The sequence below is a fragment of the Chryseobacterium sp. WLY505 genome, assembly GCF_030846215.1.
Lineage (GTDB): Bacteria > Bacteroidota > Bacteroidia > Flavobacteriales > Weeksellaceae > Chryseobacterium.
On sequence record NZ_JAVCWI010000001.1, the window covers coordinates 345,392 to 403,062 of the forward strand.

Genomic DNA, 57,671 nt, shown 5'->3' on the forward strand with positions numbered 1-57,671 from the left:
GGAAAATGAAAGGGATTATTATCTTGAAAGAAGATATCCTGCTTTCGGAAACCTTGCCCCAAGGGATATTTCTTCACGTGCCGCCAAGGAAAGAATTGATGCAGGTTTCGGAATCGGACCTTTAAAAAATGCAGTATATCTTGATTTTTCCAAAGCAATACAGGAACAGGGAAAAGATAAGATTAAAGAAAAATATGGAAACTTATTCGATATGTATCTTAAAATAACAGGATATGATGCGTATAAAGAACCTATGATGATCTCTCCTTCTGCCCACTTTTCAATGGGTGGACTTTGGGTAGATTACGAGTTGATGACTACTGTTCCGGGATTGTTTGCGTTGGGTGAAGCTAATTTTGCCGATCACGGAGCCAACAGATTAGGAGCCAACTCTCTTTTACAGGCGTCTGTAGACGGATATTTCATCGCCCCTTACACCATTGCCAATTATCTGGCGGATGAAATTCACACCGGAAAAATTTCGCCGGATACTCCTGAATTTGAACAAGCTGAAAAAGCTGTTAAAGATCAGATCAACAATTTCATCAATATTAAAGGAACCAAAACTGTTGATTATTTCCACAAAACATTAGGAAAGCTCCTCTATGATTATTGCGGACTGGCAAGAAATGAAGAAGGGTTGAAATATGCCATTCAGGAAATCCGAAAACTGAAACAGGAATTCTACAAAGACGTAAGAGTTTCCGGACAGGGAGATAAAATGAATACAGAACTGGAAAAAGCAGGCCGCGTAGCTGATTATTTTGAAATCGGAGAACTGATGTGCTACGATGCCTTAACCCGTAATGAATCCTGTGGAGCTCACTTCAGAGAAGAATTCCAGACTCAGGATGGAGAAGCCATGAGAAATGATGCGGAATACCAATTTATTTCTGCCTGGGCATGGAAAGGTGAAAACGGAGAACCTGAACTGATAAAGGAACCTCTGATCTTTGAAGAGATTCAGCCAACGGTAAGAAGTTACAAATAAAATGCAAAAATTATGGATTTACATCTTAAGATATGGAGACAGAAAGACAGAAAAAGTGAAGGAAAGCTTGTGAGCTATGACCTGAAAGGATTAAATTCCCATATGTCTTTCTTAGAAATGCTGGATACCCTGAATGAAAAACTGATCATTGAAGGGGATGAGCCTGTAGAATTTGATCATGACTGCCGTGAAGGGATCTGCGGACAATGCGGGATGATGATTAACGGTATTGCCCATGGTCCTTTGAAAAATACAACCACCTGCCAACTTCACTTAAGGTCCTTTAAAGATGGAGAAACGATTCTGATAGAGCCATTCCGGGCCGGAGCATTTCCGGTGAAAAAAGATTTAAAGGTAGACCGCTCCGCTTTTGACAGAATTATATCTTCAGGAGGTTTTGTATCAGTCAATACAGGCCAGGCACCTGATGCTACGGCTATTCCGGTGACTCACCAGACGGCTGAAGAGGCTTTTGATTCTGCAGCTTGTATCGGATGTGGAGCTTGTGTTGCCACCTGTAAAAACGGAAGTGCAGCTTTGTTTACCTCTGCAAAAATTACTCACATGGCGCTTCTTCCTCAGGGAAAAGAAGAACGAAGCAAAAGAGTGCTGGATATGGTGGCCCAAATGGATACGGAATTATTCGGGCACTGCTCCAATACAGAAGCCTGTGAAGTGGAATGCCCACAAGGAATTTCTGTGCTGAATATCGCCAGAATGAATTTTGAGTATAACAGAGCTTTATTTTTCAGGAAGAAGAATTAACCTGAGAAAATAAAGATGATACATGTAAAAGGACGAATTTGAAGATTCAAATTCGTCCTTTTTATTTTTGTTAGAGATAATTTTTGCTCTCTATGCATCCATCATCGCTACCACTCTTACCGGAGCTGCAGAACCACCCACAATTTTAAGTGGAAACACACAGATTTTAAATCCAGATGGAGGCAATGCACTTAGATTTGTAAGCTGTTCGATATGCAGATATTCTTTTTCAATTCCTACACGGTGCCCTTCCCAGAAGAATTCGGGATCATTAAGTTCTTTAGCTTTCTGAGCCATATATTTCAGTGGAAGATCCCAGCCCCATTGGTCGATTCCCATTACTTTCACGCCCTGGTCAATCAGCCATTCTGTAGCTTCTTTACTCATTCCCGTTCCTTTTTCTACGAAATCCGGAGTGCCCATCATTTTATCACGATCGGTTCTGATCAGAACGATATTTCCTTCCTGTATGGTAATTCCGTTTTTATCAAGATCTTTTTTCAGATCATCAATGGTAATGGCAACAAAATCTTCTTTATGAGTACAGTCGATCACAATTCCGTCTCCATAGCACCACTCCAGCGGAATCTGATCTATCGTTTTAGCAGGTTTCCCCTCTACAACAGGTCCATAATGCCATGGCGCATCAATATGAGTGGTGGCATGAAGTCCCATATTTTTAATCGTATCATCTGCCCAGCCTGTCCAGTTTTTAGGAAAAAGCCTTGACGGAAGCCTCAACGCCAAACGAATCAACCAATGTGATTTTCTATGGGCTTTATGTTTGATTTTCACCCTCATGAACCATGGGTCTCCTGCATTATACTGAATCGGTTTTGTTAAATCGACAAGTGTTGTTTTCATATGATTTAGGTAAGGAGGCAAAGATAGGGAATAACGTAAAAAGACGAATAGATATTAGCAAACGAAAAAAAGATTAGCTAATGACTAATCTTTTTCTAATTCTAATGGATTTTCGTATTTTTTATTTTCTTCTCGTTCTTTTTGTCTTTGCCTTATTATTTCTTGACCTTGTATAATGGTTGTTCCGTAACTTGCAAGTACACCAGTAACATTAGTTTGAATATTTCTTTGCGCCTGTTTCAACTTCGCTTGTGTAGTTTCTGTAGCTCCAATATATCGACTTTTCTTAATATTAACTAATTTACCTTTCAATTTAGAAGTAGGCACGGACTTTACAAGTTCAAAGTCATAATCACCTCTATCATCTGTTATTTTAATAATTAGTCCTGGTAGTCCATTAAATTTCATCGGACCATAAAGCAAATGAATTTCAGTAGAATACCATGCAATCCAGTGTCGTCCTTTAAAAGTAACTTCTGCCTTCTTACAAATAATTGTATTGATTACTTTGGTTTCATCCATAAGCTTCCAATTCTTTATTACAGGTTCTTTATACATAAGTAATGACGTGAAAGCAGAATCAAAATACTCTATATCTTCATTTGATTGTATAATTGTAAAGTTGAAATTTGTTTTGGGAATAACTGCCTCTTCCTTGTAACTAAGAGTAATGCTTCCATCATAATTTTTTGTCGTAACCCTTGAATTTTCCATTACCGAATCTCCCTTCAATGATATAGTACTTGCAAAAAATGCACGTTTAATTCCCACTCGTAAGGTGAATAGTTCTTCATATCGATTATCGCTTCGTTTATCGAACTTAGCTCTTAATCGATACGTGAACTCACCTCTCAAGCTATCCTCTCTGTATGATTGGGCATAATATAGGACACTGTATAATACTATTAAAAGTTGAAATATTTTTTTATGGTAATTCATAAGAGGTATGATTAATCTATAAATACACTTATAACAGGATAATTCCTACTATAAATGCTCAATTTGTTTTATGCCAAATGTTGAGCATCCGACCCCGAATAAACAGGAGTTTTACAGTAATTTTTTTCAATTTCATCTACCCAAGCATTTGCTTGTTCAGCGGTCCAATCTTGAGTAGTTGTTGCTGTAAAACCACATTTGGTAATTGCAATCCAAACCTCACCAGCTTTTACAATTTTAAGATCTTCACGAGTCAATTTTTTAAATTTTTTCATAAATATGTTTTTTAATTAGTTCTTAAATATATAGAACTAACTCAAACCTATAGAATGTTTTTTATTATGTTAATCATTTGATTATATGGTGAAAACATATTTTTCAATTAAATTTTTTTGGATAAAATTGATTTTATTTAATCACATTACTTAACCAAAAAACCATTGATGAAAAAACTGCTTTTTGTTATTTTTTAATATGTTAAATAATTAATTTCAAACAGAGATTTTTATATGAAAAGTTTAATTATTTTGATGCATCATTATCCTTTTGCTTTGTTATCTTTTCCTTAAACTCCTTTAGGAATCATTATCTTCTTTGGATCGTTTTCGTCATAAATGATCTCAATAGTTCCTTGCTTAGGAATAGAAGAAAGCTTTAAAAGACTGACAACTTTCTTATAAACAGCAATATGTTCAGTCCCTCTGAAATCTTTAAAACTTACCTGAAACATGATTTGTGGCTGATCGTTCACTGTAAGGCCTGTCTGGCTTACACTGATAATATGAGCTTCAGCATTTCTTCCTGAAAAGAGGATGCGCTCTTCTTTTTTATTTTTAAAAAACTTACTGAAAATAAGCTGAAAAACCAAGACATAAATAATGGTCATTACCCCGCTGAAAATAATCGGGTGCATAAATGTCATAAATCTCCAGCCGAAATCAAAAGATTCTCTCCAATAGAAATAAGAGTATAAGCCAATAACATAAGCAATTAATAATACAAGAAATACGATTCGTAAAATCATTCCTGATGCATTGAATCCTACTTTCTGATCACTTAGAATAAAGTAAGGCTCCCGTGATACGTTGGGATTGAGTAAAACTTTGATTTTATTTCCTACATCAAATCTTTTCTCCTGCGGTCTGGAATCATGAAACATCATTTCATGTTCTATCACCGTATTGCTGAGATTGGGAAATGAAAGCCCGACCTGAATGAGATTCATGTTTTTCTTAGGAATGTATTTCAGAAGTTTATAATCAATAATTTTAGCTTCTCTTGGAATTCCGTTCCGCAAAATGGACTGAATGGTATTCTTCTCTTTAAAAGTTGTAATGAAAAGCTTATTGATAAAGAAAATAATCACATATCCCCATACTAACAAAGAAAAACCGAGAAATCCATAGCTTACCGCTACTGAATTTCTCGGTTCTGTTGCCAGCTCCTCCGTCATCATGTAAATGAAAATTGGAAAAGGAACACAGAAAAAAAAGAGAAAAGCGCCCCAAAAAATGATCATCAATTTCATAACTGTTATTTTGTAATCAGGAATAAAGTTATGATATTATAATGGAATGGGAGACTTCTTTTTATACCTCTTTTTCGAAATAAAGTCTGTAATATTTTCCTTTGTCATCCTCACCCATCTCGATTTTTTGTCGGTCTCCGTGGATGTAGATGTGGAAGTTTTTGTCTAGTTTAATAATGCTTTTAAAGTGTCTCTGCGTCTTTTTTACCGCTGCTTCACTGATCGGGAATTCTTCAGCAATATTCACCTGCATGTCCTGTTCGTAATCTGTTTTAAAGTTTACAAAACTTTCAATCACATGTTCGTCGCCCAATACTTCACTGGCAAATTCATCCAGCTTAAATTCTTCTTTTTCTTTGAAGAAATTGATAGACTTATTCAGGAAATCTGCCTGATCTGCTTTGGAAACTTCAAATTCCTGAGGAAGCTGTTTTGTGATATAGTCTTTATACACCATCAAAGCTTCCTGCGTGTGGAAATATTCATCATCACGCTGTTTTACTTTCAGGAAATCTTCGAACCAGTAATACATATCTCCGTTTTTGTTGTTGTCAACCACAGAAAGTACATATCCTGTTTCTTTATTATTGTTGTAGATCAAAGCCGCTTTATCAATTTTAGATAACCCGATTCCCTGATCTTTTTCAATATCAAATGTTTCTTCAGCAGGGTTAATTTTCAGGAAAGATTCTCTCTTTTCTGTTTTAAAAATCCCGATTTTATCCACTTTATCCGGACGGTCGCTTTCATCCTCAAAAAGAACAATGAAAAGTTCCCCACTCTGAACTCTTGGATTTTCTGCCGCTTCGAAAAGATGTTTTGCAATATTCTCAGATTCCCAGATGAATTTTGCTTTGTCATCAAAAATTTCTGATACAGCACTGTACACCGGATTATTCACCAGATAAGTGTCACTGTAAAAATGGAAGGTTTCTTCCGATTTAAAAGAACCTAAAAAGTAGTCTTCAAGCATTTCTGCCATTCCTTCTTCCAGCTTCAATTCTTCCTGGGAAAGTGTCAGCGAATCTCCGTTGATCTTATTTCCGACTCTGTGTACTATTATTTTTGAAAACATTTTCTGAATATTTGGACTGCAAAGATATTCATTCTTATCCTTACTGCGAAACTTAAAAAATGTCATTTTATACTCCTCTCTTTTGACTATCCTCTGTCATTCTGAATGAAATGAAATGTAGTGAAGAATCTCATAGAATTGAATTTCAATAAGATTCTTCCTTCGTCAGAATGACAAAACTAAATTATTTGATCTTTGAAGAAAGGGAATTCTCAGCCGCTCATTTGTGATGGGAGGTAACATAAGGTTTTGTCTTTCATTTCCAAATTGATAAAAACCTTATCATTTTGACAGGCTTTTTTGATTTAAAAATTCAACTACAAAATCACAACAGACTATATATCAACATCTTAATTAAATCCCATTTTCAACGGAATATCATTGGCATCATGATTTGAAAACATAGAAAAATGGACTTAAAAACATTAAACAGAATTGACAAGCTCAGAAGATTAAAAAGCAGAGGACCAGTGACTCCAAAGTGGGTTAAGCCTTATCATATGCTTTTTATCGCTTTTTTAACCATTTTCATCTTTGGTGCTATCATCAAAATGCTTGAACACAATCACCTTTAAAATATAATACGATGAACTATTTACAAGCCGTAAAGGAAATCACCGATGTGGTTCCCGACTTTGAAAAAGAAGTAAAAGAAATTAAAATTCAAAACTCATACAGCATTATCCGGACATTTACAGAACGTATTAAAAATATGATCCGCCAGAATGACAGAAATCTGCTGTTCAGAAGTTTACAAAAAATGGACAAAATTTATACTGACGGAGATACAGTATTAAAGAATGCTATTGAGACTACTTTTATCTATTCTCTGGACAATTGTACCGCTTTCTGCAGTGAGGAATACAGAAAAGTGATTTTTAGTCACATTTCTGCCAACCTTCAGAAGGTATATTCGAGACAAATTTACAGTCACGGCATTTAACGGTTTTATTACATTTTTTATCCGTTTCATTACAAAGTGTTTAAATTAAACAAAATTTAAAATAACTCACAATCAATAGATTATGAAAAACAAGATCAGAAGAATTTCAGACTGGAAAACCTGGACAACAACGACTAACAGACACAATGCAGAGATATTACTTACTCACATTGCAGTGATCGTAGGAGTATTTATTTTTGCAGCCTGTCTTTAAATTTTGGTATACATTTCGCTGCAATACAAAGTGTTTGAAAAATTCTTAATTATGATGAAAGTACAAATGCAAACTATTAATCAAAAAATAGCTGTTGAATACTTAAAATTTTTCTATCCGCCACTTCGCAATGAGATCACACAGTTGTCTGTACAGGACAATTTCGCTGGGGTTATGCAGGCTACCGTGAATTATCTGAAGAACCTGTTGCAGGAATCTAAGATCAATATCATTGCCCATCATATCAAGCTGATGGACTGGATCTACAGAAACGGGAATTCATATGTAAGAACCATGATTGAAAACCTTTTTGTAAGATCTTTCGAAAGTTTTAAAAAACATGCCAAAATCCAGCATTGGAAACTTCTTTACCAATATATGCCTGTAAGCTTCCAGATCATTTATAATGAGCAGCAGAAGCAGGATCAGATGTATTTTGGGAAATAAATTAAGTCAAAAGGCGAAAAGGTAAATACACGTTTACCTTTTCACCTTTTATTTTTACCTTTGCTCAATTATAACTTCTACTCTATTTCGTTTCACTAGTAGAGGTGAAACTTTTTTTTATAAAATATACCATGAAATACTCTTTTTATGCCCTGATAATGACATTGTCACTCATCTCGTGTGAAAACAATGATAATATAATTGATGATCCGAGACCTGTTGATAAAAATGTTTACCAGTTTCAATTTAAAAGCTATGCTGTAATAAATACAGTGTTGTATCAGGGGGCAAAAGGAGAAAAATCTACTCCGGATGAATCTTATCTCAACAAGTATTGGAGTCTGTACCAGGAACCTGCCTGGGAAAAAATAACCCTTGATCTTAAAAACAAGACCATCAAGTTAGTATCAGAAACCTCAACTACAGATTTTACTTACAGTTTTACCATCTCGAATGACTCTGTAATGGTCAAAGAAAATAACAATAGTAAGCCCACTTACATTGGTGATTTCCATAAAGACAACTCTTCATTCACTTTAAAAAGAACGTACAGATACGTTAAAAAAGTTCCCCGAGATGACAATGACGCCCTATTGATTACCAAAAGTGCTCATTTTGGAGCCACCCAATACGAAAATATTTTTGTCAATATATTTTCCACTCCTTCTGAAATGATCAAAACAGGAGATCAGGTTTTATGGACCAATATCGAATATTCTTATAAAGAATTCTAGTTACATTCTCATTTCTTACTTATTAAACTAAAAAACTTCCTGTCTTATTCAGATCCGGGAAGTCTTCATTGATAAACCTTCTATAATAATATATGTCAAAGATCGTTTAGTGAAAAACCATACCATGAAAATAAAATTTTCACTACTCTTTCTGTTTTCACTACACTTAATGAATGCCCAGATTGCTGGCCAGCTAAAACAACTCATCGACCCTATCGATAAAGAATATTTTGACTTAACGATTAAAGAGGATTATGATACAGACAAGCATTCCAAATTATCCCAAATGTATAACGAGATTGATAAAGCAGCAACCAACGATGAACTGTTTTATTTGGCAGTTACCGGAAGTACTTTCATAAGAATCAATGCAATATCCTCTCTTACAGATAGAAATGACAAAAGGATTGTAGATTTATATCGTTATTATTCTAAGTTCACCTTGATGTATTATCAGAAAATGGGATGCGTGGTTACAGCTCAGGATATGGCATTAAGCAATATACGGGGAAAGATTATGAATAAAATTAAATATTATGAACTGTATAAGCATATGAAAACGCAAAAAAATTGCGAATTCCTTTTTTCCAATGAAGAGATTGAATACTATGAAAAATTCAATGTGGGTGATTTTAAATCGTATGTAAAAGCATTTGATGAAATCGACAAAAAATTTATTCCAGAAAGAATAGAAACCAATGATTCTATCAAAGAAGTATGGAAGGATAACAAACTTCAGGTACCTTCATTATAAAAATAAATCCCAGGTAATATTCCCGGGATTTTATTTTTTATTTCTTTACAAAGACTTTCTCTATAATCTGTGACTCTTCATTACTTAGTTTTGAGGCTTTTCCAAGCTTGGCAATAAAAGTATTTACCTCTTCCGGTGTGGCTGGCGATCCCAGATTTTCGCCTTTAGCATCAAAAGAATCTGCCAATACTTCTCCTTTTGGATTCAGAATCACCCAGAAAGGAAGTCCTGCATTTTCGCCTTTATATTTATTCATCAGCTTCTGTCCGCCAGGGTTTTCAAGGCTTTTCTTATCCCCTCTTTCCTGAACGTCTACATATGCCGTGACAAATCTTTTATCAAAAATAGGTTTGGTTTCAGGAAGATCCATATTTTTTTCCATGGTCTTGCACCACTTGCACCATGAAGCATGGAACATCAGTAAAACATTTTTCTTACCTGCTTTAGCTTCTGTGAAAGCCTTATTTAAGACAACATCTGCTTTTTCCTGTGCTGCTCCCAACTGGAACAGTAACAGGGTTACAACGATAATAATTTTAGAGTATTTCATTCTGAATTTTTATTTAAAACTTACACGAATTTAAGTATTTAATCGTTCAGTTATTTTATTTAACTTTAATTATTTTATAAATAATGAGATATAAATATTTTTACTGTTTTCTATTCACGTTTAGTCTTACAATATCTAATGCTCAGATCTCTGAAACAGTAAAAAAACTGGCACAGCCTTTAGACAATGTCTCATATGCAGAGTCTCCTAATATTGGAGTTGGAGGTGAAAAAAGCAAAATTTATAGTCAATTTAAAAAAGTTGCCAAAATAGCCAGTAATGATGAACTCTATTATTTTACAATGAATGGTAGCAATTCTTTAAGGGTTTATGCTGCTCAGGAACTATTTAAAAGAAATGATAAAAGATTTTTAGATATCTATACATTTTATTCCGCCAATCCTTTGATTATGAAATATACTCAAGGCTGTGTTGGAAAAAATAAAAATATTTCAGAATTTTTAAAAGATGAAGTATACTCTACTCAGTATTATATTTCGCTGCGGGATCAGTTATTAAAAAATAAAGATAAGCAAGATGAAATATCAAAAATACAATTAAACCAAATCAAAGAACTGGGTTATGGGAAACTTACGGAAGAAAATATCAATGCAGTTAAAAAGCAGTTAGAAAAAATTGATAATAAAAAATCAAACTAAAATTTATCTGTTCAATATAATCGGCAAAACCAAAAGTATAAAAAATATTACTATACCCGCCGAATTTTCATTAGATATAGTTTTATTTTAAAGAGTATTTAAAGAAGCTCTAAACAAGACTTAAAATCTTTTTAATATCCTTACGGTTTTCCACATTTGGTGATTAGAAAAATAATTTTATATTTAAATTGTTAAATATTTAAAAAAATATAATTATGAAAAAAGTATTATTACTTTCAGCATTTATGGTTGCTGGACTTGTTTGTGCTAAAGAAAGTACTTCTAACAAATTAGAGTCAAAAAAGGAAAAATAGCAAATTGCAGCCTTTACAAGGTACTTGGTGACTATCAAAACTATTTGTGGAACTACTTATCAAACAGTTTTTGATTCTGAATTTGATTCAAGTGATTGCCTGTACAACGAATGGGAAATGTATAACAATCAAGATTGTGGACATTCAAGTTATGAAAATCCAATGACGTAATGAAAAAAATAATAGGCTGTCTTTTAACAGCCTATTTAATTATAATATTTTGAGTACCTATGAAACCACTTTTTAGAATTTTTTTGTTATTTCTTTGTTTTAACTATGTGAGAGGTCAAGAAAAAAAAGGTTATTCGGAAATCGAAGTAAAGTATAAATATACTTTTGTACAAGATACTTTGGATAAATTATCTACAATTAATGAGCCTATGGTATTACTCACTAATGGCAAAAAATCTATATATTATAGTGAAAATTATAAGGCTGCAGTGGATGGTTTTGGGAAAAAACTGGAAGATGCAATGAAGACCGGAAATATTGTTGATCCCGGCTCTCTTCCGAAATCTAAGGTAAAGCATAATGTATATAAGGATGAAAACAAAACCTATATATCAAATTATTTAGGGAGAAATTATTACACCTATGAGAGTCCTGATAAACTTGACTGGCAAATTGATAATAAAAGCACTTCTACTATTGGCGGCTATAAATGTAATAAAGCAGTTGTAAGTGTAGGAGAAAAAAAGTTTATAGCTTGGTTTACTTATGATATTCCAATAAGTGATGGTCCATACAAATTTAGGGGACTTCCTGGATTAATATTAAAGATCAATGAGGTGAATAATTATATAGGTTTTGAACTTATATCAATAAATAAAACGAGTTTACCCATTGAGCAAAAAAAAGGGTTAATAGTATCCAAAGATCAATTTATAACAAAGAGAAAAGAATATATGAATGACCCGTATCAAGGTAAAATTAATAACCCTGAGTATAGAAAAATGATTGAGGACAATAAAAGGAAATATAACAATTCTTTAGAATAAAAAAATAAAACACCTGTAAATTCAGGTATTTTATTTTTTACTCATTATTTCTATACATCATTATAGCTAGCATTATGAGTGAGCTGTGTACCTATAATTACAGTTGTAGCTTCATCAAAAGGATTTCTACAATATCCGTTTTGTTCCATCCAGTTACATCAATTTGATATTCACCTTTTAACAGATCTGAAATGATTAAAATAAGAAAATACTCCAACCAGGCAGGATATCCTGAACCGCGACGGGTCATCAGATACACCTTATTCTGGTGCCAGTCCGGAAATGCAGAAATTCTGATTGATGAAAATATTTTCACCCTGGAAGCTGGGCAAGTTGTAACCATTACTTCAGGACAGTTTCATCAGTTAAAATCAGTAGAAGGTGAATTGACTGCATTGGAATTCACGCTGGATTTCTTCTGTAAAAACGATAGTGATATTGAGCTTATTTTCCACAACGGACTTTTCTGTCATTTTGGAATGAATGAAATGATCACTGTACAACATGCTGCATTTTTTACTGAAACGCTGAATGCTATTGAAAAAGAAATCCAGGAACAGCCTTACCAGTATCTGATCTCTATGCATTCTATGGTTGAATTGCTATTGGTAGAAATCAACCGCAGTAAAATCGCCAATGGTGATGAAATCTGGAAACCCGACGCTTTATTTTTAAAATTCCTTGAAAGGGTAAGAGATCATTTTCAAGACAATTTTCAGGTCTCCCATTTTGCTGATCTTCTCGGAACTACTGAAGCCAAACTGAATGAAGTTTCAAAACTTCACACCAACAAAACGGCTCAGAATGTGATCTATAGCCTGATCATTTCTGAAGCCAAAAGACTTTTACTCTATGAAAAACTGACCGTAAAAGAAATTGCTTACCAACTTGGTTTCAATGATCCCTTCTATTTTTCAAACTTCTTTAAAAAACATACTTCACGATCTCCTAAAGATTATCAGAAGGTGGTAAAGGAAATGTAAAAAAAAGTTTTAGCTGAAGAAAAAAACTTACAGCCTCTTATTAAGTCCCATCCTCCAGCTTACCTCTTCCCTCACATATTACATTCTTTTTCCGGAATTGTCTATTCTTTAGACGATGGCTTTCGCTGAACTTTGTACTGTAATTAAAACTTAAAAATTATACGTATGAAAACGCAACAGGATGCCGCCGTTTTTTTATTGAGAATTGCTTTGGCTACCGGATTTTTATCTGCAGTGGCAAGCAGACTGAATCTTTGGGGAGCACAATCTTCCGGTTGGAAAAATTTTGTTGATTATACTGCTGAAACCAATTCATTTTTGCCATCATCATGGGCAGTCATTATTGCTGTATTATCCACCATTGCTGAACTGTCAATCGGCATTCTGCTTCTTCTGGGTTTTCAGATAAAAAGAACAGCAAGGTACGCCTCTGTGCTCACTTTATTTTTTGCTTTAGCCATGAGCATTTCTTTTGGAATTAAAGAATCTCTGGACTATTCAGTCTTCGCATTCAGTGCCGGAGCATTTCTTCTGAGTACGTTTTCCCGTTACGAATGGAGTGTAGACCAGTTTTTACATCAATAATAATTAAAATTCAGATATCATGAACACCAACATCCACGATTACATCGTAAAAACAGAACAGAAAGAATGGCAGCCTTTAATTGAAAAAGGGATTCATTATGAAGGGATTTTTGTAAAATCTTTGAAATTTGATCCTGAAAAAAATCGTTCTACCAGTATTCTTTTAAAATTTGAACCGGGAACCAGCTATCCTTACCACAATCATCCTGCAGGAGAAGAATTGTTTATTATGGAAGGTGATGCAACGATTGCAGGAGCACGACTTGAAAGTGGTGATTATTTATACACCCCTCCAAATTTTAAACATTCTGTGAAATCAGAACAGGGCTGTACGATTCTTTTTATTGTACCGGAAGAAGTGGAAATACTGTAGGCTGATGACTATATAAAACCACAGTAAAAAAGTTTTTACTGTGGTTTCTTATAATTCAAAAAAATAGGGTTGGATTTATTTTAAAACTGTTTTATCAGGTGATATTGACCTGAAGTCTATTAGTGTTTTTTTCTTTCTTATAATATCCACTACAGTCTGTACTGAAAAGGTCAGAATAATATATAAGATGATAAGGACAGATACATATCCGATTTCATGTTGTCTGTATCCGAAAATTCCTTTTCCCCAGGAGATCAGAATCCATTGGATCATGTACATTGAAGTTAAATTTTTACTGCAGTATTTTAAGACACGCATAAAACCATTTTCTTTCATATTGGCAGTAATGGTATTGATCAGCCATAAAAACAGCAAAGTCCAGCCTGCAAAATAAATAACACCTCCAGGACCCATATGATAAAAACCATTGTAGTTATAATCTCCATACATAAAAACCAGTGGTGCCCCGATGGCAATGAACAACAGTCCTACGTAAAGCATATTTCTAAATATCTGTTGGATATCATAGTTCAGTTCCTGAAACCATTTCCCGAAAAACATTCCGATGATGATAAAGGCCATCCACGGGAAAACAGGGAAATAGACATAGGCAGGGTAATCGGTATTGAAAAGAAGATCCAGAACATAATTGATCACAGGATAATCAAGATTAAGCCCGCTTACCTCTCGGGAGATCAATGCAACGAATAAACCTATTGCCAGCATAATGTATTTATTTTTCACATATTCTCTGATAAATCCGACGAACAATAAAGACATTCCCGCCAGCTGTAAAATATCACCTAACTGCACCAGATACACATACTGCTGCTCTATAGGCGCATGCCATCCGTATTTTTGCATAAAATTATCGGGAGCAAAATTAAAAATCACAGGGATCATAAATTTCATAAAGTTCATAAAAAGACCGGCAAAAACCAATAAAACACCTCGCTTTAAAGCACTTGTAAGACTTTGATGGCTGGAAGTCATAAAGGTGATTCCCATACAGATCAGGAAAATGGAAGTTCCTCTTCCAAGAAATACAATAAAGCTGCCGAGAACTGTTTCATATTGTGATTTTATATTGGCATACACCAATAAGGTATGGATAATGATCATTCCGATGACACTTATCCCTTTTATTACATCCAGAGTAAGGATTCTTTTGTTTTGTTGTTCCATAGTTTTTAGTGGAGATTGTGGATTAGATGGATAAAATTATATTCATTTATTATACTTTTTATACTATATTTTTATTTATTCTAAATAAAAATCAAATATACAAATTAAAACCACTTTTTATAATATCTCAGTAAATTTTCATAAAATAGTAATACTTAAACATTTACTCCATAATTACAAAACAATTACGATCAGTATTTTTCATCGGTTCAAGAGCCCGGACCGTATGAAAATGGAACAGTTGATCCTTTTGATCTTTTAAGTAAAAAACTCTTCCGGAAGGAAGAGCTTCACCTAATTATGATAATTCTGATCACCAACTTTGTATTGATAGTATCATCATCACTAAATAACTATTAAAGATTACAGTCCCGAACCAAGCATTTTGATCCAGATAGATTGATACACCGGATTTTTAATACCCTCCACATGATAGGGATTGCCATGAGCAGCCTTATTTGGTTGCTGACCAATAGGCTGATCTAAAGCAAAAACATTTTCCGCAGGGATATGTAATGTTTTACAAATTTCTGCCAGCTCTGCTGCGGCCACTTCTTTCATATGATAGGTCGCAAAAACATTTTGGGATGGCGTCATCAGTTTTTGAGAATACCAGCCTGCAATTTTTCTTGTTTTTGAATCGCTGTAATCCCATCCTCCTGAAAAGCTGAGAACTCTCGCTACAGATTCATGCTGGGCAATAAATTCTGCCATTCCTCCTCCCTGTGATTGGCCAGCGATGGCAATCTTGCTCCAGACAGGTTTACCCGTGTTCTGATCAAGATACTGAGACCATACACCTTCTTTATCATTTTTCGACAAATACTGCAAAAGTTTTGTCAGGCGAGGGATAATGGCATCCTGATACTGATCCGGAATGGGCAGAAAAGTATTATCCCCATAAATACGTTTTCTACGGAATTCTGCAGCACAATCAACATTTTGACTCAAATAATCTCCTTTACAAACCTGTGAAACTCCAGGCATGCTCATAAATGAGAGGGCTATGATTCTATATCCCTGATCCAATGCGGTTTTAAAAAAACTTTGAGGAAAATGATCAGTTGAACCGCCGGTTCCGGTAAGCCACAACAATACCTTATTATTTTTAATGGCCTTGTTATAAAATACAATATGTGCACTGTCCCAATTCTTTACCGAAGGATCAGCTTCACTGGGTTTCACTTTGAGTGTTTTATATCCTGAAAAATCTATTGCAGGACTTCCCTTTTGTGCTGTCAGATTTACTGACGAACTTACTATAAACAACAAAATAAATATTGCAATAGCAGATAATGAAATCTTTTTTTCCATTAGTATTAAAATTATTTAACGGTTAAAATTCTATAAAGCACGGTAATCAGTTTACATTAAATCCCTAAAATAAAATCCACCCCCATTTGAGCATGCAACATTGTTGTATTGAATAAAGGGATCTTTATATCATCCTGTCCAACAATAAGTGGAAATTCAGTACATCCTAATATAATACCTTCAGCTCCCTTTGTTGCAAGAATGGCAACCTGATCCAATATGTACTTTTTTGTTTCTGGTTTCAAAATACCAAGAGACAGTTCTTTTTGTATGATCATGTGAAGTTTTTTTCTGTCTTCCTTTTTGTCAGGTACTATGACTTCAATATCGTAGTGATCCTTAAGAATTTTTGCAATAAATGGCTCCTCCATCGTAAATATTGTTCCGATAAGCCCAACCTTTCGAAGACTTTTCTTTCTAATGGCAGCTCCTGTTGCATCTCCGATATGCAGTATGGGAATCCTGCTATGGGCCTGCACATCATGATATACTTTGTGAGGGGTATTAGCACAAAACATGGCTGCAGTGGCTCCGCCTTGATATAATTGATCACAAGCTTCAATCAGCATTTCCGTTATTACATCCCAATGATCCGATTGCTGTAGTTGATGCATAGTATACTGATCAAGATTAACCAGTACAAGAGGAGGATTTGTATTATTACCAAAATGATCATTAATGGTCTGGTTCAGGTAAATATAATATTCCAGCGTGGAATGCCAGGAAAGACCTCCGATAAGACCTAATCTTCTTAACAGGGGACGATGAGAATAATTTCCGGAACTTTTATAATTGTTCATCATGAATCTGGTTTTTATGGGTAGTGCATTATCTAACTCTATCCGTTATAAAATATTGATCTGCCATCAATGTAAAAAGACAGTAAGAACTCATCATGAAAATCAGACCTTTACAGTTATATCTGAAATTCTTAGTAAGATTGAGAAAAAAAAGGGAAATACGAACAGTAAAGCCATACAACATGAATACATCATTTTGTATTCACGAGGAACCATCACTCACATACATTCATTTTTCTCAAAAAAAAATACACACTATCTCAAAATGCAATGCTCAAACGTTGATGATTCTCTACACATCATATAAAAGTTTATTTTTTGTGAAATAATTTTTTGTTGAAAATATTGAATAGTTTGTTGAAATACACGAATATTAATTCTCTCAACAGGAGCAAAATTCCAATATTGACCATACAGGATCAATAACTATGTGCTCATTTCTTCTATACGTTTTTATGACAAAGAGTAAAGTATTTTATTATTTAACTCACTTAAATGTGGTTTAATATATTCATATTTTTCTTAGATATTATGTATTTAATAAATAAAATACAGGTACACAATAACCACATGATGTATTTATGATGTATATGCAAAAACAATTACATCAGTAAACACCTACTATTTTTACACAGTCTCTCATATCTATTAAAACGAATGAAAATATTAACTTAACTTATTATATTATGAAAAAAAAATTATTACTGACTGGTTTGCTTACGACTTTTTCCCTGGTGGTGAAATCACAGGTGGGCATTAACACAGCTACCCCCACTGCAACTCTTGACGTGACTGCTAAAAACAGCACTGGTACAGGTTCATCCGTAGAAGGAATCCTTGTTCCAAGAGTAGACCGGCAAAAAGCGCAGAGTATGACCGGAGTTCCGGTATCCACCCTGATCTATGTAAACAGTATCGCTACTGGTACCAATACAGGCACTGCCCCTGAATATTGATGCTGTTGGCTATTATTATTATAATGGTACTGTTTGGACAAAGCTGACCAACCCAATTAATATCTATAATGCAGACGGTACCCTTACTGGTAACAGAACGGTAACCCAGGGAGCCAATACTTTAGCATTTACAGGAACGCAGGCCAATGCATTTTCAGTGGATGGCAATACTTTATCTGTGGATGCTGCCAATAATCGCGTAGGAATAGGAACAGTTTCTCCGACTAATAAACTGGTGGTAACTGGTACTAATGCCCAGCCTTCAGCAATGGGTACAGCCAATACCAATGCCACCTTCAGAGTGGATGGAGATACCAGCCATTCTTTGGATTTCGGAACCTATACCACCACTCCTTTCGGATCTTATATTTCCAGCCAGAACAAAGCATCTGCAACAACCCTTCCTTTGGTACTGAATCCAGGAGGAGGAAATGTGGGAATTGGAGTCAATGCTCCTACAAGTAAATTACATGTAGAAGGCAGCCAGTTGCTTAATGCTGCGGTTACCACAGCTCAGACTAAAAATGCGTTAGATATTAATGTTGGACAGGATGGCTTCAGTTTTGGTAACCGTGCAGAAAATTTCGGTATTAATATGAGGTCTTCTTCTTCAGCAGCTACAGGTCCCATTTCACGTATTAATTTTGGTGATGTTGCAACATCATCAGCAACAGGCAATCGTTACCTCTCTTTTAGTGTTGGCCAGACTCCTAACGAACTGATGTATCTTACAGATAGTAATTCCGGAAGAGTGGGAATAGGAACAACATCGCCTGCAACAAAACTCGATATTAATGGAAATCTGAGAATAGGAACGACTACGGGTACTAGCAGCTCCTCTAACGTATCAACTTTAGTAAGAGATAATACAACAGGAGAAGTGAAAGCAGTAACGTCACCTAATGGAAACCAGGCAATCTTAAATTCCATCGTCTACACCCTTTCTAACGTTAATGGGGATTTTATTAGTGATTATGATACCAAAATAAATGCAGCAGATTATACAGTAGTAGTGACAGGATGTTTTTTTGGCAACGCTTTGAATGTATCACAAAACCTCTATTCACCTTTAAATATCTATGCTTATATTAGTGGTACCACCTGGCGTTTGTATGCTGACTATCCGGGCACTACCTCACAGAATAATACCAATGGTACCTGGCAAATTTATTGTCTTGTAATCAACAATAGTATAATTAAAAATATTAATCCTGTAAGCCAAAACTTAGGAGGAAGTAGTACTGGAGTCGCACCAGGACAACCGGCAGGATTATAAAAATTCTGATAACTTATCCTGAGATTCACTATAAATAAACCGGAACAAAATTTTTGTTCCGGTTTATTTATACAATGGATTCTTAAATATCCTTTACTAGTATTTTTCCATATAATCACTTTTCTGTTTCTGTAAAGTCATTATTTTTCCATAAGAATTTTATTCCTGAAGACTAAACCATTGTGTTTTTCAGGTAGGAAAAGCTTTTCACGTAAGAAAGTATAAAATTGACAGTTTTTGACAGTGTATATAAGTCAGGTATTATAAAAATAGATATTCTAACCCTGACTACATTTTCTCTTCTCAATCATCATGATCTACGGGATTTCAGATGGCTGATGAGAACAAAATAAGATGGTAAAAATACTTACAAGGTATAATAACCGAATGAAGATGGTATTGACGAAAAACAGGTATTCCGAGGCAATAAACTTCACCCTATTTTTAAAATAAGAATATAGGATGGTAGATTACCCTTTATTTCATTAAAATTATTAATCTCTAAATCCATTACCTTCATTTTTACTTCATTCATCAGTGATTTAATTTATCAACAATTTTTCGTGATATTCTTCATTTTATCAACAGAAAATGTACATATGATGTATGATAGATGTATATATGTTGTAGCCATAATATATGCCACACACCGTACCAGGCACTATCTTTGCCCCCTGCAATCAACAAATAAGAACACAGATAAGTTTATGCTATTTATCCCCTAACTTCTCAATCTATAAGAAGCTTCTGCTTCCCTTTATAAAACAATTAATACAAAGAAAATACTAATCAATTATTACACATTATGAAAAAAAACCTATTACTCGCGGGATTGCTCACCACTTTTTCTATCGTAGCAAAATCGCAGGTGGGTATTAATACCGCAACACCTACCGCAACTCTGGATGTAACTGCTAAAAGCAGTACAGGTACAGGTTCTTCAGTTGAAGGACTGCTTATTCCAAGAGTAGACAGACAAAAAGCTCAGAGTATGGCCGCAGTTCCGGTATCCACATTAATTTATGTAAACAGTATCGCTACAGGTACCACCTCGGGTACTGCCGTGAATATTGATACTGTGGGCTATTATTATTATAATGGTACTGTATGGACCAAACTGAGCACTCCCGTTAATATTTATAACGCAGATGGCACCCTTACCGGTAACAGAACGGTAACCCAGGGAGCCAATACCTTAGCATTTACAGGAACACAAACCAATGCATTTTCAGTAAACGGGAAAAATTTCTCCGTAGATGCCGCGAATAGCAGAGTGGGAGTCGGTACTATAGCCCCTGCTTCATCCCTGTCTGTTCAAAACAGTCCGGGAGCTACGACCAGTACCATTTCTGCGGGAATTGAAAATTGTGGTGCTGCATGTCTGCAGGGAATAGCAAGAAATATTACGCTCTATAATTTAAATGGTACCGGCGGGCAGTTTGGTGAAATAGGATTTATCCCATCAACATCGGAAACAGGACTTTCCGGGGCCAGCATTACAGGGATTGACCGTGATGCAGCCAACAGCTATGCAGGGTTACAGTTTTCTACCAGAAATGCTACAGATTATGCAGCAAGACTTACGATCAAATCTTCCGGAAATGTGGGTATCGGGACAACAAACCCTACCAATAAACTCCAGATTGAATCAGGTACAAGCGGAGCTTTGAAAATTGTAGACGGCACACAGGGCACAGATAAAGTCTTAACCTCCGATGCCAATGGAGTGGCAACATGGAAGGTGTTGCCGGCTGCACCTGCATCTACCAATATCTATAACACGGATGGCACTCTTACAGGAAACCGTACTGTTACCCAGGGAGCTAATACCCTTGCATTTACAGGAACGCAGACCAATGCTTTTTCTGTAGATGGAACTACTTTATCAGTAGATGCGGCCAATGACCGTGTAGGGCTTGGTACTGCAGCACCTGATACCAAACTGACAGTGAGTACCCCGGATAATAGTTTTGGTATAAATCATACCAATGGTACAGTGAATCTGAAAACGTATATCGGAGGAGGAGTAGCCTCCGTGGGAACTACTACAGCAAACGACCTGAGATTTACAACGAATAATACTCAAAAAATGACTATTACTTCAGCAGGAGATGTAGGTATAGGTACGGTCACACCCGACACTAAGCTCACCATCAGTACAGGAGACAACAGCTTTGGATTGAATCATACCAATGGTACAGTGAATCTGAAAACGTATATCGGAGGAGGAGTTGGTTATGTGGGAACCACTACTCCAAATAATCTGAATCTGATGGCCAATAACGGTGCAAAAATGACCATTACTCCTGCAGGGAATATAGGTGTAGGAATCAATACTCCGGATAGTTCAGCTTTGCTGGATCTCAATGCCACCAATAAAGGCCTTTTATTGCCTAGAGTATCCCTGTCATCCACATCCGATGCCAGTACTGTTCCTTCCCCGGCCACCGGACTTATGGTCTATAATAACAATTCATCCATGTCACCTCAGGGCACGGGAGTTTATTATAACGGAGGGACTCCGGCAGCCCCGGATTGGGGGAAAATAGGCCCGGTTTCAAAAATGTATTTTAAATACTATACTTTTACAAACCCGAACGGGGATTTCATTGCTAATTTTGATACCAAAATACCTGTTTCTTCCTATACGGCTATTGTGGTGGGATTTGATAGTAATAATCACAGTCAGATCACTGCCGGCTTTAAAAATGCTTCCACTAATTTTGATTTTCAGGCACCGGATATTTATACTTTCCAGCAAAATGGTACGTGGAGGATTTATGCTGATGTTCCTAACGCAACTACTACATCAGGCAGTTCATTCGCATGGGGAATCAGAGTACTGATTATTTCCAACGAACAAATGACCACTCTGAGTACTGATAGCTATAACCTTGGGGGCAGCAATACCGGAGCCGCAACAGCATCTCCTGTTCCTTAGTAGTAACAAAAGATGTAAGTCAGCTGGAATATATTCCTGATCAATACTCCTCAAAAATATTTTTGAGGAGTATTTTTTATTAAGCCTGATTGATTATTACGATCTGAGTGCCACATGATCATCTATCTTACTCATTTCAGACTTACACTGCGCAAATAATTATTGTATAAAGGAAGACAGTATTTTCATGTTGTAAATGTATCCTCTATGACACCATCATTGTCAACGAGTCTATAGAATCCTATTCTTTAAAAAAAGTAAATAAATTTCTTTCAGTAGTGATCCAGAGCCTTTCACCAGGCATTTCAGACCACTACATTCTATGATTTAAATAAAAAAACACAAAATAAATATTAATTAATTATTTCACGAAACAATGATAAAACAATGTAAAAAATACACCATTTAAAACCAAAAGATGTATTTAAAATATACGTATGATGTACCTATGTTGTATGCATGATGTATTTCAAAAACATATTACAAGCTGAAATAAATTTATTTTTGTTAAGGATTTTATGAATATTATTTTGTTTTAATAATTGAGATAATGGTACGAAAAACAAAATACCAATTCAACCCAGCTTAAAAAAACTAATAACGGGATTGATAGAATATAAAACGATGGAACACAAAAAATTCATGACAATCAATAGAATGTAAAGGATACTTTATTGATATAATGAAGCCCTCAAAAAAAGAAGTTTAATTTATTTTAATCTTAATTTCTTATATATTATGAAAAAAAATTTATTACTAGCAGGCTTGTTGACCACCTTTTCTCTGGTGGCAAAATCACAAGTGGGGATTAATACCAGTAATCCTCAGGGGATATTTAATATTGACGGATTAAAAAATAATCCGACAACAGGGGTACCCAGTACAGCTCAGGCTACGGACGACTTTGTCGTGACATCTAACGGCAATGTGGGAGTAGGCACAGTATCACCTACTAATAAACTGGTGGTAACGGGCGTTAATGCTCAACCCTCAGCCTTGGGTACCGTTAATACTAATGCTGCACTTAGAGTTGATGGAAATACCAATCATGCCCTGGATTTCGGAACCTATACCAACTCTCCTTTTGGATCCTATATTTCAAGTCAGAACAAAACGGCTGCCACAGGTCTTCCTTTAGTATTAAACCCTGTGGGAGGAAATGTAGGGATTGCTATAGACTCTCCCGGAACAACTCTGGATGTGAACGGAGCGATTACCAACCGTGAAACTGCTTTAGCTGTTGCGGGTAATGCTGTTACTATTCCTGCCAATATAAGCCAGGTACAGCTTACCGGTGCTGCTACGGCAACCGTTACAATTACAGCGCCTACTGCTCCCAATGCAGGTCAGCGAATTATTGTGTATAACAACACAACAGGAGGTTTTGGTGCCTCATTGGGTGGGGTTACCATTCCTAATGGCAAAGCTTTGGAATATGTATACAGTAATTCAGGATGGAGGTCTACGGATGGCGGATCTGTAGGAGCCACTCCGGTAAATCTCTATACAGCAGACGGCACTCTTACGGGAAACAGAACGGTGACCCAGGGAGCTAATACCCTGACATTTACAGGAACGCAGACCAATGCATTTTCCGTAGATGGCAGCACCTTATCCGTAGACGCTGCCAATGACCGTGTAGGTCTTGGTACTACAACACCTGATACCAAACTAACGATCAGTACTCCTGATAACAGTTTCGGTATAAATCATACCAATGGTACGGTTAATCTGAAAACATTTATCGGAGGAGGAGTGGCTACTTTAGGTACCAGTACGGCTAATGATCTGAGATTGATGACCAATAATAGCCAAAAAATGACTGTTACTTCAGGTGGAAATGTTGGAATAGGAACAACAACTCCTACAAATAAGCTTGTGGTAGCCGGCGTCAATGCCCAGCCTTCTGCATTGGGTATAGCCAGTACCAACGCTACATTTAGAGTTGATGGGAGCAGCAACCATGCTCTGGACTTCGGGACTTATGCTAATTCTCCTTTTGGATCTTATATTTCCAGTCAGAACAAAGCGTCTGCCACAGGTCTTCCTTTAATATTAAATCCGGTAGGCGGCAATGTTGGGGTAGGCACCAATGCTCCTGATAACTCAGCTTTGCTGGATCTTACTGCTACCAACAGAGGTTTTTTGTTACCAAGAGTATCATTAACATCAACAACAGATGGGGCTACTGTTCCTGCACCTGCAAAAGGACTTATTGTTTACAATTCCAACACGACATTAACTCCTTACGGGGAAGGGTTTTATTATAATTCAGGAACTTCCGGAGCACCTAATTGGGCAAAGCTTGCTCCTCAGACCACTGATTTTCAACTTTTGGGAGTTTTTAGCGGTACTGCAACTGGTCCGGTAAATCAGTTAGCAACAGGAAATGGTGTTACTGTAGATAATATAGATTTGGGATTGTCTGTTTCCGTTACAGTTCCTGCCAATAGCACCGCTAAAATTGTTGTAGATTATAATGTTCCGGTGGGCAGTACAAATACAGTTGGAGCTGAACTTGGTTATTATGGTGTGCGTTTTCTCAGAAACGGGGTAGAAGCGCCTGCAGGCTCTAGAAAATATACAATTCCTGACGGAGATAATGGTTCTCAAATGGTTTCTACTGTTGGAAAATATTCAGAGTCCTTTAATAACACCAGCGCTTCCCCTGTTACAATAACCTACACTTTAAATGGATATGCTGAAAGTACAAATCATCCCATCAGATTTAATATGTGGGCATCGTCAGGAGATAATTTTAACTGGGGTGTGGGCTCAATATCTGCGACAGCTTTTGCTAAAGATAATTAATACAAAAAAGATTAATAATTAGTATAAAGGTCTTTTGAAGGAAACTTCAGGAGGCCTTTTTTATTTAATCGATTCAATAAATATAGTATTTAAACTTATTATCCCTGTACTAAATAGCCGGATTAATGATTAACAAAGGTTTTCTTATTGATAACCCTTCGACAGGCTCAGGGTGACAACCCGGATACTGACTGAAATTTTTAAGCGTTATGAGACTGAGCTGCAGAGGCTATGATTATTAAAAAACGGATAGGTTAATCGCTTTATAAGAGGCTATTGGGTTTTACTTTTGAGGATAAATTTATATCAGATCCCTTGAAAAGGTAAAAAGCAATACAAGATGATTGAAGATTTACATCAACCGAAACTAATTACTAAATATATAAAAACAGATATAAGCCCTGTCAATTATCTATAAGAGACTTAAGAAATTGATAGAGGTCTACGTCTGATCCGAGGTTGAGTTTTTTTCTCAATCTGCTTTTCTTTATTTGTACGGATCTGTGCTGCATAAAAGTAAACTCAGCGATATCTTTGGAAGAGAAACCTAGCCAGATTAAAGCACAGAACATCAGATTGTCTTTGGTTAAATCGGGATTAATTGCCAATAGTTTTTGAGAAACATTCGGATACACTTCATGAAACTTTTCCAAAAAACTAATATCATTATTTTTAGCCAACTGAATTAAGTCTTCATGTACTCCTGAAATTCTTCTCTCCAGCACTTTGGTTTCATCTTCTTTTCTGGAAATGATTTCTTTGCTTTCCAGGATCACTTTCTTCTTTTTATTATTCTGATAATATAAATAAGCCAGTAATACCAACCCTATAGCAATAACAATGCTGCTATAGATGAATATCGTTTTTTTAAGCGCTTTTTTTTCTTCTGTTTTTTCTTTTTCAATTGTTTTGATAGACAGCTCTACTCCTTTGGTTTGTGAGTTTTCCAGACTGTCTTTTAATTTTATATAATACTCCAGATATTCTTTCTCCTTTTCTAAATTACCGGATTTTTTATAGCATGATATTAAAAGCTTATATATATTTTCAGAATGCCCAATATTTGTTAATTTTTTATTGTATTCAAGAGCTTTATCTAAATATACGATTGCCTTTTCATAATTTTTTTCTTTAAAAAAATATTGTGCATAGTAATAGTAAAAAACAGATATCTGATAACTATTGGGTCCATGTTTCTTTTTGTTTATGATATCCATGCCCTGCTCCAGATAGGTTTTAGCGGCATCCTGGCTGGGCTGATATTCGATATAATGATTGGCAATTTGAGAGGTTGTATTTAAACTTTCATATAATAGAGAAGATTGTTTTAAATAATAGAGCGCAGAATCCAGATCTTTTTTTTCATAAAGAAAATCAGCTCTTGTAGTATACACGTAAGATAAAAATTTACCCTTTCTATCCTTATCCTCAATTTTATTTCCATAATAGCATCCTTTAGAATTATACTTCAGACCTGTATCGTACAGTTTCATGGTATAATAAGCCTGTGAATATTCCTGATAAAGCTTAGCAATTGTAAAAAAATCGATATCACCTTCGTTTTCATGCAGCAGACTTTCTGCTATATTCAGGTTTTTTATACTTTCTTCTCCATTTCCTAAATTCCAGCATTGATTGGCAATATTAATGTGAGCCCAAATAATTCCCCTCGCATAATTTTCTTTTTCCATTTTTTCCAGCATCCCCTTATTCCAAAGAATAATTTTTTCTCTGGGAATATTCTTTTTCCCCATTTCTTTAGGGGTATTCAAAAGAATTGAATCATACTTTTTATACTTAAGATCCTGGGGAAACAGCAGTACAGATGAGAAAAAAAGCCCAACTGTAAATAAAAATTGAAATATGGATTGAAAGCATTTCATGACATGCTAAAATAAAAATAATTTCATAAAAAAACATTAAATTAATTAAATACAGAACATATTTTATATATATAAATATTTTTCGAAAACATATTGATTTATTAAAGCATTTACTAAAAGTATATACGTAAAAAAGCCGCTTTAAACGTTGGTTTAAAGCGGCTTTAGATTATATATTATTTATTAAAACAATACTTATTTTACTTCTTCGAAGTCTGCATCCTGTACATCTTCAGCTCCGGCGTTTCCACCAGGGTTCTGAGCACCTGCTGCATCAGCACCTGGCTGCTGACCAGCTGCGTATAATTCTTCAGAAGCGGCCATCCATGCTGCATCTAACGCTTCAGTTTTAGCTTTTACGTCATCAGCATTTTTAGCTTCGAAAGCTGTTTTTAATTCTGCATGAGCTGTTTCTATGGCTGCTTTTTTGTCAGCAGAAAGTTTCTCACCGAATTCTTTCAATTGCTTCTCAGTCTGGAAGATTAATCCGTCTGCTTTATTGAAGATTTCAACTTCTTCTTTTCTCTTAGCATCCGCTGCAGAGTTTTCCTGAGCTTCTTTCTTCATTCTTTCGATTTCTTCGTCAGAAAGACCTGAAGAAGCCTGGATTTTGATAGACTGCTCTTTACCAGTTCCTTTATCTTTAGCAGATACACTTAGGATACCGTTAGCATCAATATCGAATGTTACTTCAATTTGAGGAACTCCTCTTGGTGCTGGTGGGATATCCTGAAGATCGAATCTACCGATTTCCTTATTATCATTGAACATTGGTCTTTCCCCCTGTCCTACTCTGATGCTTACTGCTGGCTGGTTGTCAGAAGCTGTAGAGAATACTTCAGATTTTTTAGTTGGAATGGTAGTGTTCGCTTCAATAAGTTTTGTGAATACAGAACCCATTGTTTCGATACCTAAAGAAAGTGGAGTAACGTCAAGTAATAATACATCTTTTACATCACCTGTCAATACACCTCCCTGGATTGCTGCACCAATAGCTACAACCTCATCCGGGTTTACTCCTTTAGATGGTTTTTTACCGAAGAATTTTTCTACTTCTTCCTGGATGATCGGGATTCTTGTAGAACCACCTACCAGGATTACTTCGTCGATATCAGAAGTTGATAAACCAGCATCTTTTAATGCTTTAGCAACAGGCTCCATAGATCTTCTTACAAGATCAGCAGATAATTGCTCGAATTTAGCTTTTGTTAAAGTCTTCACTAAGTGTTTAGGACCTGTAGCAGTAGCTGTGATATATGGCAAGTTGATCTCAGTCTGAGGAGAAGAAGATAATTCAATTTTCGCTTTTTCAGCAGCTTCTTTTAATCTTTGAAGAGCGATTGCGTCAGCTTTTAAATCTACCCCTTCTTCAGCTTTGAACTCGTCAGCCATCCAGTTGATGATCACATCATCAAAGTCATCACCTCCTAAGTGCGTATCACCGTTTGTAGACAATACTTCGAATACACCATCTCCTAAATCAAGGATAGAGATATCGAAAGTACCACCTCCAAGGTCATATACTGCGATTTTCTGATCTTTATGGTTTTTATCAAGACCGTAAGCTAATGCTGCAGCTGTAGGCTCGTTGATAATTCTTTCTACTTTAAGACCTGCAATTTCACCTGCTTCTTTAGTAGCTTGTCTTTGTGCATCGTTGAAGTATGCAGGAACAGTAATTACCGCTCTTGTTACTTCCTGTCCAAGATAATCTTCAGCAGTTTTCTTCATTTTCTGAAGCGTCATTGCAGAAATTTCCTGTGGAGTATATTCTCTATCGTCGATTTTTACTTTTACTGTATCGTTTGGTCCGGCAACTACTTTATAAGGTACTCTTGTGATTTCAGAAGCATCATCTTTAAAGTGAGTTCCGATAAATCTTTTGATAGAGTAAACAGTTTTCGTTGGATTCGTTACAGCTTGTCTTTTTGCAGGATCACCTACTTTTCTTTCTCCATCTTCCGTAAAAGCTACGATAGAAGGAGTAGTTCTCTTACCTTCTGCGTTAGGAATAACAACAGGGTCTTTACCCTCCATTACAGCAACACAAGAGTTGGTTGTTCCTAAGTCAATTCCAATTATTTTACTCATAATATTTTATATTTTTTCTATTTTTAATTTAATTTACACTCTCAATTTCTCAATATCTGTACCATTCGGAAAATTATGACAAAATGACACAATAAAAACAAAAACCTCGATAAAATGGGGTTTTATATGATTTAATATGGAAATTATTTCCTACAAGATTTTATCAGAATGCCATAAATAAGCCATCTGGTATTTTCAAAGTTATTTAATTTTTTTCTTGCAGCTTTCTATATATAGATGCCATAAATGATCGTAGCTCATCGTAAAGAGTCTATCATTTTCTTCATAAAAAGAAGATCTCATTAATATCAATACCGTAAAAACACATTGATTATCAATATGATTATTATTAATCCAACAGATTAATTCACCAATCTTTAAAAATTAATCAAAGTTTAACCTAAGAAATAGAGGAAGAGTCTTTACGAATGATTATTTTTGATAAAATATACACATTTAGAATGTCAATACACTTTAATCCACGAGATATCACATGGCTTGCCTTTAATGAAAGAGTTTTGCAGGAAGCTATGGATGAAAAAGTTCCCTTACATTTAAGAATTCGTTTCCTTGGAATTTTCTCCAACAATTTAGATGAATTTTTCAGAGTACGTGTTGCCGGATTAAAGCGTGCCATGGATTTTAAGGAAAAAGTGATTGCTGAATCTTTCTACCAGCCACCCTCCAAAATCCTTCAGCGAATTAATGAAGTTGTGATGAAACAACAGCTGAATTTCGATAAAACCTGGAAAAAAATCCAGACCGAAATGGCCGACCATAAGGTTTTTATTAAGAATGCCAAAAATCTCACTTCAAAACAAAAAGAATTTGTCAGACAATATTTCGATGAAGTGGTAGAATCCAATGTGATTCCGATTCTTCTTCATGAAAATACTCCTATGCCTTATCTGAGAGACAAAAGTCTTTATCTGGGAGTGGCCATGAGAAAAAAAGACTGGCAGTATTCCAGCAATTATGCCATTATTGAAATTCCTTCCCGTTTTGTGGGAAGATTCGTATTGCTGCCAACGGAAGATCCGGAAGAAAAAAATGTCATGTTGCTGGAAGATGTGATTACCTTTAACCTTCCGCACATTTTCTCTTATTTCGGATATGATGAATTTGCGGCCAATGCTTTTAAAGTAACAAAAGATGCCGAACTGGATCTGGATAATGATATCAGAACCAATTTTGCAGAAAAAATAGAAAAAGGACTTAAAAACAGAAGAAAAGGAAAGCCTACCCGTTTTGTTTTTGATAAAGATATGGATAAGGCTTTGCTGGAACTCCTTATCAGAAAACTGAACTTAACCAAAAAAGACAGCATCATTCCCGGAGGAAAAATTCATAATTTCAAACATTTCATGGATTTTCCTGATGTTTTTGAAAAGTATGAAAGACCTGTGGAAAGAACCTCTTTTACGCATCAGGCGTTTGAACATGGGGAAAGGGTAACTGATGTTATTTTAAAAGAAGATGTACTCCTTACCTTCCCTTACCACAAGTACAATCCGGTGATTGATCTTCTCCGTGAAGCCGCTATGGATCCGGATGTAAAATCAATACAAATTACAGCATACCGTCTGGCAAGCAGTTCAAAAATCATCAATGCCCTGATCTACGCGGCCAGAAATGGTAAAGAAGTGACTGTAATGCTGGAATTGCAGGCAAGATTTGATGAAGAATCCAATCTGGAGTGGAAAGACATGCTGGAACCGGAAGGAATTACCGTGCTTGTAGGAATTCCTAATAAAAAAGTACACGCCAAACTTTGTGTCATCAAAAAGAGAGCACACAATAAAACCATACAATATGGCTTTGTAAGTACAGGAAATTTCAACGAAAAAACAGCCAGAATATATGGGGATCATCTGCTGCTGACTGCAGACCGTGGCATTATGGCAGATATCAATAAAGTCTTCAATGTATTGAAAAAACCGAAAGATGACTTTATTCCTGTTTTGAAAACTTGTAAAAATTTATTAGTTTGCCCTCAGTTTATGCGTGAAAAGATTGTTCACCATATTGATAAAGAAATCGAAGAAGCTAAGGCTGGGCGAAAAGCGGAGATCATTGTTAAAGTCAACTCTATGAGTGACCGTTCTCTGATTGAAAAAATATATGAAGCTGCCAAAGCCGGAGTAGTGACCAGAATGATTGTAAGGGGAATCTATTGTGCCGTCAATCAAAAGGAGTTTAAAGAAAAAATAAAAGCCATCAGTATTGTAGACGAATACCTGGAACATGCCAGAGTTATGTATTTTTACAATAAGGGGGCTGAAGATATGTACATTTCTTCCGCAGACTGGATGACCAGAAACCTGGATTACAGAATTGAAGCAGCCGCTAAAATCACTGATAAGAATCTTAAGAAGGAATTAAAAGATATTCTGGATATCCAACTTAAAGATAACGTAAAAGCAAGGATTTTAGACAAAAAGCTGAGCAATGAATACGTAAGAAATGATAAAAACGAATGCCGATCACAAATAGAAACCTATAAATATTTAAAAGCTAAAACAAGCAAGAAATGAAGATAGCAGCGATAGACATAGGGAGTAATGCAGCCCGCCTTCTTATCAATGAAGTAAAGATAAACAACAGAAAGCCTGAATTCATCAAGCTCAACCTTCTCAGAATTCCTCTGAGACTGGGAATGGATGTTTTTACCATCGGAAAAATAGGTCCGGAAAGAGAAAAAATGGTCATTGATTCCATGAAAATATTCAGTGACCTGATGAAAATATACAAAGTAGATCATTACAGAGCCTGTGCTACCAGTGCCATGCGTGATGCTGCCAATGGTAATGAAATTATCAATCTGGTGAAAGATACCTCAGGAATTAATATCGAAATTATTTCCGGTGATGAAGAAGCTACCCTGATCTATGAAAATCATGTAGCAGAAGGTCTTGATAAAGAATTTGCCTATCTATATATTGACGTTGGTGGAGGTTCTACAGAGCTTACCTTCTATGAAAATGGTAAAATGGTTTACGAAAAATCTTTCAACATCGGAACGATCCGTCTTCTCAATAATCTTGTGACAATGGATAACTGGAAAGAGATGAAAGATGAGATCAAAAAAAATATTGTCAGCAAGAAACCCATTGTTGCCATCGGGTCAGGAGGAAATATCAACAAAGTATTCTCTATGAGTAAAACCAAAGACGGAAAACCGATGTCTCTGTCTCATCTGAAAAAAGTTTATAAGGAATTCAATGAACTTTCCGTAGAAGAAAGAATGACCAACTATAACCTTAGAGAAGACCGTGCTGATGTACTGGTACATGCACTGGGCATCTTCAACAATGTGATGTCATGGTCTGACATCAACAAAATTTTTGTTCCAAAAATTTCCGTAGCAGATGGATTGATCCATAATATTTACAGTCAGCTGCGACATAAAAAATAACAGCCAACAATACCATTGAAAGCCAGCCATTTTTGAGCTGGCTTTTTTATTTCAAAAACATTTCCCATGTCATTGCGAACAGGCTGAAGGTCTGCGAACATGGTTCATACGTGACGAAGCAATCTTTATTATTAAGTTTTGGCTAAAGCCAATAAGAAGATGGCTCATTTTTTAAGGCGGGCTAAAGCACACCCCTATTGAATTTTAATAACAACTACTTTTTACTTTTTACTTTTTACTTTTTACTTTTAATTAAAAAAAATCCTAATTTTAAAGTAAAACCCCATCCCCATCCGTCATACCCATATCAATAGCAAAGCAATGAACCCAATCAAAATAATTCTTACCGGAGCTACAGGAATGGTAGGCGAAGGTGTTTTAATGGAATGTCTTGAAAATGCAGATGTTTCTGAAATCCTCAGCATAAGCAGAAAACCCTCCGGGAAAGTGCATCCCAAGCTGAAAGAGTATCTGGTTCCAGACTTTCTTTCGCTCGATCTGAATGATGAAAAATTAAAAGGATATGATGCCTGTTTTTTCTGTGCCGGCATCAGCAGCATAGGTATGAACGAAGAAGAATACACCAAAATTACTTACGATACAACGCTTCATTTTGCAAAAGCCGTTTTGAATCAAAACCCTGAAATGGTATTCAACTATGTTTCCGGGGCAAGTACAGACAGTACGGAGAGTGGAAAACTGATGTGGGCGCGTGTAAAGGGCAGAACAGAAAATGATTTGAAAAGAATGAATTTCAGAGGAGTTTATAATTTCCGTCCCGGATTTATGAAACCTGTTGAGGGTCAAATCAATGTAAAATGGTTTTTTAAACCTTTTATTTGGATTTTTCCTGTTTTTTTTCAGTCAAAATCATTAACTTTACACGAAGTGGGTAGAGCAATGATCAATGTGACACAAAAAGGATACCCTACATCTACTTTAGAAATTAGAGATATTAAAAATTTAGCGCTATGAGAGACATGTTAAAAAGAATTGTTCTGGTTATTTTTGTACTCTTGCTTGTGACTGCTGTTTCAGGATATTTTTATATGCAGAAACATCCTTTGGAAGGAAATAAATCAGGAACGATTTTAAATTTTTCAGGAAAATCAGGTAAATAATTTCATTCTATAGTTTCTCATTCAAATATAATTTTATCTTTTATCGGAAATAAACCTATTTTTTAAACATTTCTTAAAATTCCATTAAAATAGTTGCGAAACATAAAGTTCATTTTTGTATTCATCTAATTGAATCCAAAAATGATCAACAACTACCTATTAAAAGGGTCTGTGATTGCCGCATTCTTTTTTCAGAGCGGTCTTTTCGGGCAGACACTTATCCATTACTGGAATTTTAACGATAATACTTCTGCAGCTACAGTTACTACACCTGCTTCTACATTGGTGAACGGTTCTCTTGCAGCTATAGCCGGAGGGACAAGTGTTATTGATTTTGCAGGAGGTACCGGACAGAATTTTAACCTGCAAAATTTAAATGCAAGAAACGGTGATGGTTCCGGAACCCACTTAAGATTTAATAATCCGATTGGAGGAGCTTTACAGTTTAACCTTCCTACAACGGGTTATAATAATATCATTGTTAAATTCACTACCAGAAGATCCGGCCAGGGAGCAGGAACACAAACATGGTCTTATTCCACAGATGGAACTACTTATGTACAGTTCCAGACTGTGAATCCTCAGGATGCCGATCCGCAACTGGCTACATTGGATTTTTCCGCTATACAGGGAGCCAATAACAACCCTAACTTTAAATTAAAAGTAGAATTTTCCGCAACGGGAGGTGGAACAGGAGGAAATAACCGTTTTGACAACTTTACGGTAGATGCCACTCCTGCGGGAAACGTTGATACTACTCCACCAACAGTCACTTATCTGCCTGCCAATAGTACTAATAACGCTTCAACGACTGTAAATCCTACGTTATCTTTTAATGAAAATGTAAGATTAACAGATAATTCCGCAATCAATAATTCCAATGCACAGAATCTTGTAGATTTCCGTCTGGGAAATGCTGCAGGTACACAAGTGCCGTTCACTACAACTTTCAGTAGCAATACTATCACTGTAATTCCTGCTTCCGGACTTGTGCCGGGACAGACTTATTATCTGGCCCTTAAACCCAATATGGTTGAAGATTTCAGTGATAATGGGATAACAGCTGTTACTTCGAGCACTTTTACCACTGCCGGAACAGCAATTTCTTTAGAGAAGAATTTCATCAAAGTGAATGAAAATGCCGGAAACCTTGCATTAAAAATCAATATAACCAATCCTTCAACCTCTTCGGTGAACCTTGTTGTAAAACCAGCACCTTTCAGTACAGCTGACAGCAATGATTTTACACTGGCCAATCAGACTATTAACATCACTCCATCTACAACGAGTTACACCGTCAATATTCCGATTATTGATGACACAGTGGCAGAACAACAGGCAGAATATTTTGTGGTAAGTCTTGAAAATCCTGTTGGAGCAACTATTTCAGGAGACCATTCTGCAACGGTTTATATTGTAGATAATGACAAGCCGGCTCCGGTTCCTTCCCAACAGATCCAACTGAATTATCTTCTAAGTTTTGATCCTTCAGGAAATAATAACAGTTCAACAGAAATTGTAGTTCATGATCCGTCCACACAACGTTTATTCACAATCAGCTCGATCACGGATGTATTTGATATTATTGATTTCAGTAATCCTTCAATACCTTCAGTCATAAAAACAGTGAATATGGCTCCTTATGGCGGTATCACAAGTATCGCTGTGAAAAACGGAATCATTGCTGCTGCATCTCCTAATACTGATCCTCAGCAAAATGGATCTGTAGTATTTTTTGACATCAACGGAAATTTCCTGAAGCAGGTAATTGTGGGAGCTTTGCCAGACATGGTAACATTCTCTCCTGATGGAACAAAAGTAGTTACAGCCAATGAAGGTGAACCTAATGATGCTTATACAGTAGATCCTGAAGGAACCATCAGTATTATAGATATTTCCGGAGGTGTTGGAAATCTTACCCAAAATAATGTAACGACTCTTAATTTCAATAGTTTTGATTCTCAGGTAGCTGCATTAACAGCTACCGGTTTAAGAAAAGTAAGAACGAATAATACCCTTTCTCAGGATCTGGAACCGGAATATGTGACCATCAGTGCCGACAGTCAGAAAGCATGGGTAACGCTTCAGGAGAACAACGCCATTGCTGAGATTAACCTGGCAACCAAAACGATCACAGGAATCTGGGGATTGGGCAAAAAAGACATGAATCTTCCAGGTAACGGATTTGATGCTTCTGACAATAATGGTGAGGTTCTAATCGCCAACTGGCCGGTAAAAGCGTATTATGTACCGGATGCCGTACAAAATTATAAGGTAGGAAACACCAACTATATCGTAACGGCTAATGAAGGTGACGAAAAAGATCTATCAGGATATAGTGAAAGAACGACTGTGGGAGCAAATACTTATATTTTAGATCCTGTATTGTTCCCGAATGCCAATATTCTAAAAGCTTCCTATAACCTTGGAAGATTCAGGGTTTCATCTGCTACAGGAAATACGGATGGAGATTCGGAGTTTGAAGAAATGGCAGCTTTAGGAGCCCGTTCGTTCTCTATTTTCAATGCAGACACTAAACAGATTGTATATGACAGCGGAGATCAGTTTGAAAGATATATTTCAGCTTATCACCCTTTGATTTTCAATGCCGATAATGAATCCAACGGTACTAAAAACAGAAGCCGTGCTAAAGGTCCTGAGCCGGAAGGAGTAGCATTAGGAAAGATCAATGGGCAGACGTATGCTTTCATCACGCTGGAAAGAACCGGAGGTGTTATGGTTTATAATATTACGGATCCTGATAACCCTACGTTTACAGATTACAAACATTCCCGTTCTACTTCAGCATACGGAGGAGACAATGGTCCGGAAGGAATCATTTACATTGCTCCTGAAAATACGACAACCAATAAAGGCTACGTGATTATCGCCAATGAAATCAGCGGAACTCTATCCATGTATGAAGTCGCTACACCAGCTACGCTTGGAACAGGTGAAATAAAAACTGAGCAGGCGACCTTTACTATATTCCCAAATCCTGTCAACAAAGGAAATACGCTTTATTTCAACAGAAAACAGGATTACGAATTGTACGATATGTCCGGAAAATTGATCGGAAAGGAAAAGAATGCTTTAACAATCAATACTTCTACTCTTTCTACAGGAGTTTATCTGGTAAAAACGTCAGAGGGACAGATCAGGAGAGTCATTATAAAGTAAACATATATTACAGTATACCATTCTATTTGAAGCTTCGGATTTTCCGGAGCTTTTTTATTTACGAATAAAAATGATTAGTTTTAAACTTTTATAACCTCAATGAAAACACAATTAGAAAATATTATTCAGCAAGTCTGGCATAAAGAAAAACGAAATCTTTTTACTTTTCTTACCGGTGCAGGAATCTCATCAGACAGCGGCATTCCTACCTATCGTGGAATAGATGGAATCTGGGTAAAAGGAACCCAGTTTCACAAACCTGAAGAATTCGGGACTTTACGTTATTTCAAACAACATCCGGAAGAAGTTCTGCAATATTCTCTTTTCAGAAAAAAAATGTTTGAAAATGCTTCCCCCAACGAAAGTCATTTTGAACTGGTAGCTATTGAAAACCAGCTTCAGGACAGATTTCATCTGATTACCCAGAATATCGACAACCTTCATCGTCGTTCCGGAAGCGAAAGAATCTATGAAATTCATGGGAACAACCGGGAAATCAAATGTTCAAACGGATGTAAAGAGATTCTTAATTTACCATTGGAAATAAATGGAAAAGATCTGGATGAAGACCTCACTGCGAAAGATAAGGAACTTTTGACCTGTGCTCATTGCGGACATTGGATGCGTCCGAATATTTTATGGTTTGATGAATATTATGATGAAAAAACCAATAAGAAATTCAGTGCCCTTAAAATTGCGAAAAACAGTGGTATTCTCTTTATTGTTGGTACTTCCGGAGCAACAAGCCTTCCTATTGCCATTGCCGAAACAGCACTCAAATATGGAGCCTTCATCGTAGATATCAATACAGAAGATAATCATTTTACGGATCTGATCAGAAATAAAAAGAATGCTTTAATCATCCGGGAAAAATCTACCGAAATATTAAACGTGATTAAGGAGATTATTACAAAAACAGTTTCCTAAATCAATCTCATTATTTAAGATGATTTAACTTTTAAAATTCTTAAAAAAAGCATTTTATATCTATATTTATCCTGAACAAAAACCCAATTCACAATGAAAAATATTAAAACTGCAGGAATTCTTGTAATCCTGTTACTAGGAACAGGAACTGCTTTCTCACAATCCAGAAAAACAGAATCTACCAAAGGCGTAGAAAAAACAGAAGGTAATAAAGTGGTACATGTAGAAGGTGTAGGACATACACTCAATTATACTCTCAGCGGAGGTGTTGTTGAGGTAGAAGGCGGTGATAACAAGCTTACGGTAAAAGGGAGTGCAAAAAAAATTACAGTCTCCGGAACAGGTAATATCGTATACATTGATAAAGTGGACAAAATATCCATGGAAGGTGGTGATAACACCGTTTACTACAGGACTTCAGGAACAAAATCCGGAAAACCAGATGTTTCTATTGAAGGAGTAGGAAACAAAGTTGTAAAACAATAAAAATATTTTTAGAAGACGAATTGCATGTTTGGATTTGCATTAGATGCAGGAGATGATCCTAAAATTATTACACTTATAGAAGAGGTAAAAAATATTGAAGGATCTAATCCTATTACTTATAAAAAAATAAGGTTGGTTCATGTTCATAACATTCCCAGCCTTATTTATGCTATAAAAAAAGCCACTAAAATTTATCAGAATAATGGTTTCATTTACAACCTTAATCAGGAAAACAATATTATAACAGGTACTTTTATCAGCAATATAAAAATAAGCAAATCCAAAAAAAATATTATTCTAACGGGTTTTGCATGGACCAACCCTAAAGGATATCAAAAAGCCATGGATATGAAACTCAAGAATGAAATGAGTGAAAAAAATATCTGGAAAAGCTTTAGAAAAGACGAACTTCAGGGATGGCTTGTGTATGCTTTACACTCTTGTAAACCTGAAATAATCAGAGAGGATGTTAAGATTCAGATTGATGGAAACGAATTTCACAGCTTAGACGGTTTTTTCTGTACATTGGGTGAGGAAATACATGGAGTTTCAGGATATTTCGGACGTAACATATATTCTCTGGATGACTGCCTGCGTGGAGATTTTGGAATAAAGTCCTTCTCAGAACTGAATTGGCGTAATCATAAAAGGAGTAAAAAATTACTGAAAACAAAGTTTAAACAAATCGTTGAGATTTTTGAAGATCATAATATCAAAGTTCTCCTGAACTGATTTTATCATCGGAAACCTGACGGGTTTTAAAAACCCGTCAGGTTTGGTCACTAAGCTTAATCAAACTTCTTGTTATTAATACAAATAAAAAGACAGGCTTTTTTAAAGGCCTGTCTTTTAAAAATATCTCAGATATAATTGTACACCGGGTCATTAAACTCACAAATTTTCGAAACAATTTGGGGATTTACATCTTGCTCATTATTAAGAAAATCATGCTTACAAAAAATCATATTTGTGATCTTTTCCAAATAAAAATTTCAACCTAATTTATCATATTATCTGTATCTTTGTATAATAATTACACATTTGACAGTAAAATCATTTTACGGTTAAAAAAACACAAACCCAGAGAAATCATGAAAAAAGTACTATTACTCTCATTAAGCTTATCCTTTAGCCTATGCTTTTCCCAAGTAGGAATCAATACAAACTCTCCCACTGCAACTCTTGATGTTAAAGCATTAACGACAGCCACATCTCCTGCTATTGCCGAGGGATTAATTACTCCCCGATTATCAAGAGCTGACCTGATTGCTAAAGATGGGGCCTATAATTCCCCACAAACAGGTACATTAGTGTATGTATTGGATACAACAGGTACCCTTACGGTAAAAACAAACAATGTTACTACGCCCGGTTACTATTATTTTGACGGAACCATCTGGCAAAAAGTAATTACATCTGTTCCCAGCGATACCAGTTTATATAATACAGATGGTACGATACAAGCAAACCGTACTGTTGCAATGACTAATAAAACATTATCTTTTACAGCAAGCACGCCCAGTGTTAATCAATTTACTATTGACGGCACTACTTTTTCAGTAGATACGCAGAATGACAGAATTGGAGTTGGAACTTCCACACCTACTACTAAATTGGATATTAATGGTAATCTGAGAATTGGAACTGTTGTGAATTCAAATTCATCAACCAATGTTTCTACCTTAGTAAGAGATAATACTACCGGAGAGGTGAAACTTGCTGTTTCATCTACCGGAAATACTGCGACGATCAATTATATTGTTTATACAATATCCAATGTCCAGGGAGACTGGATTGCTAATTATGACACCAAAATAAGCACTACAGATTATACTGTGACAGTAGTAGGAAATAGTTTTAACAACTCTTTAAATACTAATAATACAGTGACACCTGCTACTTATGCTCCTGCAAATGTGTTTGCTTTTACCGCAGGTGGAACATGGCGTCTAGCAGCTGATTACTTATCCACAGCTCCTCCGGGCGGAATCAATGGAACCTGGACAATCTATTGTCTTGTTATCAATAATAGTATCCTTAAAACGCTTACACCAGTGTCTCAAAACTTAGGTGGAGCCAATAGCGGAGCAGCAGCTTCACCTCCCGCAGGATTATAATTTATATTTATTTCTTGAAAATATAACCAAAAATCTCAAGTATAAATTAATTTATGAAACCTGACGGGTTTTTAAAACCCGTCAGGTTTGGTCACTAAGCTTAACCAAACGTATTGTTATTAAAGCAAATAAAAAGACAGGCCTAAAAAAAAGCCTGTCTTTTTAAAAATATCTCAGATATAATTTTACTCTACGTTGATTACCTTTTCGATTTCCGGAGCATGTTGCTTGATTGTATTTTCAACACCCAGTTTCAAGGTTGAAAAGTTCAATGAACATCCGGAACAGTTACCTAAAAGTTTCACAAACACCTGATTATCTTTCACATCAATAAGCTCAATATCACCACCGTCTTTATTCAAAAACGGTCTGATGCTTTCCAGAGCTTCCATTACTCTTGTTACTGTATCTTCGTGCGTTATGTTTGTTTCCATATTTCTTCAGTTCAATTCGGTTTTTTCAAATTTTATTGAAATTATTATTATTTTGCTTTTGGTGAGCATCCCGCCATTGTGGAAATCTTCACTGCTTCAGTAGGAGGAAGATTTTTATTTCTTTCCACTAAACTTTCTACCATTTTTCTGGCAGTTTCGGTGTAGATATCTGCAATTTTAGATCCTTCCTGAAGTGCTGCCGGTCTTCCGACGTCTCCTGCTTCTCTGATGCTTTGGATCAAAGGAATTTCTCCCAATACCGGAATTCCAAGATCTTCAGCTAAATATTGTGCTCCCTGGTTTCCAAAGATATAATATTTATTGTCAGGAAGTTCTTCCGGTGTAAAATACGCCATATTTTCAATTAATCCAAGAACCGGAATGTTAATACTTTCCATCTGGAACATCGCAATCCCTTTTCTTACATCTGCCAGTGCAACATGCTGAGGTGTACTTACAATCACTGCTCCTGTTACCGGTACTTCCTGGATAATAGATAAGTGAATATCTCCTGTTCCCGGAGGAAGGTCAATTAATAAGAAATCCAGTTCTCCCCATGCAGCATCTCTGATCATCTGGTTCAATGCTTTTGAAGCCATAGGACCTCTCCACACTACAGCCTGATTAGCTCCTGAGAAGTATCCTATTGAAAGCATTTTAACCCCATAATTTTCGATAGGCTTCATCAGATTCTTACCATTTACTTCCACAGAAATTGGCTTTTGCCCCTCTGTATCAAACATGGTAGGAACTGAAGGACCATAGATATCAGCATCCAGTAATCCTACTTTAAATCCCATTTTTGCCAACGTTACTGCCATATTTGCAGAAACAGTAGATTTCCCTACTCCTCCTTTACCGGAAGCAATAGCGATAATATTTTGAATTCCCGGAATTTGTTTTCCTTTGATCTGACTTTGCTGAATTTCACTAGGCTCCGGAGAAACGATTTTAAGTTTTAAATGAATGTCTTCTCCAAACTCACTGGCAAAAGCCTGTTTCATAGCAGCCTCCAGTTTTTTCTTTTCGTGCATTGCAGGCGAATGAGCAGTCATGTCAATATAAACATCGTTACCCATAATCTGAAGATTATTCACCAAATCGTCTACTTCTATTTCTTTAAGGAATTCCTGAACCTTTTCTTTCGTCAACATATAAATATAAATTGTTTACAAATTTACGGATTTTTTCGGTAATTTAGAATCAATAAAATCTATAATATCAGGTGATAAATCAGATCGTTAAAAATTTCTTATTTCTGATTTTTTATCCTGACACCACACCCAACCTCAGAAAGCAATTGATATGAAAACGACTTCCTATCCTTCCAAATACGCACAGCCAAAAGGAATTTTTACCGTCGGAAAAACAAAATTCAAATGGTATGACCTCGCGAGTGATCCTTTGGAAGTTTCACAACAGGACATTGATAATGCCCAATGGTGCATTGAAAATGCTGAAGAAAATTTTAAAAACATCGATGATCTGGGATTTGTCATCATGCATCGCTGTGGAGAAAATTATCTCCTGTTAGTCTGCACATGGCGAAGTGAAAACGAATTATGGGAAAGCGTGTATTATGATGGTTCCGGAAAATTTGAAATATGGGACAGAAACAAAACCCATCTTCCGACTTACTGTGTCTGGGAAATGGGCATTGTCTATCATGAATCTCAGTCCTGGAAAAAATTTATCGGTTCCGGAAGAGAAGAAAAAGACAAAGAGGAATATCTCAATGATTTCTTTGAGGGAGAAGTGTAGAAATTTTCTGTATTGTCATAACCCATGCTGAATTTCCGGTTTCTGACGAAGGAAGAGATTCTTCATTCCACTTCGTTTCAATCAGAATGACATGCATCAAAAAATAATTTAAAGTCAGAGTATTAATTGGCTCTGTTTTTTTCATCAAACCTTACATTACGGTCCGTTCCTTTTACTTTTTTGTTTCCAAAAGTATAGGTTGCAGATACGGTAAGTCTTCTGGCGTCGTAGTAATTATTATAGGAATGCGTTCCTGTGGTATAATAAATTTCTCCCAGACTTTTGCCTTGCTTTAAGATATCTGAAACAAAAATATTCAGCTGAAGGTTCTTTTCCATAAGATTCAGTTTCACCCCTGAGGTAAGATTTCCTGCAAACTTCATATAGGAATTTCCGGAATTGGAAGGCAGACGGAACCAGTAATTCAGAATCAACTGTATTGTTTTACTTGGGTTGAGTGATATATTATTCTGAAAATCGAAATCATAACTGTTTCCTTTTCTGGCAAGAGCATCGGTTGCAAAAACATCCGTATTCATATAAGAATAATTGGCCGAGTAATTGGCTTCCCATTTTTTGAAAAAAGTATCTGAATAGTTAACGGAAACTCCCATGCTGTTCTGGTTGTAATAATTTTCAAAAGTACTTACCCTGTTTTCCCCTTTCAGAGTTGCCAATTGACTAAATGCTTCTACGGTTCTCTGAAAATAAGCTGATGCCGATAATTTTCCTTTATACACATAAGAAAGTTCAAAATTATGATTGATAGAAGGCTTCAGGAAAGGATTTCCTGTAAAATAAGAATTGATATTGGTATACCATCGGTAGGGATTGATCGCGCGGAATCCCGGTCTGTTGATTCTTTTGGAATAATTCAGGTTGAAAGTATGATTTTCATTACTTTTATAGCTGATATAGGCCGTTGGAAAAAATTTGCCGTAAGAATTTTCAGTCTGCTGTCCGGAAGTTAAAGAATTTCCGTTCACCACAGAATATTCGTAGCGTAAACCTGCTTTTGCAGACCATTTTTCGTTGAATGATCTTTCAAAACTGATATAAGCTGCATAATTTTTCTCATTATATTCAAACTCATTGCTTTTCAGAGGATCTGTAATATATTGTCCGTTCGTTAAGTTCTGATAAAATATACTGGAATTATTATCAAAATTCGTGAATTTCACCCCTGCTTCTGTCTTTGCAAACTGATAAGGCAATGTAAGATCTGCCTGCCCGGAATAAATTTTATAATCTACCATTGATGGCGATTTGATGACATACTGGTCTCCTGAGCTTTCTGTAGTGGTAAAATCAATCGTTGTTTCCGGAGTATTGGAAAAATAATTTCCTGTGATACTCAGCTTATTATCCTGTTTCCCGAATTTCAGATCATAATAAGCACTGGCCGTATGTTGTCTTCCTGTAGCTCTATGCTCCGCATCGGTGAGAAGTGTATTGGTATAAATTCCATTCTGGAAATAGTTTGAAGTATTCCTGATATCCATATTGGAATGTCCGAATCCGAAATCATAAATAAACCCGATATTGGACTTCTTGCTCAACTGATAATCCAGACTTACATTGGCGCCAAGCCCATCCCCGAAATCTCTTCTGTTATCATTGCTTTTAAGACCGTCTGCTCCTTCTATCCAATAGTTTTCGTAGGAATGTTTTTCATTTTTATTCTGTCTTAACTTTAATGAAGTACGCAGCTTTTCATTCTGATAATTCAATGTTACACTGTTTGAATTTCCCGTATACGTCTGCTGCTGAAGACTGGATGTTAAACTTCCACTCCATCCCAGATTCTGGTTTTTCTTTAAAACAATATTGATCAATCCACTATTTCCCTGCGCTTCATATTTGGCAGGAGGTGCTGTAATGACTTCAATTTTTTCTATATTTTCGGATCTGAGACTTTTCAGATAGGTAACCAGTTCTGCATCTGACAAATTCAGAATTCTATCGTTGATCATTACTGCCACTCCACTTTTCCCAACAATGGAAACGCCTGTATTATCATCTACTTTTACCAAAGGAGTTGTCGCAAGAGCATCCACAGCATCCATCCCCTGTGAGGCAACAGAATTGGAAACATTAAATACGAGTCTGTCTGCTTTTCTTTCAATCAGCTTTTTTCTGGCGGTAAGCGTTACCCCTTCGATTTGTCTTTCATTCTTTTTTTCAATAAAAAAGTCCTGTTTCACTGTTCCGTTAACAGCAATATCTTTATTGGATATTTCAATACCATCCTGGATAAGTCTGATATTATAGTTTCCGTTTTCTAAAAGTTTCAGGGAGTAATTTCCTTTTTCATCCGAAATAGCAGTCTGTTGCTTCTGATTTTTTACTGCAACCACTTCAACGTAAGGAACAGCATTTCCGGTTTGGGTGATCTTCCCGGTTATACTTTGGGCAAATGCAGCTACGGGCAACAGCATGATTACGGCTAGAACTATCTTCTTCATGAATTATATCGTTTTTAATAAGACAAACCGTAATCGACTTTTATTACATCACTTTTCCTGTTTTTCAATATCTTCGTTCTTTAAAATCAAAACATGAAAAAAGGGCTTATTATATTTTCCATCTGTATTACTCAGATCATTTCTGCACAGAATTATTCTCAATATGTCAATCCAATGATAGGAACCGGAGGCCATGGCCACACTTTTCCGGGGGCAATTGTCCCTTTTGGAATGGTACAGCTTTCTCCAGATACCAGAATTGACGGAAGCTGGGACGGATGCAGCGGATACCATTATTCAGATTCTGTGATCTATGGCTTTTCTCATACCCACCTGAATGGAACGGGAGTTTCAGATTACGGAGACATTATGCTGATGCCGACTATGGGAAATCCAAGCCTGAATAGCAAAGATTATTCATCAAAATTTTCGCATAAAAATGAAAAAGCAACAGCCGGTTTCTATGCTGTCAAATTAGATAAAAATAATATTGATGTTCGTCTTACAACGACCAAAAGAGTCGGTTATCACGAATACACCTTCAACAATGCAGGAAATGCCAATATCATTTTAGACCTCAACCACAGAGATAAGCTTCTGGAGGGTGAAGTAAAAATTATTGATGATAAAACGATTGAAGTTTTCAGAAGAAGTGAGGCTTGGGCTACCAACCAGTACATCTACGCGAGAATTGAGTTTTCAAAACCTATGGAAATTTCAAAAAAAGAGGTCAACGGAAAACAGGAAAACAATCTTTTTACGGGGACAAAACTTGCACTGGCATTTTCAGCTAACGTTAAAAAAGGAGAAAAGATCAATGTAAAGGTTTCTATTTCTCCTACTGGCTATGAAGGAGCAGGAAAAAATATGCTGGCAGAAGGACAATCAAAGGATTTTGAAGCAGTAAAAAAACAGGCCGAAACGAATTGGGATAAAGAACTTTCCAAAATTGAGGTGAAATCTGATGATAAAAACAAATTAGCCGTTTTTTATACCGCTCTTTATCATGTTTTCACACAACCCAACATCAATATGGATGTTGACGGAAAATACAGAGGCAGAGACAATAAGCTGTATACTGCCAATGGTTTTGATTATTACACCGTATTCTCACTTTGGGATACCTTCAGAGGTGCTCATCCGCTGATGACTTTAATTGATAGAAAAAGAACAGCCGATTTTATCAATACTTTCATTAAACAATATGAACAGGGAGGAAAACTTCCGGTATGGGAACTGGCTTCCAATGAAACGGAATGTATGATTGGCTACCACTCTGTTTCTGTGATTGCAGATGCTATGGCTAAGGGAATTCAGGGGTTTGATTACGAAAAGGCATTTCAGGCGGCAAAAGGTTCTGCCATGCAGGACATTTTTGGATTGAATGCCTACAAACAGAATAATTATATCAGCATAGACGACGAGCACGAAAGTGTTTCAAAAACCGTAGAATATGCCTATGACGACTGGTGTATTGCTCAGATGGCCAAAATTTTAGGCAAAAAAGAAGAGTATCAGTATTTCATGAAACGTTCTCAGAACTGGAAAAACCTTTACAATCCTAAATCAGGCTTTATGCAGCCGAGAAAAAACGGAAACTGGTATGAACCTTTTGATCCGAGAGAAGTCAATAACAATTATACGGAAGGAAACTCATGGCATTATTCTTATTCTGTACAGCAGGATATTCCGGGGCTTATTGCAGCGCATGGCGGGAAAGAAAAATTTGAACAGTTCATTGATGCTATTTTTACAGCACCTGATAAAACAACAGGAAGAGAACAAGTGGATATCACAGGATTGATGGGACAATACGCTCAAGGGAATGAACCCAGTCATCACATTGCTTATTTATACAATTTCGTAGATAAGCCTGAAAAAACAGATGCCAAAATCAAATACATCCTTGATAACTTCTATAAAAACACGCCTGACGGATTGATCGGAAATGAAGACTGCGGCCAGATGAGTGCATGGTATGTTTTAAGCTCCATGGGAATTTATTCTGTCACTCCGGGATTACCGGAATGGGAAACAACAACGCCTTATTTTGATGAAATTAAAATTCATCTTGAAGACGGTACTACAAGAACAATTACCAAAACTACCGGCAGAGCTGAACTTAAAAAACTGGGGTTCGAAAATGTAAAACCTGTTAAAGATTTTAAATATGCTGAACAAACCGCTTCACCAGTAATTGCTGCTGACAGAATCTTTGATTTTTCTACCAAAGTAGAAATCACACCATTGCATCCGAATGACAAAGTGTACTACATGACGATGGATGACAGTGACAGCAATAAAAGAAAGACGTTCTCTACTTATAAAGGACCATTCTCCATCACCAAAACCACTCAGGTAATGGCTTATGCTGAAAGAAACGGAGAAAAGAGTTCTGTAACCACTGCTCATTTCAACAGAAGACCTAATTATTGGGATATTAATATTCTGTCAAAAGTAACTCCACAGTACAGTGCTACCGGAAACCTGGCTCTTATTGACGGAATCAGAGGAGATGTGAACTGGAGAAAAGGGGAATGGCACGGATATCAGGGACAAAATTTTGAAGCAGTCATTGATTTTAAATCCCCTAAGAACATAAAATCATTATCTTCCACTTACCTTCAGGACAGCAGAGCCTGGATTCTGATGCCTAAAAAAGTAGAATATTATGCCTCCATGAACGGAAAAGATTTTGTCCTTCTGAAAACGGTTGACAATACTATTGATCCTAAGGATGAAAAAGTACAGATCAAAGACTTTTCAACAGAAATTCTTCCTACCGAAGCCCGATATATTAAAGTAAAAGCTTATTATTTCGGAAAACTTCCGGAATGGCATCAGGGAGCGGGCGGTGATGCTTATGTCTTTATTGATGAGATTGCTGTGAAGTAAAAAAACAAAAACAACACCTATGAAAAAATTATCATTACTACTCTTTTTACTTTTAAGTATTATAAAAGTTTCAGCCTGCTCATGTGTATATGAAACCTTAGCACACAATTATCAAAATTCTGAATTTGTAGGTATTATCAAAATTTTGAAAGTATATGACGAAAATACTGAGCAAAGATCCTATAAAGCAGATATTGAAATTGAAAAAGTATATAAGGGAGCTAAAACATTCAAAACAATGAATGTGAGAGGACTCATTGGAAATTCCTATTCCGGAGCTTGTGAAATTGATGTCCTGGTCAATGAAAGATATCTGATCTTTTTAAACCAATACAATAACACCTATTCCATTTCATCCTGTACTCCAAAATCAAAACTGAAAAATAAACCAACAAAAGATGAAAAATCGTGGCTTAAAAATCTGGAAAAAGCCTTTACTTATTTAAATAATAATACATTCAGGTTTATAGGCTTACAATTTACCCGTTGCTATGATGAAACTCAAACCGAATATAGATCTGATTTATCAAAGATCAGTGGATTCAAGCCTAAGCAGTCTTTTGCTATCTATAAAGTAAAAATAGATGATACATCAAAAATTCAGGAAATTACTCCTGTTACAACTTTTGGAAGTAAGGATAATATGATCGAAAATATACTGAAAACAAAGATGAAAGTCTCCACACCGACATCTTTCTGGGATTCCAACCCTAAAGAAGGCCTGCTATTTCTCTCCTATCATAAAGAAAATATAGACAAGCCGTATGGTGAAATCATCTCCTGTGATTAATACTAAAATAAACCCTTCTTCAGAATTTTGAAGAAGGGTTTATTTTTCAATTCATTCTTTCCGACCATTGCAGGACTTCCGGAAGTTCGATATCAGAAAATTCGATGTGGATGACTCTTCTTTTCTTTCCGTTTGTTGTTCTGTTTGAGCCGTGAAGCGTTAAAGGTTTCATCAGCATAATTCCACCTTTTTCTACGTTGCAGATTTTTTCGGTTTCTACAGTCCAGTCGATGGTTTCAGGTCTGTAAATACCTTTTGCATGAGATTTGGGGACTACTTTCAATGCTCCGTTATTTTCATCGGTATCATCAAGATGGATTCTGATAGTGTAGATATTTTCCAAAACATTGAGTGGAGGCTGCACCGCAAACTGATTTTGTTTGGTGGTCCACGGTCCGAAATTTTCCAATTCCAGCTTTTTATCTACAGAAATTGTCAGATCCTGATGATAGGCCACATACCAGTTGGAGGTTTCAGGCTTATCAAAATAGATGCTTTTAACTACAAAATATTTTTCTCCAAAGATTTCCTTTATCACTTTCCTGATGTTTTCATTAAACACAAGGTCTTTGATTTCCGGAACTTCCTTTAAAAACTGTCTGATGGCAAAAAGGTCTTCAGACTTTCTAAAATTTTCTTTTGAAGTGTCTATATTATGCAGAACAACATTAATGTCTTCCTGTTCTTTCTGTGAAAACACATTGTTGATAACAGCAAAGCCATATTCTTCAATATGGCTTTTATGATTTTCTAAGTTGTTTAAACTCATTGATATTTAAATTTTGTCTAATGGTTCAGTTAACTGTCCTTCCCATTTTGAAACCGCTGTCGTTGCCAGCGTATTTCCAAGTACGTTCGTCATACTTCTACCCATATCACAGAAATGGTCAATTGGTAAAATCAAAGCAATACCTTCCGGTGGAATACCAAACATTGAACATGTTGCTACAATAATTACCAGGGAAGCTCTCGGAACTCCGGCAATTCCTTTGGAAGTAAGCATTAATACCAAAAGCATGGTGATCTGCTGCCCCAGAGTCATTTCGATTCCGTAGATCTGAGCAATAAAGATTGAAGCAAATGTCATGTACATCATACTTCCATCCAGGTTGAATGAATATCCTAATGGTAAAATAAAAGATACTACTCTGCTGTTACACCCGAATTTCTCTAATTCTTCCACCAATTTAGGGAATACCGCTTCTGAACTTGTAGTAGAGAAAGCAATCAGCAAAGGTTCTTTAATTCTTTTTAAAAGATCAAAAAGACGGTTTCCTAAGATGAAATACCCTACCAGTAAAAGAACCAGCCAAAGAACTCCTATAGCAAAGAAGAAGTCTCTTAAATAAATAGCATATACTTTAAAAATTTCAAAACCATTGGTGGCCACTACCGCTGCAATAGCTCCCAATACTCCAAGCGGAGCAAACCACATGATGTACCCTACCATTTTAAGAATGGCATGAGCAATAATATCAAATAGCTTCACAACAGGCTTAGCATATTCTTCTCCCAGATTAGCCAAGGCAACACCAAACATCACTGCAAATACAACGATCTGCAATACTTCGTTGGTAGCGAAAGCTTCAAATAAACTTTTAGGAATCATGTGCTTTACAAAGTCTTCCATGGAAAAACTTTTGCTGCTTTTAAGAAGTTCATCAGCAGAAGCGACATCCTGAATCGGTAATTTGGTAACATGTCCCGGTTCCAGCCAGTTAACAAGGATCAACCCGATAAAAAGGGAAATCAGAGAAGCGGAAATAAACCAAAGCATGGCTTTTGTACCTACTCTTCCGATCATTTTAATATCACTCATTTTGGCAATCCCCACTACTAATGTCGTAAAAACCAATGGAGCAATAATCATCTGTACCAATCTGATAAAAACCGTTCCCAACAGTTTTATGTTTTTAGAAAATGGTTCTGCACTATCCGGATAGCTTACGTGTACAATACCTCCAATTCCTACTCCCAGAAGAAGTGCAATGATAATTGCTATAAAAAGTTTATTCTGTCCTTTCATATATATAGTTCAATTTGCGCAAATATAATGGTTTTTCAATTGGCAGAAGATTTTCTTCTATAGAGTTGAATTTTGCGTTAAGTTTTTAATCCCAAAAAATTAAAACCCTGGTTTAGAAAATATTGTAAAAAAATTAAGAAACATTTATTGAATTTTTATTCTTTTGGTACAAATTTTATTATTACATTTGAGTGTATAACAACATTAATAAATATACAATATGAAAAAAACTATTGCAATGGCTGCATTAGCTGTAGCTGTATCTTTCGGTGCTATTTCTTGTAAAAAGAAAGTTTCTGATGCCGACCTTCAGACTCAGGCTACAACTATAGTAACTTCTAATCCCAATGCTTCTGTTGAAGTAAAAGATGGTGTAGCTCACTTAAGCGGTACTTTCGCAGATCAACAGTCTAAAGACGCAATGATTGCACAATTAAAAGCAATCAGCGGAGTAAAAGACGTAATGGATATGTCTACTATAGCTGCTCCTGCACCTGCAGCACCGGTTGAAACGGCATCTGCTGTAGATCCTGCTGTTCAGAAAAAAGTTCAGGATGCAGTAAAAGATTTCCCTTCTGTAAAAGTAGAAGTTGTAAACGGACAGCTTACTCTTACAGGAAATGTTTCTGCCTTACAGGCTAGAAAAATCAAAGAATCTGTAGATGCTTTGAAAATCGGAAAGTATAATAACAACCTAATCGTAAAATAATTTAAGATGAGCCAATTACAAGATAAATATTCAAGCGTAGTTTCAGCGGCTCAGTCTGCTGGGATTTCCAACCTTCAGGTTCAGGAGCAGGATGGAATTCTTTATGTTTCCGGAAATGCTTCCAATACTGCGGCTAAAGATGCTGTATGGAATGCTTTAGGAGCTATTGATTCTACTTATTCTGCTTCAGATATCAATATTGATGTACAGGTTGCAGGTCTGGCTTCAGGTGCTTCTTTAACAGTGGCTACTGAAGAATCTAATCTGAACATCAGACAGGAACCTTCTACTGAAGCTGCCGTTGTAGGTAAAGCTGCGAAAGGTTCTTCTGTGACTCTTATCGAGCAGACTTCTGATGACTGGTGGAAAGTAAAAAATGCTGACGGCCAGGAAGGATATGCTTACTCAAGATATTTAAGAGCATAATTTTTATTAAAAAATAATAAATTTTCACAAAAAAAGCATAGAAACATCCCTGTTTTGGGATGTTTTTATATTTTTACCGCTCTGAAAAAAAAACTAATGAAGAAAACTCTGTTGCTATTGACTTTGATGTTCACTGTCATTATTCTGCACGCCCAAAAGTTACACATTGACGGAAAAATATCCGATTCTGAAAAGAAAGCGATAGAAAATGCCACCGTCTATCTTTTGAAACAAAAAGATTCATCCATTATCAATTATACGGCAACCAATCGGGAAGGAAAATTCTCACTGAAGATTGATGATATGAAAGAACCTTCCATTCTAAAAATTGATGCGGATAAATTAACCTCCTATTCAAAAAAATTTGAGAAAATAGATCAGTCGCTATCTCTGGGAGATATTCAGCTTGAGAAACAAAGTATTGTGAATAAAATTGATGAAGTAAAAATCACAGTTTCTCCGGTAAAAATTAAAAAAGACACTATTGAATTTAGTGCAGCCGCTATCAAAGTAAGGCCCGACAGTAAAATTGAAGAGCTTCTGAAGCAGATTCCCGGGGTAGAAATCAGCAATGAAGGAAAGATTACTGTGAATGGAAAAGAGGTGGACCAAATCATGATCAATGGAAAACCTTTCTTTGATAAAGATGGTAAAATTGCCCTGCAGAATTTACCCGCAGATATCATCAAGAATATTCAGTTTACCACCACTAAAACAAAGGAAGAAGAACTCAGCGGAAAAACAGCCAAATCTCAAAATACTACGATCAACTTTAATATTGATGAAAAGAAAAACAAAGGTTTGCTGACCAGACTTACGTTCGGCTATGGATCAGATAAGCGGTATGAAGCAAGCGGACTGGCAAGTTATTTTAAAGGGGATACAAAAATAAGTTTATTGGCTTCTTCCAATAACATCAATTCTCAGGGGTTTTCCAGAGATGAGGTGTTTGATAGTATGGGAAATGGCCGGAATGCCTGGATGATGCAGGGAGGATCCGTCTCAACGGTAGGAAATGTGACTTACTATAACCAGGGAGGTGGTACGAAAGGAATTCAAAGGTCTACAACCATTGGGTTAAATTACAGTGACAAGCTGGGAAAAGATGCTGATCTGGATTCCTTCAGTCTGATGCATTCCGACTCTAATATAGAAACAAGGTCTAAAGTTTCAAGATCTACCCTTCTCCCTACTTACACGCTTCAGACCAATTCTGAAAGCAACGGAGAAAATGAATCCAAACAATACAGCTTTGATACTTCGGCTAAAATCAAACTGGATTCTATGACCAGTATCTATCTTTCTCCGAGGCTTACGAAAAACAGCAGCTTCAGTTTCAATAATTCAAGATCTTCTTCTTTAAGGAATGGCAGCCTTCTGAATGAAAGTAATGCGTATTCAAGTAATGATTCGGAAAGCAACTCATTTAATCCATACCTCTATTTTTCAAGAAAATTCAAGAAAAAAGGCCGTTCGATTTCTGCCAATATGAACAGTTCTATTTCTGAATCTAAAAGAGATAACCTGAACCAATCTCAAAATACGTTCTACCAAACTAATGGAACCACAACAGACAACAGGGATCAGCTAGCCAAAAATAAAAATCAGAACAGCAGTTTTAATTTTACTGCCGGATATACAGAGCCCGTTTCCGATTCTTCAAGTGTAAGTTTTGAAGTGAAATATGAAACCCGATCTTCCAGAGATCTGAGGAATGTAAACGATTTTGATAATACGACAGGAGATTACACTAAATTCAACCAGCTTTTATCCAACAATATGAAGCAAAGAATCAATCAGATCTCTCCTGAGTTGACTTACCAGATTAGCAAAAAGAAACTGAATTTCTGGGCTTCCATGAATCTTGACATTTCGGATATGAAAGTAAATTCTATTTATAACGGCCAGCAATATGATCTGCAGAAGAATTTTGTACTGCCCCAATATAATGTGAACCTTTATTATCAACTGTCAGAAGGAAAAACTTTAAGCTTTTACAACTATTCCAACTTCACCATTCCCACCGCAGAACAACTGACTCCGTATAAAGATGAATCAAACCCCTTGATTACCTTTCAGGGAAACCCGGATTTGAAAAACACCTGGACCAACAATCTTTATGTGTATTTCAATAATTATAATAAAGTGAAAGAGTTAAGCTACTATTTCAATATTGGCTTTACGTACAGAAATAATGATATTATCAATTTTTCCACCTATGATAATGCAGGAAAACAGGTAATCACTTATGACAACGTAAGCGGAAATAAAAGCATCAATGGTGGCGGAGGTTTAAGTAAAGTATTGAAATGGAAAAATAATAAACTTATTATCAATCCAAGATTCACCATGAATTATGCTTACAATAATGGTTTTATAGACGGACAATCTTTTACCAGCAATTCTTATAATCTAAACCCAGGTCTTAATCTTACCTATGAAATCAAGGATAAAATGACCATCAAACCTTCTTACAGACTTGGATACAGTTTCTCCAATTATACCAATTATAATGTAACGAATGTAAATACAGCGAATCAGTCATTAAAACTTGAACTGACCAATTATATGCTTAAAGGCAGATTGGTGTTTGGAAACGATTTTGAATATAATACCAATTCGAATATTGCTCCAGGCTTTAAAAAGGATTTTTACTTCTGGAATACCAGCCTTGGATATTCATTCTATAAAAAACAGTTCACAGCAAAAGTAAAGGTTTATGACGTTTTAAATCAGAATCAAAGCGTGAGAAGAACCATCACCGATTCTTATTTTGAAGACCGTGAAGACCTCATCCTGAAACGATACATTATGTTCTCCATCAGTATGAAACTGAATAAATTTGCAGGTAAAAAGATGCAGTAAAACAACACCATACTTTTATATATATTTTTGATAATGGCCGGATCTTTCCGGCTATTTCTATAAATAACCTGAAATTCATCCCTAAACACCATTACAACTGAAGACGTAATATTCCCCTCCTCCGGAGGGGTGGCGAAAATTCAAAGAATTTTTGACGGGGTGGTTTACCATGAAATATTATCTTATTCATCCAGATAGATACTGACAACAACAACCTTTTAAACAAGATTTATTAATAAACCTGTTTTTATTTTTAAATTAGCGGTAAATTTTTTTTATGAAAATCCATATTTCAATATTATGTATTCTTTTTTTCATTCTTGGAAAAGCTCAGAAAACGGAACAGAAAGATAGTTTCGTTAAAGATAATTTCACCAAGAAAGAATTTTATATTCCCATGCGCGATGGAGTGAAACTTTTCACAGCGGTGTATATTCCGAAAGATATCTCGAACAAGAACAAATATCCCTTCCTTATGCAGAGAACCTGCTACAGCATTGCTCCTTACGGAGAGAGTGAATATAAAACAAAGGTAGGTCCCAACACTTACCTTATGAAAGACAAGTATATTTTCGTGTATCAGGATGTGCGCGGAAGATATATGAGTGAAGGTACTTTTACCAATATGACTCCGCAGGTGGAACGCAAAACCAAAAAAGATGTTGACGAAAGTACAGATACTTATGATACCATCGAATGGCTTTTGAAAAATGTGAAAGATAACAATGGTAAAGTCGGCCAATTCGGAACATCATACCCAGGATTCTATACTGCTGTAGGAACTTTGTCACAACATCCTGCTTTGGTAGCTTCTTCACCACAGGCACCTATTTCTGATTTCTGGAATGACGACTTCCTTCACAACGGAAGATTTATGTTGGGCTATTTCAGAACATTTCCTGTTTTTGGGGTTCAGAAAACACAACCGGAAAAGCAGGCTTGGTATATGGATTCTTTCATCAAGCAGACTTCAGAAGATGGTTTGAAATTCTACAGAGACTTGGGAACACTGAAAGATGCCTATGAAAAATATTACAAGAATAATTTCTTCATGACAGAAATTATGAATCATACCAACTACGATGAATTCTGGCAGAAAAGAGGGCTTCTTCCTCACTTAAAAAATATCAACCACGCTGTAATGACTGTTGGCGGATGGTTTGATGCAGAAGATCTTTCAGGACCATTGAATATTTATAAAACCATCGAAAAAACAAGCCCTAAAGCCAAAAATACAATCGTAATGGGACCTTTCTCGCATGGCGGCTGGTCTCAGGAGCAGGGAAAACATTTTCACAGCGAAACGTATTTTGGAGATAGTATTGCCACTTACTACCAAAAAAATATTGAAACCAGATTCTTTAATCATTATCTGAAAGGGAATACCAAAGAAGACGCAGGGCTTCCTGAAGCATTAATGTATGACACCGGAGCTAAAGAATGGAAGGAATTTGCTTCTTACCCACCGAAAAATGCACAGAAAGTGAATTTCTATCTGGCTGATAAAACCTTGAAAAAATCATCAGGACAAGGCTATTCTGAATATTACAGTGATCCTAACAATCCTGTTTTAAGCTCAGATCATTTAAAAGATTTCAACGGTTTCACACCAAAAAATTATATGTCGGAAGACCAGAGATTTTCTGTCGGAAGACCTGATGTATTAACGTTTACTACCGATGTATTGACTGATGATATTACATTTGCCGGAGAGATCATGGCGAAACTGAATATTGCTTCTACTTCTACAGATGCCGATTTTGCGGTAAAATTAATTGATGTTTACCCTGAAGATTTTAAACCTGCAGAAAAGAAAGACGGAGTGATCTATGGCAACTACCACCAGATGGTAAGAAGTGAGATTATGCCTGCAAGATTCAGAAATACCAAAGAAAAGGGAGAAGCTTTGGTTCCTAACCAGAAGACCGCTGTTAATTTCAGACTTCAGGATGTGGTTCATACGTTCAAAAAAGGACACAAAATCCAGATTCAGATCAGCAGCACATGGTTCCCGCTTTTCGCAATCAATCCGCAGAAATTTATGGATAATCCGAATTTTGCCAATAAAGAGGATTACACCAAGGCATTTATTAAAGTATATGATGACAGCTCTATTGAAGCTGAAATTTTAAAATAAATTGAAAAAGCTGTTCGTTTGAACAGCTTTTTATTTTTGAATAATACAGTTTATTTTTTAGGTTTTGGCTAAAGCCAGATGAATGTTGATTTATTTGATAAGTGGGCTAAAGCCCACTTCTATTGATGGAGATGATAAGCTTATTCTTCAATGGTTCTGAAGGTCAGGTTGACTCTTGAAGTTTTTACTTTTGTTGTAGGCGGAAGCCTGTGAAGCCAGTTATCCTGAGTAGTTCCTTTCATAATTAATAAGCTTCCGTTTTCAAGAAATATTTCTACTTTTTCTTTGGTTGTTTTATGTTTGAATAAAAATTTCCTTTCCGCCCCAAAGGTTAAAGAAGCAATAGCTCCATGTTTCTTCAGATCTGTTTCCCCATCGCTGTGGTAAGCCATGCCTTCGCTCCCGTCGTGATATAAATTGAGCAGACATGAATTGTAGGTTTCGCCCGAAACTTCTTCACATTTTTTCTTCAGCTCCAATAATTCGGGAGTCCAGAATTGGGCATATTTTGTTCTTTTCGAATAGGTATATTCAAAAGCTTTTTCTCCAAACCAGGCTACTTTCCTTTTGGTTAAAATCAGTTTTCCAAAGATCAGTGCTTCATCATTTTCCCATGGAATCTGGTTGAGCAGATAATCATAGTAAAAATCTGATTGTTCTTTTGAGAAAATCTTGCCGTAGTAGTGAACGGTTCCGTCGTGTGGAAGGATATTGAGTGGATAATCTGATATTTCTTCGAAGAGGCTCATCATCGTTTTTAATTTTTTTTCATTAAACACAAATTACACTAATATTTTTCACAAATGACACGAATTTTTGCATCAATAGAAACGGACTTTAGCCAAAACTTAAATTTAATATTTTTCAACCACAAAAGTCACAAAAAGATTCTTTCATTAAACACAAATGGCACCAATGTTTTTCACTAATGACACGAATTTTCA

The 57,671-nt window shown here is 36.0% G+C and carries 50 protein-coding genes (1 of these 50 cut by a window edge); 33 read left to right on the forward strand and 17 right to left on the reverse strand.

What is annotated here, in order from left to right:
* Positions 1-991, forward strand: partial view of a fumarate reductase/succinate dehydrogenase flavoprotein subunit gene (locus tag RAH34_RS01540; RefSeq protein ID WP_306594929.1) — the 3' portion only. Its footprint begins 926 nt before the window's first position; 991 of the gene's 1,917 nt are visible here — the last part of the coding sequence; its start codon lies beyond the left edge, outside the window; it ends in the stop codon at positions 989-991.
* A gap of 12 nt (positions 992-1,003) precedes the next feature.
* Complete coding sequence (locus RAH34_RS01545) at positions 1,004-1,756, forward strand: succinate dehydrogenase/fumarate reductase iron-sulfur subunit (protein WP_114822598.1); 753 nt, start codon at positions 1,004-1,006, stop codon at positions 1,754-1,756.
* 90 nt (positions 1,757-1,846) lie between these two features.
* Here the strand turns inward: RAH34_RS01545 and RAH34_RS01550 are convergent, their stop codons facing one another.
* The 5 genes from RAH34_RS01550 to RAH34_RS01570 all read right to left on the reverse strand — a co-directional run bounded on the left by RAH34_RS01550 (position 1,847) and on the right by RAH34_RS01570 (position 6,162).
* Positions 1,847-2,620, reverse strand: a complete 774-nt coding sequence (locus tag RAH34_RS01550; protein ID WP_306594930.1) for a cyclase family protein — start codon at positions 2,618-2,620, stop codon at positions 1,847-1,849.
* An 84-nt stretch (positions 2,621-2,704) separates the two neighbouring features.
* The gene (locus RAH34_RS01555) at positions 2,705-3,559 is read right to left on the reverse strand and encodes a GLPGLI family protein (protein WP_306594931.1); all 855 of its coding nucleotides are present in this window, start codon (positions 3,557-3,559) and stop codon (positions 2,705-2,707) included.
* 68 nt (positions 3,560-3,627) lie between these two features.
* Positions 3,628-3,834, reverse strand: a complete 207-nt coding sequence (locus tag RAH34_RS01560; RefSeq protein WP_306594932.1) for a hypothetical protein — start codon at positions 3,832-3,834, stop codon at positions 3,628-3,630.
* A 290-nt stretch (positions 3,835-4,124) separates the two neighbouring features.
* Positions 4,125-5,015, reverse strand: coding sequence for a hypothetical protein (locus tag RAH34_RS01565; protein ID WP_306594933.1), 891 nt, complete (start codon positions 5,013-5,015; stop codon positions 4,125-4,127).
* Between the two features lie 133 nt (positions 5,016-5,148).
* Positions 5,149-6,162 carry a nucleoid-associated protein gene (locus RAH34_RS01570; protein WP_079242853.1) on the reverse strand — a complete coding sequence of 338 codons (1,014 nt, stop codon included), beginning with the start codon at positions 6,160-6,162 and terminating at the stop codon, positions 5,149-5,151.
* A gap of 410 nt (positions 6,163-6,572) precedes the next feature.
* Here RAH34_RS01570 and RAH34_RS01575 point away from each other — a divergent pair, with 410 nt between their 5' ends.
* From RAH34_RS01575 to RAH34_RS01600, 6 genes are all read left to right on the forward strand, one after another.
* A complete protein-coding gene (locus tag RAH34_RS01575) occupies positions 6,573-6,737 on the forward strand; it encodes a hypothetical protein (RefSeq protein ID WP_306594934.1) in 165 nt (54 codons plus the stop codon).
* Between the two features lie 11 nt (positions 6,738-6,748).
* Entirely contained in the window at positions 6,749-7,105 is a 357-nt protein-coding gene (locus RAH34_RS01580) for a hypothetical protein (RefSeq protein WP_105681162.1), read from the forward strand.
* An 82-nt stretch (positions 7,106-7,187) separates the two neighbouring features.
* Complete coding sequence (locus RAH34_RS01585; RefSeq protein ID WP_306594935.1) at positions 7,188-7,319, forward strand: hypothetical protein; 132 nt, start codon at positions 7,188-7,190, stop codon at positions 7,317-7,319.
* 51 nt (positions 7,320-7,370) lie between these two features.
* Positions 7,371-7,766, forward strand: coding sequence for a hypothetical protein (locus RAH34_RS01590; RefSeq protein ID WP_047434374.1), 396 nt, complete (start codon positions 7,371-7,373; stop codon positions 7,764-7,766).
* A 131-nt stretch (positions 7,767-7,897) separates the two neighbouring features.
* Positions 7,898-8,500 carry a hypothetical protein gene (locus tag RAH34_RS01595; protein WP_306594936.1) on the forward strand — a complete coding sequence of 201 codons (603 nt, stop codon included), beginning with the start codon at positions 7,898-7,900 and terminating at the stop codon, positions 8,498-8,500.
* 124 nt (positions 8,501-8,624) lie between these two features.
* On the forward strand, positions 8,625-9,254 hold the full coding sequence (locus RAH34_RS01600; RefSeq protein WP_306594937.1) for a hypothetical protein: 630 nt from the start codon (positions 8,625-8,627) through the stop codon (positions 9,252-9,254).
* A 37-nt stretch (positions 9,255-9,291) separates the two neighbouring features.
* On the opposite strand, the gene RAH34_RS01605 is transcribed toward RAH34_RS01600, so the two are convergent.
* Positions 9,292-9,804, reverse strand: a complete 513-nt coding sequence (locus tag RAH34_RS01605) for a thioredoxin family protein (protein WP_114822604.1) — start codon at positions 9,802-9,804, stop codon at positions 9,292-9,294.
* 83 nt (positions 9,805-9,887) lie between these two features.
* On the opposite strand from RAH34_RS01605, the gene RAH34_RS01610 reads away from it, so the two are divergent.
* From RAH34_RS01610 to RAH34_RS01630, 5 genes are all read left to right on the forward strand, one after another.
* Positions 9,888-10,463, forward strand: coding sequence for a hypothetical protein (locus tag RAH34_RS01610; RefSeq protein ID WP_306594938.1), 576 nt, complete (start codon positions 9,888-9,890; stop codon positions 10,461-10,463).
* A 544-nt stretch (positions 10,464-11,007) separates the two neighbouring features.
* Positions 11,008-11,775 (forward strand): GLPGLI family protein, encoded by a 768-nt coding sequence (locus tag RAH34_RS01615; RefSeq protein ID WP_306594939.1) that lies wholly within the window; start codon positions 11,008-11,010, stop codon positions 11,773-11,775.
* 191 nt (positions 11,776-11,966) lie between these two features.
* Complete coding sequence (locus tag RAH34_RS01620; protein WP_306594940.1) at positions 11,967-12,758, forward strand: AraC family transcriptional regulator; 792 nt, start codon at positions 11,967-11,969, stop codon at positions 12,756-12,758.
* Between the two features lie 165 nt (positions 12,759-12,923).
* A complete protein-coding gene (locus RAH34_RS01625) occupies positions 12,924-13,343 on the forward strand; it encodes a DoxX family membrane protein (RefSeq protein ID WP_306594941.1) in 420 nt (139 codons plus the stop codon).
* A 19-nt stretch (positions 13,344-13,362) separates the two neighbouring features.
* Positions 13,363-13,716 carry a cupin domain-containing protein gene (locus RAH34_RS01630; RefSeq protein WP_306594942.1) on the forward strand — a complete coding sequence of 118 codons (354 nt, stop codon included), beginning with the start codon at positions 13,363-13,365 and terminating at the stop codon, positions 13,714-13,716.
* Positions 13,717-13,791: 75 nt separating this feature from the next.
* Here the strand turns inward: RAH34_RS01630 and RAH34_RS01635 are convergent, their stop codons facing one another.
* The 3 genes from RAH34_RS01635 to RAH34_RS01645 all read right to left on the reverse strand — a co-directional run bounded on the left by RAH34_RS01635 (position 13,792) and on the right by RAH34_RS01645 (position 17,018).
* A complete protein-coding gene (locus RAH34_RS01635) occupies positions 13,792-14,901 on the reverse strand; it encodes a heparan-alpha-glucosaminide N-acetyltransferase domain-containing protein (RefSeq protein WP_306594943.1) in 1,110 nt (369 codons plus the stop codon).
* Between the two features lie 363 nt (positions 14,902-15,264).
* Positions 15,265-16,215: a hypothetical protein gene (locus tag RAH34_RS01640; protein ID WP_306594944.1), complete on the reverse strand. Its 951-nt coding sequence runs from the start codon at positions 16,213-16,215 to the stop codon at positions 15,265-15,267.
* Between the two features lie 56 nt (positions 16,216-16,271).
* Positions 16,272-17,018 (reverse strand): aspartate/glutamate racemase family protein, encoded by a 747-nt coding sequence (locus RAH34_RS01645; protein ID WP_306594945.1) that lies wholly within the window; start codon positions 17,016-17,018, stop codon positions 16,272-16,274.
* Between the two features lie 683 nt (positions 17,019-17,701).
* On the opposite strand from RAH34_RS01645, the gene RAH34_RS01650 reads away from it, so the two are divergent.
* The 4 genes from RAH34_RS01650 (at position 17,702) to RAH34_RS01665 (ending at position 24,999) form a co-directional block, all read left to right on the forward strand.
* Positions 17,702-17,971, forward strand: a complete 270-nt coding sequence (locus RAH34_RS01650; protein ID WP_306594946.1) for a hypothetical protein — start codon at positions 17,702-17,704, stop codon at positions 17,969-17,971.
* Between the two features lie 157 nt (positions 17,972-18,128).
* Positions 18,129-19,247 carry a hypothetical protein gene (locus RAH34_RS01655; RefSeq protein WP_306594947.1) on the forward strand — a complete coding sequence of 373 codons (1,119 nt, stop codon included), beginning with the start codon at positions 18,129-18,131 and terminating at the stop codon, positions 19,245-19,247.
* Between the two features lie 805 nt (positions 19,248-20,052).
* Entirely contained in the window at positions 20,053-22,188 is a 2,136-nt protein-coding gene (locus RAH34_RS01660) for a hypothetical protein (protein ID WP_306594948.1), read from the forward strand.
* A gap of 738 nt (positions 22,189-22,926) precedes the next feature.
* A complete protein-coding gene (locus tag RAH34_RS01665) occupies positions 22,927-24,999 on the forward strand; it encodes a hypothetical protein (RefSeq protein ID WP_306594949.1) in 2,073 nt (690 codons plus the stop codon).
* Between the two features lie 404 nt (positions 25,000-25,403).
* Here RAH34_RS01665 and RAH34_RS01670 read toward each other — a convergent pair whose 3' ends face one another.
* Both RAH34_RS01670 and dnaK read right to left on the reverse strand, forming a co-directional pair.
* Positions 25,404-26,753 carry a LuxR C-terminal-related transcriptional regulator gene (locus tag RAH34_RS01670; RefSeq protein ID WP_306594950.1) on the reverse strand — a complete coding sequence of 450 codons (1,350 nt, stop codon included), beginning with the start codon at positions 26,751-26,753 and terminating at the stop codon, positions 25,404-25,406.
* 324 nt (positions 26,754-27,077) lie between these two features.
* The gene (gene dnaK, locus RAH34_RS01675) at positions 27,078-28,973 is read right to left on the reverse strand and encodes a molecular chaperone DnaK (protein WP_114820264.1); all 1,896 of its coding nucleotides are present in this window, start codon (positions 28,971-28,973) and stop codon (positions 27,078-27,080) included.
* 461 nt (positions 28,974-29,434) lie between these two features.
* Here dnaK and ppk1 point away from each other — a divergent pair, with 461 nt between their 5' ends.
* From ppk1 to RAH34_RS01720, 9 genes are all read left to right on the forward strand, one after another.
* Positions 29,435-31,507 carry a polyphosphate kinase 1 gene (gene ppk1 / locus RAH34_RS01680; RefSeq protein WP_306594951.1) on the forward strand — a complete coding sequence of 691 codons (2,073 nt, stop codon included), beginning with the start codon at positions 29,435-29,437 and terminating at the stop codon, positions 31,505-31,507.
* Positions 31,504-32,388, forward strand: coding sequence for an exopolyphosphatase (locus tag RAH34_RS01685; protein WP_306594952.1), 885 nt, complete (start codon positions 31,504-31,506; stop codon positions 32,386-32,388). The genes ppk1 and RAH34_RS01685 overlap by 4 nt, the downstream gene beginning before the upstream one ends.
* Positions 32,389-32,709: 321 nt before the next feature.
* The gene (locus RAH34_RS01690; protein WP_306594953.1) at positions 32,710-33,363 is read left to right on the forward strand and encodes an NAD-dependent epimerase/dehydratase family protein; all 654 of its coding nucleotides are present in this window, start codon (positions 32,710-32,712) and stop codon (positions 33,361-33,363) included.
* Positions 33,360-33,509 (forward strand): hypothetical protein, encoded by a 150-nt coding sequence (locus RAH34_RS01695; RefSeq protein ID WP_156106575.1) that lies wholly within the window; start codon positions 33,360-33,362, stop codon positions 33,507-33,509. Before RAH34_RS01690 ends, RAH34_RS01695 begins: the two co-directional genes overlap by 4 nt.
* Before the next feature lie 141 nt (positions 33,510-33,650).
* A complete protein-coding gene (locus RAH34_RS01700; protein WP_306594954.1) occupies positions 33,651-36,689 on the forward strand; it encodes a choice-of-anchor I family protein in 3,039 nt (1,012 codons plus the stop codon).
* A 99-nt stretch (positions 36,690-36,788) separates the two neighbouring features.
* A complete protein-coding gene (locus RAH34_RS01705) occupies positions 36,789-37,616 on the forward strand; it encodes a Sir2 family NAD-dependent protein deacetylase (RefSeq protein ID WP_306594955.1) in 828 nt (275 codons plus the stop codon).
* A gap of 93 nt (positions 37,617-37,709) precedes the next feature.
* Positions 37,710-38,102, forward strand: coding sequence for a DUF3060 domain-containing protein (locus RAH34_RS01710; RefSeq protein ID WP_114820269.1), 393 nt, complete (start codon positions 37,710-37,712; stop codon positions 38,100-38,102).
* A 24-nt stretch (positions 38,103-38,126) separates the two neighbouring features.
* Entirely contained in the window at positions 38,127-38,834 is a 708-nt protein-coding gene (locus RAH34_RS01715; protein ID WP_306594956.1) for a barstar family protein, read from the forward strand.
* A 359-nt stretch (positions 38,835-39,193) separates the two neighbouring features.
* Positions 39,194-40,219, forward strand: a complete 1,026-nt coding sequence (locus RAH34_RS01720; RefSeq protein WP_306594957.1) for a hypothetical protein — start codon at positions 39,194-39,196, stop codon at positions 40,217-40,219.
* 185 nt (positions 40,220-40,404) lie between these two features.
* Here the strand turns inward: RAH34_RS01720 and RAH34_RS01725 are convergent, their stop codons facing one another.
* Positions 40,405-40,653, reverse strand: coding sequence for a NifU family protein (locus tag RAH34_RS01725; RefSeq protein WP_002977212.1), 249 nt, complete (start codon positions 40,651-40,653; stop codon positions 40,405-40,407).
* 47 nt (positions 40,654-40,700) lie between these two features.
* Entirely contained in the window at positions 40,701-41,807 is a 1,107-nt protein-coding gene (locus RAH34_RS01730) for an Mrp/NBP35 family ATP-binding protein (RefSeq protein WP_062674106.1), read from the reverse strand.
* A gap of 151 nt (positions 41,808-41,958) precedes the next feature.
* Between RAH34_RS01730 and RAH34_RS01735 the strand changes: the two genes are divergently transcribed.
* Positions 41,959-42,414 carry a hypothetical protein gene (locus RAH34_RS01735; RefSeq protein WP_306594958.1) on the forward strand — a complete coding sequence of 152 codons (456 nt, stop codon included), beginning with the start codon at positions 41,959-41,961 and terminating at the stop codon, positions 42,412-42,414.
* 122 nt (positions 42,415-42,536) lie between these two features.
* Here the strand turns inward: RAH34_RS01735 and RAH34_RS01740 are convergent, their stop codons facing one another.
* Positions 42,537-44,879 carry an outer membrane beta-barrel family protein gene (locus RAH34_RS01740; protein WP_306594959.1) on the reverse strand — a complete coding sequence of 781 codons (2,343 nt, stop codon included), beginning with the start codon at positions 44,877-44,879 and terminating at the stop codon, positions 42,537-42,539.
* 93 nt (positions 44,880-44,972) lie between these two features.
* On the opposite strand from RAH34_RS01740, the gene RAH34_RS01745 reads away from it, so the two are divergent.
* Positions 44,973-47,774 carry a GH92 family glycosyl hydrolase gene (locus tag RAH34_RS01745; protein WP_306594960.1) on the forward strand — a complete coding sequence of 934 codons (2,802 nt, stop codon included), beginning with the start codon at positions 44,973-44,975 and terminating at the stop codon, positions 47,772-47,774.
* Positions 47,775-47,793: 19 nt separating this feature from the next.
* Positions 47,794-48,564: a hypothetical protein gene (locus tag RAH34_RS01750; protein ID WP_306594961.1), complete on the forward strand. Its 771-nt coding sequence runs from the start codon at positions 47,794-47,796 to the stop codon at positions 48,562-48,564.
* Between the two features lie 46 nt (positions 48,565-48,610).
* Here RAH34_RS01750 and RAH34_RS01755 read toward each other — a convergent pair whose 3' ends face one another.
* Complete coding sequence (locus RAH34_RS01755; RefSeq protein WP_306594962.1) at positions 48,611-49,333, reverse strand: phytanoyl-CoA dioxygenase family protein; 723 nt, start codon at positions 49,331-49,333, stop codon at positions 48,611-48,613.
* A 6-nt stretch (positions 49,334-49,339) separates the two neighbouring features.
* Positions 49,340-50,590, reverse strand: coding sequence for a dicarboxylate/amino acid:cation symporter (locus tag RAH34_RS01760; RefSeq protein ID WP_047434424.1), 1,251 nt, complete (start codon positions 50,588-50,590; stop codon positions 49,340-49,342).
* 220 nt (positions 50,591-50,810) lie between these two features.
* Here RAH34_RS01760 and RAH34_RS01765 point away from each other — a divergent pair, with 220 nt between their 5' ends.
* The 4 genes from RAH34_RS01765 to RAH34_RS01780 all read left to right on the forward strand — a co-directional run bounded on the left by RAH34_RS01765 (position 50,811) and on the right by RAH34_RS01780 (position 56,727).
* Positions 50,811-51,299, forward strand: coding sequence for a BON domain-containing protein (locus tag RAH34_RS01765; RefSeq protein ID WP_114820277.1), 489 nt, complete (start codon positions 50,811-50,813; stop codon positions 51,297-51,299).
* Between the two features lie 6 nt (positions 51,300-51,305).
* On the forward strand, positions 51,306-51,725 hold the full coding sequence (locus RAH34_RS01770; RefSeq protein ID WP_062674092.1) for an SH3 domain-containing protein: 420 nt from the start codon (positions 51,306-51,308) through the stop codon (positions 51,723-51,725).
* A 96-nt stretch (positions 51,726-51,821) separates the two neighbouring features.
* Positions 51,822-54,590 carry a TonB-dependent receptor gene (locus RAH34_RS01775; RefSeq protein ID WP_306594963.1) on the forward strand — a complete coding sequence of 923 codons (2,769 nt, stop codon included), beginning with the start codon at positions 51,822-51,824 and terminating at the stop codon, positions 54,588-54,590.
* Positions 54,591-54,867: 277 nt separating this feature from the next.
* Complete coding sequence (locus tag RAH34_RS01780) at positions 54,868-56,727, forward strand: CocE/NonD family hydrolase (RefSeq protein WP_306594964.1); 1,860 nt, start codon at positions 54,868-54,870, stop codon at positions 56,725-56,727.
* A 140-nt stretch (positions 56,728-56,867) separates the two neighbouring features.
* Here RAH34_RS01780 and RAH34_RS01785 read toward each other — a convergent pair whose 3' ends face one another.
* Positions 56,868-57,476, reverse strand: a complete 609-nt coding sequence (locus RAH34_RS01785; protein ID WP_306595410.1) for an alpha-ketoglutarate-dependent dioxygenase AlkB — start codon at positions 57,474-57,476, stop codon at positions 56,868-56,870.
* Positions 57,477-57,671: the final 195 nt, after the last annotated feature.

What these genes read in the sequence shown, in the direction of transcription:
- RAH34_RS01775 (WP_306594963.1), top strand. Translation starts at nt 51,822, where the DNA reads ATGAAGAAAACTCTGTTGCTATTGACTTTGATGTTCACTGTCATTATT.
- RAH34_RS01785 (WP_306595410.1), bottom strand. Translation starts at nt 57,476, where the DNA reads ATGAGCCTCTTCGAAGAAATATCAGATTATCCACTCAATATCCTTCCA.
- RAH34_RS01555 (WP_306594931.1), bottom strand. Translation starts at nt 3,559, where the DNA reads ATGAATTACCATAAAAAAATATTTCAACTTTTAATAGTATTATACAGT.
- RAH34_RS01585 (WP_306594935.1), top strand. Translation starts at nt 7,188, where the DNA reads ATGAAAAACAAGATCAGAAGAATTTCAGACTGGAAAACCTGGACAACA.
- RAH34_RS01710 (WP_114820269.1), top strand. Translation starts at nt 37,710, where the DNA reads ATGAAAAATATTAAAACTGCAGGAATTCTTGTAATCCTGTTACTAGGA.
- RAH34_RS01565 (WP_306594933.1), bottom strand. Translation starts at nt 5,015, where the DNA reads ATGATGACGGAGGAGCTGGCAACAGAACCGAGAAATTCAGTAGCGGTA.
- RAH34_RS01725 (WP_002977212.1), bottom strand. Translation starts at nt 40,653, where the DNA reads ATGGAAACAAACATAACGCACGAAGATACAGTAACAAGAGTAATGGAA.
- RAH34_RS01705 (WP_306594955.1), top strand. Translation starts at nt 36,789, where the DNA reads ATGAAAACACAATTAGAAAATATTATTCAGCAAGTCTGGCATAAAGAA.
- RAH34_RS01715 (WP_306594956.1), top strand. Translation starts at nt 38,127, where the DNA reads ATGTTTGGATTTGCATTAGATGCAGGAGATGATCCTAAAATTATTACA.
- RAH34_RS01695 (WP_156106575.1), top strand. Translation starts at nt 33,360, where the DNA reads ATGAGAGACATGTTAAAAAGAATTGTTCTGGTTATTTTTGTACTCTTG.
- RAH34_RS01570 (WP_079242853.1), bottom strand. Translation starts at nt 6,162, where the DNA reads ATGTTTTCAAAAATAATAGTACACAGAGTCGGAAATAAGATCAACGGA.
- ppk1 (WP_306594951.1), top strand. Translation starts at nt 29,435, where the DNA reads ATGTCAATACACTTTAATCCACGAGATATCACATGGCTTGCCTTTAAT.
- RAH34_RS01590 (WP_047434374.1), top strand. Translation starts at nt 7,371, where the DNA reads ATGATGAAAGTACAAATGCAAACTATTAATCAAAAAATAGCTGTTGAA.
- RAH34_RS01740 (WP_306594959.1), bottom strand. Translation starts at nt 44,879, where the DNA reads ATGAAGAAGATAGTTCTAGCCGTAATCATGCTGTTGCCCGTAGCTGCA.
- RAH34_RS01650 (WP_306594946.1), top strand. Translation starts at nt 17,702, where the DNA reads ATGAAAAAAAAATTATTACTGACTGGTTTGCTTACGACTTTTTCCCTG.
- RAH34_RS01645 (WP_306594945.1), bottom strand. Translation starts at nt 17,018, where the DNA reads ATGATGAACAATTATAAAAGTTCCGGAAATTATTCTCATCGTCCCCTG.
- RAH34_RS01640 (WP_306594944.1), bottom strand. Translation starts at nt 16,215, where the DNA reads ATGGAAAAAAAGATTTCATTATCTGCTATTGCAATATTTATTTTGTTG.
- RAH34_RS01755 (WP_306594962.1), bottom strand. Translation starts at nt 49,333, where the DNA reads ATGAGTTTAAACAACTTAGAAAATCATAAAAGCCATATTGAAGAATAT.
- RAH34_RS01630 (WP_306594942.1), top strand. Translation starts at nt 13,363, where the DNA reads ATGAACACCAACATCCACGATTACATCGTAAAAACAGAACAGAAAGAA.
- RAH34_RS01625 (WP_306594941.1), top strand. Translation starts at nt 12,924, where the DNA reads ATGAAAACGCAACAGGATGCCGCCGTTTTTTTATTGAGAATTGCTTTG.
- RAH34_RS01665 (WP_306594949.1), top strand. Translation starts at nt 22,927, where the DNA reads ATGAAAAAAAATTTATTACTAGCAGGCTTGTTGACCACCTTTTCTCTG.
- RAH34_RS01700 (WP_306594954.1), top strand. Translation starts at nt 33,651, where the DNA reads ATGATCAACAACTACCTATTAAAAGGGTCTGTGATTGCCGCATTCTTT.
- RAH34_RS01750 (WP_306594961.1), top strand. Translation starts at nt 47,794, where the DNA reads ATGAAAAAATTATCATTACTACTCTTTTTACTTTTAAGTATTATAAAA.
- RAH34_RS01760 (WP_047434424.1), bottom strand. Translation starts at nt 50,590, where the DNA reads ATGAAAGGACAGAATAAACTTTTTATAGCAATTATCATTGCACTTCTT.
- RAH34_RS01720 (WP_306594957.1), top strand. Translation starts at nt 39,194, where the DNA reads ATGAAAAAAGTACTATTACTCTCATTAAGCTTATCCTTTAGCCTATGC.
- RAH34_RS01550 (WP_306594930.1), bottom strand. Translation starts at nt 2,620, where the DNA reads ATGAAAACAACACTTGTCGATTTAACAAAACCGATTCAGTATAATGCA.
- dnaK (WP_114820264.1), bottom strand. Translation starts at nt 28,973, where the DNA reads ATGAGTAAAATAATTGGAATTGACTTAGGAACAACCAACTCTTGTGTT.
- RAH34_RS01690 (WP_306594953.1), top strand. Translation starts at nt 32,710, where the DNA reads ATGAACCCAATCAAAATAATTCTTACCGGAGCTACAGGAATGGTAGGC.
- RAH34_RS01580 (WP_105681162.1), top strand. Translation starts at nt 6,749, where the DNA reads ATGAACTATTTACAAGCCGTAAAGGAAATCACCGATGTGGTTCCCGAC.
- RAH34_RS01560 (WP_306594932.1), bottom strand. Translation starts at nt 3,834, where the DNA reads ATGAAAAAATTTAAAAAATTGACTCGTGAAGATCTTAAAATTGTAAAA.
- RAH34_RS01635 (WP_306594943.1), bottom strand. Translation starts at nt 14,901, where the DNA reads ATGGAACAACAAAACAAAAGAATCCTTACTCTGGATGTAATAAAAGGG.
- RAH34_RS01545 (WP_114822598.1), top strand. Translation starts at nt 1,004, where the DNA reads ATGGATTTACATCTTAAGATATGGAGACAGAAAGACAGAAAAAGTGAA.
- RAH34_RS01575 (WP_306594934.1), top strand. Translation starts at nt 6,573, where the DNA reads ATGGACTTAAAAACATTAAACAGAATTGACAAGCTCAGAAGATTAAAA.
- RAH34_RS01660 (WP_306594948.1), top strand. Translation starts at nt 20,053, where the DNA reads ATGAAAAAAAACCTATTACTCGCGGGATTGCTCACCACTTTTTCTATC.
- RAH34_RS01780 (WP_306594964.1), top strand. Translation starts at nt 54,868, where the DNA reads ATGAAAATCCATATTTCAATATTATGTATTCTTTTTTTCATTCTTGGA.
- RAH34_RS01745 (WP_306594960.1), top strand. Translation starts at nt 44,973, where the DNA reads ATGAAAAAAGGGCTTATTATATTTTCCATCTGTATTACTCAGATCATT.
- RAH34_RS01600 (WP_306594937.1), top strand. Translation starts at nt 8,625, where the DNA reads ATGAAAATAAAATTTTCACTACTCTTTCTGTTTTCACTACACTTAATG.
- RAH34_RS01730 (WP_062674106.1), bottom strand. Translation starts at nt 41,807, where the DNA reads ATGTTGACGAAAGAAAAGGTTCAGGAATTCCTTAAAGAAATAGAAGTA.
- RAH34_RS01615 (WP_306594939.1), top strand. Translation starts at nt 11,008, where the DNA reads ATGAAACCACTTTTTAGAATTTTTTTGTTATTTCTTTGTTTTAACTAT.
- RAH34_RS01770 (WP_062674092.1), top strand. Translation starts at nt 51,306, where the DNA reads ATGAGCCAATTACAAGATAAATATTCAAGCGTAGTTTCAGCGGCTCAG.
- RAH34_RS01765 (WP_114820277.1), top strand. Translation starts at nt 50,811, where the DNA reads ATGAAAAAAACTATTGCAATGGCTGCATTAGCTGTAGCTGTATCTTTC.
- RAH34_RS01735 (WP_306594958.1), top strand. Translation starts at nt 41,959, where the DNA reads ATGAAAACGACTTCCTATCCTTCCAAATACGCACAGCCAAAAGGAATT.
- RAH34_RS01685 (WP_306594952.1), top strand. Translation starts at nt 31,504, where the DNA reads ATGAAGATAGCAGCGATAGACATAGGGAGTAATGCAGCCCGCCTTCTT.
- RAH34_RS01620 (WP_306594940.1), top strand. Translation starts at nt 11,967, where the DNA reads ATGATTAAAATAAGAAAATACTCCAACCAGGCAGGATATCCTGAACCG.
- RAH34_RS01595 (WP_306594936.1), top strand. Translation starts at nt 7,898, where the DNA reads ATGAAATACTCTTTTTATGCCCTGATAATGACATTGTCACTCATCTCG.
- RAH34_RS01670 (WP_306594950.1), bottom strand. Translation starts at nt 26,753, where the DNA reads ATGGGGAAAAAGAATATTCCCAGAGAAAAAATTATTCTTTGGAATAAG.
- RAH34_RS01605 (WP_114822604.1), bottom strand. Translation starts at nt 9,804, where the DNA reads ATGAAATACTCTAAAATTATTATCGTTGTAACCCTGTTACTGTTCCAG.
- RAH34_RS01610 (WP_306594938.1), top strand. Translation starts at nt 9,888, where the DNA reads ATGAGATATAAATATTTTTACTGTTTTCTATTCACGTTTAGTCTTACA.